Here is a 57,671-nt window from a genome sequence, read left to right on the forward strand (position 1 = left end):
GACTCGAAGAACTTTTACTATGAGGCCTACAGCAGCGTCAGCCAGTCGATCTTCGACGGCGGCAAGCTGCGGAATAATCTCCGGTACTACAGAGCGCAAGACCAGGAATATCTCGACACATATCAGCAGACCATCGCCGGAGCGTTGCGCGATGTCTCGAATGCTTTGATCGCCTACACGAAGACCCGGGAGTATCGGGAAAAGCAGACGGCGCAGGTAGCATCGGCAGCGGAAGCCGTGCGGCTTGCCGACATACTCTACAGAGGCCGCTCGACAAGCTATCTTCAGGTTTTGACCAGCGAAGCCACCCTCTACAGTGCGCAACTTTCCTTAGCTACAGCTCAGCAACAAGAAGCACTCTCGTTGGTGACGCTTTACAACGTCCTCGGGGGAGGATGGTGATGAGTTTACGTTTACCAGCAAGTCAGAGGATGTCGACGAAGTGGTGCTTATGTCGAGAAGACTGACGTTCTTTGAGTCTGTCGGCGACATGAGCGTATTTGGCGTCAGGGCTTTGGCTCGCGCCTTTATCCCTCCGTTCGAATTCGCAATTCTGCTTCAAGAAGTGGAAGAGATTGGCGCACGCTCTTTACCCCTTATCGGGGCTGCGGGTGTTGCGCTCGGCATTGTCCTGACGCTACACACAAGAAGTGCGCTGGTCAGCTTTGGAGCCGAGGCGTGGGGGCCAACCCTGCAGGCTGTGTCTTTCTTCAACGAACTGGGACCGCTGGTGGCCGCCCTCCTGGTCTCTGGCCGAGTTGGCGCGGGTATAGGGGCCGAGTTGGCCAACATGCGAGCCAATGAACAGATTGACGCAATCGAGGTATTGTCCATCGATTCCTCGAAGATGCTGGTCTCAACACGGATTGTGGCCTGCATTATCAGCTTGCCTCTCTTGACGATCTTTATGGATTTTGCAAGTCTCCTCGGCGGCTTCATCTCCGAATACTTCGCGTCCCGTATCTCGTTGCAGCTTTACGTCAACCGCGCGTTTGTGAACCTGAGTTGGGCCAGCTTTATCGCTCCAACGCTCAAGACATGCGTCTTCGGCTTCATCATCGGCACAGTCTCCTGCTACTTCGGATTCACGATCGACGAGGGATCGGCAGGCGTTCGTCGCGCGGCGACCAATAGCGTAGTGCTGTCGTCCCTGCTGGTAATCCTGTCGGACGTTTGCCTGGTCAAGATCATTTACTTTTTCTTCCCCGGGAGCGCTCTATGAGTCCCGATCAGGCGGCTGTCGAGTTCAAGCAAGTCTCCAAGAGCTTTGGAAGCAGCCACGTACTCAGCGATGTGTCCTTCCAGGTGCTTCAGGGTGAGACGCTCTGCATCCTTGGCCGCAGCGGAACGGGCAAGAGTGTCACTCTCAAGTTGATGATTGGGCTACTAAAGCCCGATGAAGGCACCGTCCTCATCGGGTCAGAGGACATTTGTGGCATGGATGAAAAAGAACTGTCGCGCATTCGCCGGGAGATCGGCTTTCTCTTTCAGGGCGCAGCTCTCTTCGATTCATTCACGGTCGGCGACAATTTAGCGCTTCCTGAACAGCGCTTCAATCCTCAGAAATCCGCAGGAGAAGTCAAGACGGATGTGGAAGAGATGCTCCGGCAGGTAGGTTTGGAACATGACATAGGAAAGCTTCCCGGCGAGCTTTCGGGGGGCATGAAAAAGCGGGCGGGCCTGGCCAGGGCGCTGGTCATGAATCCCAAGCTGCTCCTGATTGACGAGCCGAGCAGCGGGTTGGACCGCATCACGGCGTCCGAGATCGACGACTTGCTTCTGAAGATTAAGACGGAACGGCACACCACGATGGTCATCGTCACCCACGACATACACGGTGCCAGAAAATTGGCGGATAAGGTCGCGGTACTTGACCAGGGAGCTCTGGTTGGATTCGGAACGTTCGATGAACTGAAATCGAGTCAGAACGAAGTGGTTCGGGCACTCACGACGGAGTACTGATATGAAGAAACACTTGACCATCGTAGGAGTCTTTATCGTCTCCGGACTATTGCTGTTCACTGTCGGCATATTCCTCATAGGCGACAGGCACGAGGCATTTAGCCGCCACGAAGAGCTGTACATTGACATGGCCGGCGTAAACGGCCTTACGCCCGGAACCAAGGTTCGTGTTGAAGGCTTCGATGCGGGACAGGTGAAGAGCATTCGCCTGCCTGACCATCCTTCCGGGACGTTCAGGCTGAAACTGGAGATTGCCAACAAGCTACACTCGCTCATTCGAGAGGATTCCGTGGCGACCGTGGAGACGGATGGTTTGGTCGGCGATAAGTATCTGTTGATCCGCAATGGATCGGACAACTCTCCTGAGGCAAAAAATGGATCGACCATACCGAGCAAGGAGCCTGTTGAACTTTCGGCGGTCATCGCTAAAGTATCCGGTGTAGTGGACCAGGCGAATACGACGATAAGCGATGTGCGTGTCCGACTCGACGGTGTGCTGGATGACTTCAAGACCACAGTCAATGACACAAATGGCTTAATCACTGATGCGCGCTCAGGCAAGGGCACGGTCGCTACCCTGCTGAACGACCCAAGTACCGCTGCACATATAAAGCAGGTGGCCACCAACGCCGATCAAGCCAGCGTAAGCCTTGAGCAGGCATCGGAACAAGCACGGCAGTTGGTCAGCGACTTCCAATCGAGAGATCTGCCCGCAAAGGTCGATGACAGCGTGACCAACGTCCGCCACGCCTCCGAGCAGATCGATCAGGCCTCTCAAAAGGTAAACTCCACACTGACCGAGGCATTGGCGCCTGACAGATCCGGCACAAGTGCGGCCCAGAATTTGCGCGAGACTTTATCCAACGTAAATCTTGCGACTGCGAACCTCGCTGACGATACAGAGGCAATCAAGCATGAGTTCTTCTTCCGCGGGTTCTTCAAGAAGAGGGGCTTTTACAGCCTGAGCGAACTAACTCCTGGTGAATATAGAAACAACAGCTTTTTCCAGAATTCGCGCAATGAACGCTTTTGGCTTGGGACGGAATCCTTCACCAAGGATGCTGATGGGACGGACATCTTATCGGTCGAGGGTCAGGCAGAGATCGATCAGATCGCCGGCCAAGCTGGAGACGGGATCATGGAACTTACGATCATGATCGAGGGCTACTCCACGGACCCATTGCCCTACCAGCAAATCGTTCTTTCGAACGCACATTCTCTCACCGTCGCACACTACCTGGAGAAGCGCTTCAAATTGCATTCCGCGAATCTCGGCACGATCTCTCTCGACACGAAGCCTCCACAATGGTCGGGAAAGGATTCTTGGAATGGTGCATGCATCGTGTTTCTCAGTAAACCGAAATAGCCCCCCAACATCGAAGTCCAAGAGCATCGACAGCTGTACCTCGCCTGCCAAACTGGGGCCTTTTGCGCCCACTCTCTGCCGTCGAACTCTTCGTTCAAAAAGCCCTCAAGGGAGATTCCATTATCCAGTCAACGTGACTTGAGAATTTAAACCCGGCCTTCGGAGCACAAACACCTTGCGTACGAAATGAGTAGTCTATGAATGGCGTGGCGCAACTGACGTACCTGGCTCTCGGGTTGGCGGTCTTCGGCCAACAGCTATGCCTTCCGTTCCCATCGATGCTCCTCTTGATGACAGCCGGCGCAGTGGCCGTTCGCGGCGAAGGACATCTCACAATTCCACTCGTTCTGTTGACGAGCGTCGTCGCATGCGTTGCGGCGGATAGCGATCGGGATATTCGTGGTTCCCGTCTGGAACTTGTTGACGAGGTCGGCAGTCGAGGGAACGAAGTGGCCGATGGCAACGTCGATCACCATTGCGAAGAAGATCCAAGGGGTCAGAAAACGATCAAGGAACTAGAGCTCTTTGCGAGCAGCAGGAGCACAGATCTGGCCTTGCGTGAAGGGAGACATTAACAGGCCTCGCAGGACGTTTCTTGAATCGTTGTCGGAATGGGTGCGCCGTCGAGCGACGCATACTTAGATGGAGAGCAACAGGCCTTCGACAAACGCGCTCGATCAGCCTGCATCGCCTTGTCTTCCTTAAGCCAGCCGAGTGTTTGCTTCAGGATTTGTGCCGCACCAATATGTGGTGGCATCACGATCCGATAGTGCATCCACTTTCCCTCGCGCCGCGCCGCGACAATGCCCGCGCTGCGAAGGTACGCAAGGTGTCTGGACACCTTCGGCTGGGGTCCGCCGAGAATCTCGACAAAATAGCAGACGCAGATCTCCTGATCTCCCATCAGGTTCAGGAGGCGGAGCCGCGTGTTGTCGCCGAGAGCCTGGAAGAACCGCTCAACATTGAATGTCTGTTTCGCCATGGCTTATGTATACGCCTTGACGAATGCGATGGCAAGACATATATTCACCTAAGCAGATGTGAGGAGGCAGTATGTCAGAGCAGCTTTTGGAATCGGTGAAGTCGAAATACGGGGCAGTCGCAGAAAGTTCCTTGTCGAACGATTACGCAGGAGTGCAGGCTGTGGCAGAGGCCTTCGGCTATACCGCTGAGGAACTGACGTCCATTCCTGCCGAGGCAAACATGGGCCTTTCGTGCGGCAATCCGACTGCTACGGCGCATCTCCGGCCTGGGGAAGTGGTCGTCGATCTTGGTTCAGGCGGAGGGCTTGATGTGTTCCTGGCATCCAAGCTGGTCGGGCCGACCGGCCGCGCTATCGGCATCGACATGACCACGGCCATGATCGAGCGCGCACGCGCAAATGCGAAGGTCGGCGGCTACACCAATGTTGAGTTCTACCAGTCCACCATCGAACAGATTCCACTCCCCAACGCATCGGTCGATTGTGTGATCTCGAACTGCGTCCTGAACCTTACTCCTGATAAGCCCGCTGTCTTCCGCGAGATTGCTCGCGTACTGAAGCCAGGAGGCCGGGTCGCTATCAGCGACATCGCCCTCAAGCATGACCTCCCCGAAGCGGTAGCGCAGAGCATGGCCGCTTATGTTGGTTGCATCGCCGGAGCCATCAAAATAGAAGACTACAAGAACGGGCTACTCGCAGCAGGTTTCGAACACGTCGAGATCGTCGACAGCGGAGCGGACCTCAATGCTTACGCGAAGGTGGAGAACCAAGCGGGATGCTGCTCCCCTGCAATGGACACCTCAAATCCGTTCCAGCTCGTTGAGACTGCTTGCTGTACCCCGGCACCGACTGAGCCTTCGCTGCACGACGATCTCACGGCGTTGCTCTCGCAGTATGACGTGAACGCGGCAGCGGCCAGTGTAAAGGTATATGCGATCAAGCCGCAGCCGGCTGACTACTAAAAACTGCTGCGGCCCGGACTGCTGCGCGTAGCAGGCTGCCCATAGGAGAAAGTAAGACCAAGGAGCATCCATATCGGTAACCAGTAATCCGGAAGGTAATGGTGCAAAAGATCATCTTCGCTTGTGTTCACAATGCTGGTCGGTCGCAGATGGCCGCAGCTTTCTTCAATCAACTTGCCGATCACAGCAAGGCTGAAGCGGTCTCGGCTGGCACAGAGCCGGGACTTCGCGTACACCCCGAAGTTCTATCCGCGATGCAGGAAGTTGGGATTGACCTGAGTGACGCCAAACCTCAGAAGCTTACTCAAGAACTAGCCGAGGGCGCTTCGCTACTCATCACCATGGGTTGCGGAGACAAGTGCCCTTATGTTCCGAGTTTGCGACGGGACGATTGGCCTCTCCGTGACCCAAAGGGCCTCTCACAAGCAGAGGTCAGGTCGATTCGCGACGAGATAAAAGCTAGGGTTCAAAATCTCTTAGAAGCGGAGAGCGTAGGACACTGAGGGATGTTCGCCCGGCCGATGGCACCTCTGGATTTTCCATCTCGCGTATGAATTCTGCCAGATCCAACGACGAGCGTTTCTCTGGTATAGACCTTTGGCGCTCCATCTGTCGCATGGCTCCCTAGATAACAGGATCAGGATGGCATTGCCTTCCAGAGCGGCGCTACTGAACGGATACAGGGTTGCCGTGCAAAGCAAAAATGGTTCATCTTTGCGTACTTAGGCAATTACGCCGCCTGCATCTGCAGGCGGCGTAAGTCGCTTTCGGATTAGTGGCTATCTCCGTCGTGATCGACGTCGCCGCCAGTGGCCTTGTGTACTGCAGAGCTTAATGACACAGTATAAGCCGGGTGCGTCGTGTTTGATACTGGTGACACTGGAGCTTTGATAACGGATGGTTGCGACTCTGCCTGGATACTGGGGGCAGAACCGATCGGTGCAATGCTCATAGGATTACCTCCGTTTCCTCTATCGGCTTGATCTTACAGAGTTACATCAAATGTGAGATGAACTTTTAGTCATGATCACAGTCGTGGCGAGGTAGCGGCGAAAGTGACAGTCATGCTCGCCATTTCAATTCGAGCATGACAATAAGTTCATCTGCAAGGAGCGTTTAGGTTGTGCTTCTAGTCGTATCCTTGCAGTAACCCATGAGTGATACCAAGGAACATGAGCTTGAAGCGGATATCTGGTCTGAGTGGCTTCTCAACGGCAGACATGGACGCGATCCCGACTACAAGCCCATTATGCGCGCTGCCGTTGCGCAGATTCGGGACCGGGTGCTCGACGGAGCCAGATTGACTTCCGGCATGAGGCTTCTCGATGTAGGTGCCGGTGATGGTCTGATTTCATTCGAAGCTCTCCGACGGGTGAAGCCCCCCTTTTCGGTTGTTCTATCAGATATCTCTACTCCCTTGTTGAAACATGCCGAAAGCGTTGCAGCGGCCCTCGGGTTTCACGGGCAATGTTCCTTCGTACAGACTCCGGCACAAACGCTTGCGGGCATCGCCAACGAATCCGTCGATGTCATCACATCGCGCGCCGTGCTCGCCTACGTTGACGACAAACCTTCGGCTTTACGCAGCTTTTCTCGTGTTCTCAAGCCGGGCGGACGCGTGTCCCTCGCTGATCCCATCGGTCAAGACGCGGCCGTTCACTTGGCCGCACTGACAAAGGTTTTGAGATCGGAGCCTGTAAATTCCAGCACTCCTTTCGTTAGCCTCCTGCAACGTTGGCGGGCCTTGCAAACGCCTTCGACTCTCGACGAGATTCGCTCTAACCCTTTGACCAACTTTTCCGAACGAGATCTCGTTCAGCTCTTCCGCGATGCTGACTTCGTCAACATCCACATGGAACTTCACATCGATGTCAAGACCGCTCCTCCAATCCCCTGGAGCACTTTTATCGAGATTCCTCCGCGGCCCGGAGCTCTCTGTCTCCGCGAGATCTTCGAGCAACACTTCACCGCGGTAGAGATCAGCGTTTTCGAGAGAGTCATGCGAGAAGACGTGGAGAAAGGCAAATTGACCAGTCAAAATCTCAACGTCTATTTGACAGCCGAGAAGCGGGCTTGAGAGTGCCAAAAAAATGATCTGCCCTTGAATTTATCTTGAGCACCCCCTCGATGACGGTTCTACAGAGCGTCTCCCGGTACGTAAGCTGTATACGCAGCGGGATTCTGGTGGTTGCCGTTGTGCGCAGGATCGCATTCTTTACGAGGAACATCGCATAGGGCATACGAGCGCATTTGTGAGATAGGGTGGAGATGGGAACCTGCTCAATGATGCGCCCAGAAACTAAATAAACTTTATGTTATCCGAACGATTCCAGACGCGAGATTCGCGGATTGCGCCATCTCAAGCTGGTATCTCCATGTATCAGCGCAAAGGTGGTTTCATGAAGTCAACGACTATGATTTGTGAGCTGTGTTCGTTTTTCCGGATGGCCTCTCCCTTTCCTCGGCAGCTTTCTTTGATCTTAGCTTTTTGGTGTGTGGCCGCTGCGGCAAGAGCGCAGACCATTCCGGAGGGCCAGATTAGCGGATCGCGTGAGATGTCGAGCAGTGCCGCCCCGATGGCACTACCTGATTCCCCGACTCCTGTTTCACTTATGGGTTTGAGCGATACGCCCGCTTCGAGCACAGCGCAGAACGTGGGGAGCGGTCTTCAATATCCGCCCCGTACCGTCCGTACCAGTCATTTGGACAATCTGATCGACCCGCAAGAGGTGGCTCCCAAGCCCAGCGCGAGCGATAAAGTTGGAATGGGGCTCAAAGCATCTGTGTCCCCGTTTGCAGCAATTGGATGGATAGGGTCGGCGACATACTCTGAGACCTTCAATCGGAGCCCCAACTACGGACAGTCAGCGAAGAACTACGGGCAGCGTCTTGGAGCCGCGGCCGCCCGCGCGAGTTCCGAAGGCATCTTCTCTACATCAGTTATTGCTCCCATCCTGCACGAAGACCCGCGTTACTTTGTGGAAGGGCCGGGGCATTCCGGCCTTCGCAGAACTGGGTACGCCCTCTCCCGAGTGCTGTTCACGAAGACAGACGACGGCCGCAGCACGATCAACTATGCACTTCTGAGCGGCAACGCCATCGGTGCCGGACTGACACAGACCTACTACCCGGCGGGGAACCGCAACTTTCACGGGACGGTGACTACCTTCGGCATTTCTCTGGCTGGCTCGGGCGTCAAATATCTGTTCGAGGAGTTTTTCTATAAGCAGGCGTCTATTGCCCAGTTGAAGAGCAGATTCTAAGGATGTGTTCTGCCATAAGAACCGCAGCCTTTGAACGAGGCCCAAACACTTCTGCTACCCGCCGCCGAGTTTGCCAAGCCCGATCCCGATCACATACGTAACGACACCTTCTAACGCGCCAATCCAAGTCATCTCGAAGCCGCTCGCCCACCAGGAACGGATGGTGATGAGCGACTTCGCTGCCCCAACAGCGAAGTGTGCAAAGAGAGAAACGATGGCCGCAACGATAACCGCCGGAATGCCGTTCAAGAAGAAAAAGGGGATGATCGGGATAAAAGCGCCGACCGCCGTGGATAGGGCTCCGGAGACCGCTGAGACCATGGGTTTGCTCAGCCCCTCTTCGGTGGTGCTAAGACGTTCCCTCGCAAGCGCCTTGATGAGCTGGTTCTTGTCCCTCGCGATATGTTCCACAAACCGTTTCGCATCTTCCTCAGGAAAGCCACGAATCTGATAGCTGAGAGATAGTATCTCTTGCGCCTCGGCCTCATTATCCTCGACGGCTTCCTTCTCTCGTGCAAATTCTGCTTCGTAGATCTCCCGCTCGCTCTTGGCCGCGAGATACGCGCCAGAACCCATCGACAATGCGCTCGCAACCATGCCCGCAAGACCTGCGATGAGAACGAAATGGCTGTTGCCGAGGGTCGCCCCAGATACTCCGGACACGATGCCGAAGATTGACCCCAGTCCATCATTGATCCCGTAGATCGCGTCGCCCACCCAGCCTGCTGCTGGGGAGTGGCCCTTATCGCGCGCGGCCACCAAATCATCGAGCGCCGCCTGAGCCTGTTCGGGTGGCAGCGAAGGCAGAGCACCTCGGGAGCGGATAAGATTGCCGAGAGTCGCATAGTGCTCACGTTCGTCGGCGATTACCTCCTCAAGAATTGCGATGCTGGGTTCATCTCCAAGTGCCTTGAGTTGCTGGCCATACTTTGCAATATCTCTGCCTTCATCGATCTCAAGTCGTCGAAGCGCGAGATCAGGACCGCCGACACGATTTGCAAGCGAGTCGGCCTGCCCCGATGGATCTCCTTTGTATGTCGGCTCTATTCCGCCGATTGCTTTGATCCGCGCTGCCCATAGCGCCGCATGGTGCTTCTCTGCCATCGCCAGCCCACGGAGCGCATTGCGGCGATGTGGGTCCGGCTCACTCTTGGATAGAGCTGTATAGGTGTGGAAACCTTCCATCTCCGCTTGCCAGTTCGCCTCCAATGCGGAAAGAAGTCTCTTGTTGTCTGAAGCTGCCACGTTCTTCTCCATTCTTGGGGCCTTGGCTCTTCGAGAGCGGAACGGTCAGGTGCATCAGTTCCATCGGAGGACTTCTGAATGAGTCCATCTCTTGAGAACAAGCGTCATCGGTCTATAGGCCGTCGCCCATCAGGGCCGCCAAGGGTGCACATTTAGGTCCCGGGACAACATCAGCTTGAGAGTCCATTTGTCGGACGCTGCGGTCAACCCGTATCCAACACCGGTCTCGACGTTCAGACCAAGGAACTTGTTGCCGTTGTAATTCGTCGTGGCCCAGACCTCGTGGAATTGCTTGGAGAGTGGCAGGAAGGCGTGCAGCGGGCCAAACCCGTCATACTCTTCCCCGGCGAGAGCCCATCGTTCATTGAAGTTGTACGCCACTCTTCCCGAGGGATTGTACTGAAGATTGCCCAGCCCTCCCGTGTAGTCGGTATCGACAATCGGATTGTAGATAATATCCCATGGCTTCAAATGTAGGCCGATGATTGGCCGGATCTCTGACGTGACCGTTCGGGACTCCCAATAGTGACGGTTGAAGCTCAACTCAAAGTTGGCTGCGTAGAAGAACTTGTGATCGTGAGCGTTCGGTCGCGCGAACAGTTCGCGAATCTTGAAGCCGTTAAGGGTCGATCCGTAGTTCTCCGAATAGGGCGAGCTTACCGGGAGATAGAGTCCCTGCTCAAGCCACGGAGTCACGCCGTAGGCGAACTCAGCAGTCACCTGATACGAATGATTGGCGACGATTGCCCCAGCATAGTCAGGAGTGGTGCGTCCCTTGGGAGTGAAATTGTTGTGAATCATCAGATTGAAGATTCCTGGAGGCGCGATCTCCCCGTTATAGACTTGAATTTCGTCGGTCTGCGCCAACATCGCTGCCGGCATCGATATGAGAGCAAGAAGGGACAGTAGCGTCGCACGCATCTTCATCTTTTGTGGAATCTCCCGGTTGATTCAATCTTCTCAAAGGTACAATCCGCACGGGAAGGCCTGCGACGCACCATGTGCGTGCGAGCAAAATAGCCGCTGTCAGTTCGAAACCTGGCCCACTAAATTGAGGTCGATTGCGACGTCATTCTCGGCCTTCCAGAACAGAAAACTCGGGTTCTTGAGACCCCACTGCACGTAGGGAATAACGAAGTGTGCCTTCGCAGTCGCCATCGACCGCTCCATGTGAATCTGCAATGGAATCGTTAGATCATGCGGGGTGCCGAGCAGCGTAAAGACGCCGCTCACCTGGATTGTCGAATCACCCGATGGGGCGATCGTCCCCGAATACGTCTTTGGAGCAAATGAAACCGTGGTGTACTGATCGACCTTCAAAATGTCGTTATTCATCTTCCTATCCCGGCTGCCGTTTCCCGTCTTACCACTGCTAGCTAGGACGATCACCACCCCCGATATCTTGGAAGCAGCACGGTCGAAGTCGACCGATCCGGAATGTACGTGGAAGGTGCCGTTCACGATCTCGTGCGTCGTGTTGAGCTTGATCTTGACCTCGCTCGCATCGGGATTTACAGCGAAGGTTTGATGCTGGCCGAGCGCGGCCGGAGCAAGGAAGACAGCAAGAGTTATCACAGCGAAGACTTTCATTGCATCTCTCCTGGGCACATTGGCTACTGATGTAATTGCGGTATCAGCCAGCGACTGTCTGTGCTGCAATGGCGGCAGGCTGAGTGACCCGTGTGAGTTTCGCTGTTACGCGCATCGCGCCGGGCCAGATCCTCAAACAGAACGGCAATACAGCGCGCGCAAATGAGTTGGTTAGGCCATCAGCCGCGATCTCGGCAAGCCGCATCTGCGGGAGCATGGCAGAGCGCAGTTTTGACTGGAAAGCCGGGGCCGATTCTCCGGCAAGATAGGAAGCTGCGCCCCGACGCGCAGTATGCAGGGCGATGGAGATGCCATCGCCCGTGAACGAAGGGATGACAGCTGCCTGGTCGCCGATACAGTAGAGCCCATCTTCTGTTTCCCGTCGCAGGTAGCCGTATGGGATATGAGTGACGGTGATAGGTTTTTCGAGCTGCGGCTCTGCACCATCAAGCCGCATCGCGAGGTGGGGACAGTCCTCTTGCATCTTCGCGAGCAGGCCCTCCCATCGAAGACCCGCACGCGCAAAGTATCGCCGTTGCACCACGCAGCAGAAGTTCACAACGCCGTCTTCCACGGGTTGGACGCCTCCGTACCCACCGGCATAGAGCGTCAACTCCGAGGCATCTGCCAGATCCGCAGTCTGCGCGGCAGACAGCCGGTAGTACATCTTGAAGGCGACCCATTGATGAGGATCTTTTGGACGGCCATGGCCGCGCAGGTCATGCTTCCCGGTGGCGAGAAACGCGGTTGGAGCTTGGAAGGTGCTTCCGTCGACGAGCGTGGCCTGCCAGAGATCGTTGGTTGTGCGACCGAACAACTGAACACTGCGCCCTCGCTCGACTCGGACACCCGCGGCGATGGCTTCGGCGATGAGTGCCGTATCAAGCGCCTTGCGCGTGAGCGAAGCGGCCGGAAAGGGTAGAGGAGCCTCCGCAGCTCGCCTTGCCGCAGCAAGGCGAACGTGATTCAGGGGCACGGCACCAAGGGAGGCTACGTTGATCCCAAGCGCGTGCAGATCTTCAAGGGCCTCACCACTTAGGAACTCTCCGCAGACCTTATGTTGCGGCGTCGGCTCGCGTTCGATCAGCGTGACGCTCCGTCCCCTCCGGGCGAGTGCGATAGAAGCTGCACATCCCGCCACTCCACCACCAACGATCAATACTTCGTCTTGCAAAGGTTTCTCTCCTAGTATCTGTATCTACACTCAGTCTGAAACGGACTCCACCCCTAGTAGACGTCGAGAAGGCTGCTCGGTGCATCATTCTGTACAAATCGTCATTTAGAGGTCTGCAGGCCGCAGGTCTCACAGTGCGTCTAAGGTGATAGAACGAGGTATTGATGAGGCGAAATGATCTCCTGCTGCTGGCTTTGCTGGCAATCGCGTTGGATCCCGCAGCACCGGCTAAACCGATTCCAGTAAGGCACGTCCAACGGCCAATGCATCGTTTTATGGTGGCTCGCTCCGAGGCCGGCAAAACCATCGCAAATGGTGAGTTTTCTCAGTCCGTGCAGGGCGACGAAGTGACGATGCGTATGACCTATAAGTTTGTGGATGGCTCCATTGATGATGAGACCACGACCTACCGGCAGCAGGGTACATTTCGATTAGTACGCAATCATCACATACAGAAGGGGCCGTTCTTCACAAAGCCCATCGATTTTTCAGTAGAAGCCGCTACCGGCATAGCGACCAGCCGCACAGCCGACAGCAAGGGCAACCTACACGTCGAGAGCAAGCACATGGACCTACCGGCCGATCTGGCAAATGGCTTCGTCGGGACATTGCTGTTGAACGTACCTCACAACACGTCGCCGTTTCGGGCGGCGATGCTGGCGCCAGTTGGCGGGGGACGGTTGGTTCAACTTCTGATCTCACCGGATAGCGAGCAGGCGGTTAACTTGGAAGGACAAACCGTAAAGGCTACAGTGTTTCGAATTCATCCGGAGTTGGGTGGTGTCGTGAGGTTGATCGCGCGGCTGCTTGGCCTTGAGCCGAAAGATGTGATGGTGTGGGTACTGGAGGGTGATGAGCCTGCGGTGGCGGTAATTGTCGGACAGCTTGGAGGGTACGGACCCGTCGTCAGCTCGGACCTCGTCGGGACCAGATTCGAGAAATAGGGAGTTTCGGCATCTTCACTGGAAGACCGTCAGTCACGACGTGTGGTGAGCTCGTGCCAGTTGAGGCCGAGATCGACGATCAGCAGCGAAGCAAGCGTGAAGGCAATCACGCCCACCGCGGACAAGACATCGCCTAAATGGCTCCAATAACGCGGCCACAGGTTGAGCACGCGGCTGGAGACGAAGGTAAAGGTCACCGCATAGGAGCGCGCCATCCATTGGCGATGCTGGATGATCTGGCGATTGCGCGCAGTGATGAGGGCGGCAGTAGTGCAGACCATCCAGGCGGCAGCCTGCATGGAGGTTCCCGGGAGCCCTGGACGTCCGGCTGCCAGAGCGATTCCCGTGAACGAACCAACAAACACAGAGATTACGTAGACGCGGCCAAGCACTCGATGCAGTTGCAGATAACGCTGCCGAATCCGCGAAGAGAAGTTGAGCGGCCCAATCAAAAGAGCAAACGTTCCAGCGAGCGTATGCGGGATCAGCAGATGACGGTCAGCAATGACCTGCAGGCGATACGTATGGTACATCGGATAATCGGTGACGAGCAGCAGCTCTGAAGTTATAAAGACGAAGAGAACGATGAGACCAAGCGAAACCCACAGAGTCGTCTTGAATCTCGAAGCAGCTGTAGTGGGCGCTATCAGAGTGGAAATCGGCATCATTTCCCTCTCAGAGAAGCAGATAGTACGAGGTATGCCACGAAGACGACAGGAACAATAGACCTTCTTCGTCGAACGAGATTCTTCAACAGACCCGGCCTCACTTCCATCGCCCCACGCATAACCGTCCCGGTCGCCACTTCTCCACTGTCACTGCCTCTTGCGGAACTTCCGCCGCAGCCAGAAGGCGTACCCAATCTTCTTTACGGAAGGCGCGTCGGAACGACACCGGCCCATCATGCCGCACCAGCCAGTGCCACCGCACCCACCCAAACATGCGGCTGCTTCTCTTCGACCGCTCCAGATCGTTGACGAACCAACCCACCTGCACGGTCGCTTCCATCCACCGCAGCAGCGAGACGATCTCCTCGTCCTCCAGATGATGTGCCATCAGCGAACTAACGACGATGTCCACCGGCTTCTCCGGCCGATACAGCATCGCATCGCCGGTTACCCACGTAATTCCCAGCTCTTTCGGCGTGGACTCGACTGCCGCTCGCGCGGCATAGGGATTCAAGTCGATTCCGGTCAACCGCACCGCAATTCCCTTTCGTTCCGCCCATCTCGCAATCTGCCGCAACATATCTCCACCGCCGCAGCCCACATCGACAATGTGTACTGGATCACTTGATGTGGGGACCACCTGATCCAGCCAGGTCAGCGTTGGTCGATAACCTAGTAACCACCGGTTGACTGTCTCCAGACTTCTCATGCAGGCACGGAAGTCCTCGTAACTCACGTCTCCATCCATCAGCTCCGGCAGATCGCTCGGAGAGACTCGCTGGCTGAAGTCGATCTCTCTACTAGACCACATGGAATCGCATCGTCTCCGCTGTCAGGCCCGGCCCAAACGACATCGCACACCCATGCTGCCCCGGACGTGCATCCTGCATGATTCGCTGCAACACAAACATCACCGTCGCCGACGACATATTACCGAAGCGCGACAGCACCTCTCGCGATGCCGCCAGTGCATCGGCTCGCAGCCCCAACGCCGTCTCTACCGCGTCCAGCACCGACCTTCCACCGGGATGCACTGCCCATAGGTCAATGTCATCACGCTCCGCCATCAGCTCGCCTCCATGTAACGCTCGACCCAACTCCGCCGGCACCTTGCCGGACAGCAGCATGTCGAAGCCCAGTCCGCCGATCTTCCAGGTAATCAGCCCACGCGTCTCCGGCACCATTACCGCCTTGAAGCTGTCCAAAGCGAAGCCCTGCTTGCGCGCTGAAACCAGGCTCGCCGCGGCCCCATCGGCAAAGACGAGGAAGGAAAGCACCTGTTCCAGCTCCTGCGTCTCCTGGAAGTGCAGCGTACACAACTCAAGGTTCAACATCAGCACAGTCGCCTCCGGCTCCGAGCGCATAATGTGCCGCGCCAGCTTCAGTGCATTGATCGCAGCATAGCACCCCATGAATCCAATCATCGTGCGTTCCACGGTTGAGGACAAGCCAAGGTGCTCAACGATCTCAAAGTCCAGCCCCGGCGCATAGAGCCCTGTGCAGCAGGTCACCAGGACGTGCGTCACACTAGCTCGCTCCTCTTCACTCAGTGCAAGCCGGTCTACTGCCTTCCGCATCAGCACCGGAGCGCTCTGTTCAAAGAGCTTCATACGTCGCGAAGTGTCGGGAAAATTGCCGAGTTGATAGAACTCATTCGCATCATTCGGAGTGCCTTTTTGCGGGTCGAGAAAGGAATAGCGATGCGCGATCTCGGCGCGGCTCGACATTCGGCGAAAGACCGTGCGCAGCCGTGGGTCAGTCAGCATCTTCTCTGCGAAGAAGACGAACGCGTCATGCACATTGTGCTCAGGTACGGCAGTAGCGATGCGGTTCAAATAAGCCGTAGTCAAGCGGTAGTGGCCCTCAGCCCTGAGTATAGGACTCTCGTCGTTGGATGGTGGTCCTTGGGAAAGCTGGACAATGAAGAGACGGCAATTCAGTGGAAGGCGACGACTTGAGAGCGAGCTCCGAATTCTAGATACAAGAGCTACTCATTGAGACGAGACCCATCCTCTTTTGATAGCACTTCGCCATGGACGAACGGGATGACGATTTGTTCATAGATGGCGTAATAGCTGAAGACGTTCGTAGATTCCATGGGCTGCCGTGCTACGTTACAGATCAGTAAGTTCAATGTGCGATGTAAAGAACGGACGAACTCACGTTCCTACGCTCAGTCTGAGGTCTATATATCGCCTAAAATCGACAGCCAAAATGATATCTGCGACCAACCTCAAAGCCATACGTCTCACCCATCACTACCTTGGGGTGTTCTTCGCGCCGACGATCCTCTTCTTTGCGGTCACGGGAGGCCTTCAGATGTTCGGCCTGCACGAGGCGAGCCGAGGCAGATCCTACCTGCCGCCCGCTATCCTCGTTCATCTATCCCAGCTTCACAAAAACGGGACGCTCTACCTTCCGCCTAGGAGAGAGGCTCCATCCGCGCCCTCGAAAGCGGAAGGTTCGATGCCTGACGCTCTAGAACCAAGTGCTCCAAAGCCTCCGGCGACACCCTCAACTCCTACCGCGCCGAATGCGCTTCCTATGAAGATATTCTTCGCTGCGACCGCCCTCGCCCTCGTCGTGTCGACTTGCACAGGATAGTTTATGGGTTGGAAATATGCGCGACGCAAAGCCGTAATCGGCGGCGTGTTCCTAGCGGGAATTGCATGTCCGCTCCTCTTGCTGCTTGTATAACTACACCCCGTAAAAGCCAAAACTGAGGACATGCCCACGGCCGCGACCTCCGCGCGTTTGGAGATTCATCAAGCCCAGCGCATCGCGCCCGGGCGAATATTCGACGGCTTCAAGATGACAGAAACGTCATTCAGGAGCTTCCGACGAAATCACAAGCCGAGCAATAGTATGGAGGTATGCGCCTGCTGCTGGTCGAAGACGAAAAGGAAATTCGGAGCTTCGTCGAACAATCCCTGATAGAAGCCGGTTACGAGGTCGATACTGCCGAGGACGCGGGGACGGCGTCTGAATTAGCAGGCAAACACGCCTACCACGGACTCATAGTGGATCTCGGTCTTCCGGATCAGGATGGCATCGACCTTATTCTGCAATTGAGACGCTCCGGGGTGAGCAGCCCTGTTCTGATTCTGTCGGCACGGCGTTCGGTCGACGACCGGGTAAAGGGACTCGAACTCGGCGGAGATGATTACCTCACCAAGCCGTTCGCCGTCGCGGAGCTGCTTGCAAGGATGCGCAATCTTCTGCGCCGCAATTTGACGCAGGCCGAAGACGCCACGCGCCTCCGGATCTGCGACCTGGAACTGGACATGCTCAAACGCAGGGCTACGAGGGCCGGCGAGGTTCTAAACCTCAGCCCACAGGAGTTCGTCCTTCTTGAGTACCTCTGCCGCCATGCTGGCAGAGTGGTGACACGCTCGATGCTCCTGGCCGAAGTCTGGGGTATTAGAATCCAGCCTGATACGAACGTCGTCGATGTTCACATCTACCGTCTTCGCGGCAAGATCGACACGGAGGGGCGCGAGCCATTGATCAAGACCTTGCGAGGTATCGGATATGTTCTCAAAGCCAGCTAGCCCGATTCTACGAAGCGCCGCATGGCGAATCTCGCTTTGGGCAACCCTCGCCTTCGCCATCGGCACCATGCTCGTCTTTGCCATGTTGCACCGTTTCGTTGCCGACGACATCCAGCGACGTAGTGACGCGTGGTTGTCAGGGGAAGTCGGGGTTCTGGGCGATGTCGCCGAACGAACACCAAAGGACAGGCTCTACGGTCGCGTCGTCGGAGAGATTGCTGAGCTTGCCAGCCGGGAAGTCCCAAACAGGCGACGGGGGACCGGCGATGGAAATGAGAATGACTCTGTCTTCTTCCTCCAGGCCTCCGACAAAGGCAAAATCCCGCTCTGGGTGGGTTCAGGAGACGGAGCGGCCACACTGTCTGCCATTCTCTCGTCCAAGACTCGGCGAGATGTTCCTTTCGATGTGAGGGTAAAAGGCTTCGGCATTCCGTTCCGCGTCGCGTCAGTTCGCATACCTGACGGAAGTAATATCTATCTGGGACTGTCAGAACGCGATGAACTGCACGTCTTGCGGAACCTGCGTATACGATTCCTTACTCTCTGGCTTGCCATTGTCCTCCTTGGTTTCCTTATCGTGTTTTACGCGACGCGCAGGATGCTCGGCCACGTCCGGGAGATCACCGAGGCGGCTTCACTAATCGGCCAATCAGACCTCAGCAGTCGAGTCCCAAATGCCAACAGCAAGGATGAGATTGGGCACCTCGCACGCACTCTGAATCACATGCTGGACCGGATCGAGAATTCCGTCCAGCAGTTGCATACAATTACAGACTCGCTCGCGCACGATCTCAGAAGTCCTCTGACCGCAATTCGTGGAAAGCTTGAGACCGCTCTATCCAACGATGTGCGAATTGATCAAGCCGAACCGATCGTTTCAGCGATCGACGAACTGGACCGCCTTACGGAGTTCCTGAACACTTCTCTTGACGTGGCAGAAGCGAAGGCCGATGCGCTCCGTCTTGTTCGCACCGAAATAGACTTGGACGAATTGGTGCGAAGCATGATGAATCTATACGAGCCCTGCATGAGCGAAAGGGGCTTGAGTGTTCAGATTCGCAGTGCCGGTGCAGTCAACGTTCTGGCTGACGCGGCACTTCTCCATCGCGTGATTGCGAACCTACTCGATAACGAGCTCAAACATTTGCCCGCAGGTTCTAACGTCTGGCTATCGCTTCAGTCAACAAGCGATATGGGCATACTTACGGTGGAGGACAATGGGCCTGGCTTCGATGAGGAAGTTGGACATCATCTCTTCGAGGGAAGAGTGAAAGGGCGGGCATCGCGAGGACACGGACTTGGACTTGCCTTCGTTGACGCGGTTGTCCGGGTTCACGGGGGAACTGTGACTGCTACAAATCGTGCTGAAGGCGGCGCGAAACTTGCTGTCAAGCTCCCTCGGTCTGAGGTCCATAATCAAGAGGAGCGTCATGCTCTTGCCGGTGAATGGGTAACCCCGTGATGCTTTGGTCTTAGGGCGGTGCGGGAGTAATTTGTTGAAAATTTTGAAGTTTATACAGCATTCATCGTCATGCAACTGCACCGTAAACCTGGTCTCCTAGCCTCGGGCACAGCCGTCAGCCGAAGGATCGCTCGCTCGGTTTGACATGTGCTGTCGACTAAGGAGATGTAAATGGCTCTGTCAAGCTTTACGGGAAACAGGAATCGCGCACTTGCAATTGCAGCAGTGCTGACGTCGGGTGTCACAGCTAGCGGCATCCAGGCCTTCGCTCAGGAACTCTATCCGAACAATCTGGTTGTAAGCCGCAGCGTGTACGACAACCGCGCCAGCAATGTGAAGGTGGGTACAATCCTGCCCCCGAACTGCGCCGAGACGCTGGGCGGTTGCTCCGCGGTCACTGGTGCGACGAACGACGGGACCTACCCGTATGTCTTCAACAACGATCTTTACGATGGCAGCTTTGGGATTACCTCAAGGATCTATCTCGACCAGATCTCGATCTTCGGCAGAGAGATTAACTCGATTGAAGTTCCAAACAGCGACGAGAAGCACCTGGGCTCGCCATCTCATATGGTCACCAGCTTCAGTTCGAAGTCTGAGCTTGCACTGAACCTTTCAACTGACGGTAAAAAGCTGACCTTCATGGGCTACGTCGCACCGGTAAATGCACTTGACGTCTCGAACTCGAATACACCGCTGGCGATCGATCCGACGAACCCGGATGGACAGACTACCTACTATCGCGCAGTCGCGGAGATCGGTGAAGAAGGCCGATTCAAGTTCACCGAGACGAATGCCTATAGCGGCAACAATGGCCGCGCGGCAATCCTGAACAACTCGAACGGCGCCAGTTTTTTCTATACGGCGGGGAACGCGGGCAACGGCGCGAATCCGCAACCAGCTGGAGTGGTCGAGGGAGCAGGCGCGCAGTTGATCGTGCCAACACGTCAGGATGAAGAGGCGCAGGACCCTGCACTCCCAACGCCTGTCGGAAGCTTCAATGTTACGGAGCTGAAAGACAAGGCTGACAAGATCGGTAAGGACGATAACTTCCGGGGCATGACGATCTTCAACAATGTTCTCTACTACACGAAGGGCAGTGGCGGAAACGGCGTCAACACGGTCTACTTCGTCGACACGACGGGAACGGCATGCCCCACTGGAGTTGGTCTGCCGGTAGCTGGAGCGAAGCTCCCCACGAAGTCGATCAGCTACGATCCCATGACCATCTCGACGACCGGATTGACCAGCAATATGTGCATCCTTGCCGGATTCCCGACGGCTCTGGCGAAGACGGCAAACCCTGTGGCCTATCCGTTCGGGATCTGGTTCGCGGATCCCAAGACGTTGTATGTGGCGGATGAAGGCGACGGATACACGGGCGGCACGGACCTCTACACGCATGCCGCGGCTCAGACCACGGCCGGGCTGCAGAAGTGGGTCTTCAATTCGACGACCAAGACCTGGAGCCTGGCGTATGTGTTGAGCAACGAGCTACGGATTGGAACGCCTTACACGGTTGCGGGATATCCGACGGGAACAAACGCAGCGACCGGGCTTCCATGGGCTCCGGCTACGGACGGCCTGCGCAACATCACCGGTCTGGTCGGGCCTGATGGGCTTGTCGCCATCTGGGGCATCACATCGACGGTGAGTGGCGGCGGCGATACGGGCGCTGATCCCAACCGCCTCGTAGTTGTGGTCGACGAGATCGCAAACACCAATCCTGCCTTCGCAGCCAAGACTCCGTTCATCGACGTGAAGGACGCACACTTCGCAGAGGTGCTGCGCGGCGTTTCGTTCACCCCGGGTACGAACCTTGAAAAGCTGAAGGACCTATTCTCACGGCGGTAGCTCATCGTGAGTAAGGACGAACCTAGAACAGCCCCGGTCGGAGTGATCCGACCGGGCCTGCTTCCTGCACCGACACGCCTCTCGGCCCGAGATGAATGCACCTCTGAAGGCTGTCCAATCGCCGTCGTCTCCGGCCGATCGCTCATGCGCAGTCGATGGCGCTCCAGGTTGCGGCCCGCAGTCGAACACCTCATATCTCGATTGATTCAGGTACAACTACGCGCTGCCTGCTTGCACTTTAATCGTGCCCCGGACAACCTTTGCATCACACCAATTTTTTCTCTGATTCGTAATGCTGTTTCGTGTCTTCGGGGTCCACACTTCTCTCCCGGAGGTCTTATGAATAAAACTTTTTTCTCTTCGCGCACGACGACACCAACGTCGTCCTGCTCGTCTCGCACCCTGACCTCAAAGCCGAGACCCTCTCCATTCCGACTGCGACGGCGCAGGTCGCTCCTACCATCCTCGAAGTGCTCGGCCTGTCGCCCAGCAAACTCGATACCGTCAAGCTTGAGGGAACCACGGAACTACCTCACTTGAACCTGCAGTAAACTCTGCGTAACTAGGAGCGGAGCTATCACGCGTAGCTCCGTTCTTTTGTTTAGGCAGCATCTCATCGCGAATTCGTAGATTCCCAAACGACCCATCTCTTCGCCTATGGCTTGCCAAGAGCCGCTTGCACCGCTGTCTGGAACTCGACCCAGTTGCAGGGAGCACCCGCCTCCGGCAAGCTACATCCCGGAACGAAGATGTCTGCGCTCGCAGGCGGGGCGGCGAGAGATAAAGGCATCGCTCGTCGCATCTGGTCTGGTGTTTGCACCCAGTAGGAGAGCTTCACGGCGTCGGGCTTTCCTGATCGACGCCAGAGTGTGAAGACCAAGGCACCGCCGGGCGCAGCATCATCGCGCTGGTATCCATCGATGAGCCAGTGGGCATCGAGCAATGCGGCAACGTTAGAGACGTTCGTGTCGTGTCCCACGAGGAAGACAGCACGTTCGCCGAGAGATCCGATCGCACCGTCTACACTCTTGCCGGCTTCAGCCTGCTGTATCGTGCGAACAATCGCATCGAGCAGATGTGCCGCTTGCATGCGCGCAATGGCCGGCGTCCGCTGCACGAGGTCCGAGACTGCAGCATGCAACGCCATGAGCGATTGCACCTGTGCGCCGTTCGCTCTGCCCCAGCCCACTTCGGCATCGGGCATACCCTCAAGATATTCCAGTTGGAGATTCTCGGCGAAGGTTGCCGCAGTCGTCAGTGGTCCCTTCAACTCAGCCAAATGATCGCCCGAGCCTGGAGCGACGGACGCCTGCGCCGCAAGCAGGCTCTTCTTCAAGGGCACACTGCAACTGCCTCCTTTGCAGTCAAAAAGAACCCGCTGCATCTCGTCGAGTGGCTCCTGGTAAGCGTCAGCAAGCGCGTCCGGATGATTGCCGATGCGTCCCGCTAGAGCGGCGAACGCCTTCTGCGACTGCGCTGCGCCCGGTTTACGAGTCGCGTGGAAGAGCTCGTCCTGAGTGTCGCCCTCGAGCGCATGAACCTCAGCGTGACATCCGGGCATCATGCCGTCCGCTAGACCGGCTCCCGTCTCTCTCGTGCGTTCGTCTGTATCAGCCCAGATGAAGACGCGCGCTGCATCCGCGCAGCCCGAAGCAGAGAGCAGCTTCTGCTCCGCAAACCATGACCGGTAGTAGCCTCCAAAGAAGGTCATGAGCTGCCTACCGTGAGGCGTCAAGATTCCCGGAGCAACGGGCCACTGCGGCCATGGCTGTTTTGAATATTCATCGAGCCGCTGATTCGCCCAGGTCGGCGAGCGCACACCATGTCTGGTCAAGACCAGCGCAAACCGCAATTCGTCTGCTGAGCTTTGGACAGAGGGCGACGTCTGAGCTGTCATAGACGACGCATGAACCAGCGTCAACGCGAACATCGCAACGCCCGAAAACGTCTTTATTACCTTGTTCAAGCTCAAACCTCTCCAGTCAGCTATTGAGTCTCGTAGACGCGAACAACGGCGGCACCGTCGATGCCAGGAACGCCAACATACAAGGCATGGCCAGCCTCATCAAGCAATCCCGTCTTTGCGCCGGCGGCTGTGTGCGTGACCGAGAGTGGTGTGAGTTCTCCTTGTGCCGAGAGAGAGTACGCATCGACCGCGCCTGAGCCCGCGATCAGGTACGCCCGTCGTTCTGTCGCGTCGAAGAAGAGATCATCTGCGCCAGCATCGGAGCTCGCCTTCGCAATGACCCTGCCATCTTTGCCGTCAAGTACGACTATCTGGGCTGGCGTCCGACACCCTACCAACAACAGATCCTGCATCGCATCGTAAGCCAATGGTGTGTTGCCCTTGCTCGTACCAAGTGACCAGATTGCTGTGATCGAGTGGCTTTTTCCGTCGATGACTGCAATCTGTCCCGAATCCGCGACGTTTATCAGGATGCGATCGTGCTTTCGATCGAACTCCAACGCTTCCGGATGACTGGCAACGGAAAGTTCCGCGACGAGCTTCAGAGTCTCCGCGTCGACCACCGCAACGCGCGCGGGATTCGCGGCATCGGTGCCGCCGTGACCGACATAAAGTAGATGGCTCTGATCGTCATAGACCATATCATCGGCGTCTTCAGAGAGTGCGATCGCCGCTATGCGCTTCAGGGGGGAACCCTCGAAGACGTCCAGCTCGCCCTTGGCTCCGTCAGCGACGAAGAGTCGGCGCTTCGACGCAATCCACGCCAGCCCGTGAGGCTTTCCGATCCCGGGCAAGCTCTCGATGATCTTCCCGCTGGCGAGGTCCGTGATCTCGATCGCGTGAGCTCCGCCGGCGCTTGCGAACAGCCGGTTACCGTCGAGATCCATCGCAAAGTGGTCGAATTTTCCGGTCACAGCCGGGAGGTCGATGGTGCGTTTCAGCGTCAGTCCGTGGGGCTCCTGCCCATGCAGGATGCCGCTAAGACCTAGAAGTACAAGAGAAGAAGCCAACTGCTTCATTGGAAATATGCCTCGTCGTCAGTCGGGTAGAAGGGCACGCGGGTCAGCGTTATGCGGCTCGGCGAAAAAAGGTGCCGAACCGCAACTTCACTAGCGGTCCTGGTGGAAGTTCCACTTCAATCCGAAGGAGTAAGTCGGCTTGTAGTACTCGCGCTGAGTAAGATATTGCGGGCTGCCGTTGTAGAACCCAAAAACTTCATTGTTCATGTTTTCGCCCGATGCAATCACAGTGAAGCCTTTCAACAAGTGATAGCTGACCTGCGCGTCGATCTGGGTGTGACTGTAGAAGTAGTTGTCGCCGCACGGACTGCTGGGCGTGTTGTAAGCGAGGCTTCCGCTCGTGATGTTGGAGACGCAGGTGGGCGGGTTCTGCGCGAGTGCGTCGCCGGAGTTCACGAACTGATAGGCATAGATATTCGCGCTGTTGTGGCTGATACCGACCGACGCGAGAAACCGCCGAGTGGCGTAGGACGGTCCGATGTTCCAGGAGTACGGAGCCTGACCCACTAGCTGCGGAGTGTCGTTCCGGCCAGCCAGGTTGTAGTTCTTCGAGTTGGTGTAGGTGAAGTTGGCATTCAGACGCGCGTTACCAAGATATCCGGGAAGGAACTTCAGATGCTGCTGGTACGCGATCTCCAATCCCTGAACATAAGCGTGGTCCCCGTTGACCTCCTGCTGCGCGAGCGCGCCAACATAGTTCGAATTCGAAGAGAGCGGTGAATTGGTGGCCGGCACGAGATACTGCTGAAGGTAGATCGGCTTCGTGATCTGCTTGTAGAAATAGCCGCCCTGAAGCATGCCGACATTGGGAAGGTACTTCTCATAGAGCAGGTCATAGTCGTTCGCATGTTCGGCGACGAGCGCTGGGTTTCCAAGTTGGACCTCATTGTTGCCAGCGGGCGCGCCGTTAACCGTATAGACAAGGTAAGGGACAAGCTGGTAGGGGTCAGGGCGGGAGATGCCTCGTCCATAGACTGCCCGGAGATCCGAGCTGCTGTCGATGGTGTAACGAAGCTGCACGCTCGGCAGCGGATTGATATAGGACTCGCTTCCATTCTGTGGCGTGGTACCGCCCCATGTGCCGTCTGAGTTCGTCGTAACGATGTAGCCGGTGTTCGAAGTAGATGTGGCTTCGATACGCAGGCCGGTCTGCAGATGGACCTTCGATCCAAGCTGAAGCGTATTCATGATGTAGCCAGCCGTCACCCTCTCCTGCAGGTTGTAGTTGGCCGGGTCCGACTGTTCATGCGATGCATTTGGGTCGAGTGCAAAGTTCTGCGGGTTATTCGCCAGATCGCCCGTGATGGCGTCGAAGCTCGTCACCTGAGCCATGGGATAACTACCGCCGTAGAAGTGCGGATTGGAGAAGCTGCCGAGATACGCACTGGCGAGCGTATTGAGGTTTGAGTCGTACTCGGGCGAATAGGCGTCCTGCCCTTTGTGTTCGTTGCGGACCTGCGCTCCCAACTCGAAGGTGGATGCGTGTGATCCGAGGTGGTAGTTGCGGCCGTAGGAACCGTTCGCCTGCAGATTCAGTTGCGTCGCTTGGCCAGAGGTAAGGTCGATCGTATCGAGCTTATAGTTAGAGAGCGTGACTGCCGGGTCGCCAAGCACCGAGCATGAGAACTGAGGACGGAACTCCGTTCCCGGGGTCGCCGGGTTATAGGCGCAGTCATCGGTTGCGGAGGTTCCTTTGAAAGCTGCTCCGGGGTTACCGGCTGCACCGCCAAATCGAGAATGCGCTGCGGCGACCTGATACTTGAGGAAAGAGTTCCCGAACACGTGGCTTCCGCCGAGCGCAAGATCAGCAACCTGCAGGTTAGGACGACGGATGCTGGTGTGATATTTGGCTTTGGATCCGTTCTGAAGTTCGTACGCGTATTTCTGGCCGTAGTCGCGGAAGTTCGAGAACAGCCCGTGCGCGTAAAGATTCGCGCCGGCCGATGGCTGATAGTCCAACGCGCCGGCGAATCCGTACCGGGTGCGGTCGTAGAGGTACTGCTGCAGATTCATCGAGTCGAAGGTCTTGTTCCCGTTTTGATCGATGTCGGGCGAGGGCTCTACGTCGTCGATGCCGCGCTGATTGTCGTCATAGCTATAGCCAAGTTCCAGCCCGAACTTCTTGCTGCCGCCATTCAACCTGGGGCCAAACCGTATCCCCGATGAAGAGTTCATGCTGAAGACGTTGCGCGTATTCGCGATCGGTGTAAAGCCGCCCATGCCCTCGATAGAAATCGTCGGCCGGTCTGCCGTCGCCTGCTTGATGCGGAGGTCGACTGAACCACCAATCGCATCGCCATCCTGGTTCGCGCTGAGCGTCTTGTTGATCGCTACACTACCCACCAGCCCCGCCGGAATCGTATCCAGGTCGACCTGCCGGACTTCAGGATCAGGGCCGGGCACAATTACGCCGTCAATGGTCGTGTTGCTAAGGCGAGGTTCAGTCCCGCGAATCTGAACATACTGTCCTTCACCCTCATTGCGCTGCAGCGTTACTCCTGGCAAGCGGCCAAGCGCATCGGCAACGTTTGCATTCGGAAGGCTCTGAATCTCAACATCCGTTTCGACATTGAGAATGTTCTCGCTGGTGCGGGTCTCGTTGATAGCCGCAGCGTCTCCGATAAGGTTCGCATTGACTTCGACATGCTGTGCATTTGCACCGACGCTCAACGTTGCGTTAAGGACAGCTGGCGCCCCGGCTTCTACGACGATGGTCGATGTAAACGAGGCGAATCCGACATAGGAGATGGTGACCGTATACGTTCCCGGCTTCAGGTCGCGGATCGTGAAGCTGCCCTGTGCGTCCGACGCTGCGGTTGCGTCCGTCGGCCGGAGCACGATCTTTGCTCCCGGAAGAACGGCGCCACTAGGATCCTTGACCGTCCCATTCATCGCGCTGTTCGCGCTCGAGATTGTCTGCGCCATAGTCTGCCTGGGCGACGTTACGGCTGGGCTGAGCAGAAGCAGGGCAAGGAAGAGGAAATTGGGTTTCGTGATCATGGGCCTCCAAAGACGCAACAGTATTCAGAGCGCTTGCGCTCCGATCGTTTGGGATAGCGGGACTTCTTCAGACTGCGCCGCCGCTGTAAACCTCTGTTCACGAAGTGGTGAATAAATCCTAAGGAAGCCGCAGCCCGCGCTCATCGATGCCGGAGCGGTGTAGAAAAGAGGGAGCACTCACTTTCCACGGAGACTCTTATGTCTTTTCCCCCAAAGCAGCGCGTGTTAGTTGTAGAAGACGATCCTCGCATGCTTGCCCTGGTATGCCAGGGCCTGCGGGAGGTTGGACATACGCCCATGCCCGCCTCGGACGGTGATACTGGCCTCGATCTTGCAATGAAGTTGACCTTCGACTCGATCATTCTGGACATAGGCCTTCCCGTTCAGGACGGCTACTCCGTGGCCCTGGCGATACGATCGCAACGCAGCGTCCCCATCCTCATGCTCACCGCGCGCGATAGTGAGGAGGAGATCCTGCGCGGCTTCGATCACGGTGCCGACGATTACCTCACCAAGCCATTCTCATTCCGGGAGCTTCTGGCCCGGCTCGAGGTACTTGGCCGCGCCGCGACTCGGCAGGCGACGAACGAACTGCACCTGGATCCCGCGCGACTGCTCGTCTATCGGAATGAAAGACCGATTCAACTCACACGCAATGAGTACCTTCTGCTCGTCGAACTCCATCGAAGATCGGGCTCAACCGCCGACCGCCAGAGCCTTATGGAAGCCGTCTGGGAGCAACCCCAGATGATCTCTGCCAACGCCCTCGAAGTCCTTGTGAACGGACTCCGTGCGAAGCTTGACGGAGACTTCCCCAACAAATTGCTGCTCACTGTGCGCGGTGTAGGCTACCGCTTGCAATCCTTCGTCAACGCGTCAGTCGAGACAGATCCGAGGCAAGCCCCATGAAGCCGCTGCCGATTCGCGTCCGACTGACTGTCTGGTACTCGGTGATGTTCGCCACGGCTGCACTGCTGCTTTCGCTCACTAGCTGGTGGATGCTCCGCCGCACCATCCATGCCACCATCCAGCAGGATTTTAGGGAGCGCGTCGACGACGTTAGCATGCAACTCCACCAGTTTGCGATTCAACCATCGGATCAGCCGATGCAAGCTCGATTCGACGCGATCTATCACTTCCGGGACGATGGCAAATGGCTCCAAATCATGGACTCTAACGGTGCCTGGATCTACCGGTCTTCGAGAATGATCGCTGCTCATGAAGGTCTTGCTCTTCCGGGTTCCATCACGTCCATTGGAATCGCGTCTGAGTTTCGCCAGGGTACACGCCATGTACACACGTTCTCGTCCGCCGTTTCGGTGGATGGGCAAATGTACGCTGTAGAACTCGGAGCTTCGACCAACAAACAGGAGGCGCTGCTGCTTCAATTCGGCCTGGAACTTTTCTTCCTCACGCCACTTGTGCTCGTGGCCGCCATCGTCGCGGGACATCACATGAGCCGGAAGGCGCTCGACCCGGTTACGCAGATTGCCGTCGAAGCACGTCGAATCAGTGATCGCAACCTCGACCTGCGCCTTCCCGTGTCTTCGACAGACGATGAGATCTCGCACCTATCGAAGACTCTCAACAATATGCTTTCGCGGATCGATGCCGGATACCGAAGCGTGCGCGACTTTACCGCCAACGCTTCGCACGAACTTCGCACTCCTCTTGCCCGCCTTCGTACCGAGGTTGAGATCGCCCTGCTCCGGCCACGGTCACGCGAAGAGTACACCGAGACTTTGCTGAGTGTGCAAGATAGCGCAGAGGAGATGACACGGCTCACCGAAAATCTACTCATGTTAGCCCGAGCGGATGCTGATTCAGCTGCGCTCGCGCTCGAACCTGTAGACCTCTGGTCGCTTGTTCTGGCAGCTCAAACAGAGTGGTCCTCAATCGCTGAAAAACTAAACCTATCGCTTGAGGTGGAGCGGATTGGAGTAGACGCCCTCCCCACGGGAAGACCCGTATTTATCCTTGGCGACTCTTCTTCCTTGCGTCGACTTCTCCGCATTCTGCTCGACAATGCGTGTAAGTGCACGCCTGCGGGGGGCTCCATCGCAATTGGAGTCGAAGTGACCGAAGAGCTAGCCACCCTTTCGGTCAAGGACTCCGGCATCGGAATCCCTGAAGACGAGCATCATCGTGTCTTTGAGCGCTTCTATCGCGTTAACGCAGACAAGAGTGGCGCTAAATCGGGATCAGGACTTGGACTGAGTCTTGCCGCCTGGATTGCAGAGCAGCATCAATCCGCAATCGACCTCAAGAGCGCTCTTGGTTCGGGATCATGTTTCCTGCTTCCCCTTCGAAGGATCGACGATGGGTTCTGGTGCAAATCGGAGCGTGCCGTCGGGTACAGTGGTGTTTCGGAGACTTGAGGAGCGGCGGTGAGCAAGCTGAGCAGCATGAAGAGTTGTTTGCAAGGCGACACTTTGACCGCGAAGTGATGCTCCTGTGCGTTCGCTGGTACCTGTGACACAAGCTCAGTTTCCGTCACCTAGTCGAAATGATGGCAGAGCGCGGCCTGCACCTTGCACATACAACGATCCTGCGCTGGGTTCAGCGGTATACCCCGGAGTTCGTCAAACGCTGGGACCGTTTTGGTCGGATGGTTGGCCGCTCGTGGCGCGTCGATGAGACCTAAATCAAGGTGCGTGGCCACTGGGTGTACCTCTACCGAGCAGTGGACAAGGCCGGTCAAACAGTTGACTTCTGGAAAGGGTTTCCACCCGAACCGGGGTAGTAGCAGATCGTTGGTGGACCGATGCCCTCATTCATGTCTTTTTCAAGCCAGTAGGGAGTACCGAGTATGTCTTTGAAATGAAGAACAACTCGTGCCCTCATGAACGCTTCGGTATCTGCGTTCGGGAGCATAAACCGAATCCAACCAGCAGTCATCGAACCTGCCTTAATCGGAGTCATCGTTCGCTCTTCGAGTCGATTACTGGCCGTGAACGTTGCTGTTTCAGAACCAATTTCTAATTTGAAACCATCTTCGATGAAGGTCGCATTGGTTTCAATTGTGTTTAGCTCCGATGAGATGACACTTAGCTTCCAATCTCTAGCAATGCTGTCCGCACCTAGGTTTTTCAGTGCTACATTCGCCATAAAGTGAACTCCGATCTCACCACTCTGCAACGAATAGCGACCGGTCACTATTTGCCAAAACTCGGCTGACAGCTTGGGTTTATTGCGGTCGATAGCAAGATCCAACTCAATTGTCTTAGTGCGAAGAGCCCTAGACACCTCGCGAAGTTCGTTGTCCTTTTGGGTCGTGCGTCTTCTGGCCCACTTCGTCTCGGAGATGAAGATGATTGCGCCCGAGGTCGGCAAGCGAAAGAACATATCCAACGAGGAGGCCCGCCGCGTCCTCGGCTGGACGCCTCGTTCCAACGAGGAGTCTATCGTCGCCACAGCCGAAAGCCTTCAGCGTCTCGGACTGCTCAAGCCATGAAGCTCGCTCGGGATCGACCCTTTGTCGGTACTGGTCGGATCTCGATGAGTGCCTTGGCGATTGTGCACTCACCGAGATCCGCTGATATCAGATGGCCGTCATACCGCCATCGACACTCAACTCCACCCCATTCACGAAGCTCGAATCGTCTGAAGCAAGAAGCAGCGCGACCGTTGCGATCTCCCCAGTTTGCCCCATCGTTCCCCGCGGGATCAGCGACTCGAACATCTCCTTCGCCTCCTTGGTGAGAACTTCTTCCTGCATCGGTGTAGCAATCGGCCCCGGGCTCAGCACGTTCACCCGGATCTTCCTGCCCTTCAGTTCGTTGAGCCACGTGCGTGCGAAGGAACGCAAGGCTGCCTTGCTCGCCGCATACACGCCGAAACCGGGAAACCCCTTCACCGAAGCAACCGATCCGGTCATGATGATCGATCCGCCATCGTTGAACAGCGGCAACGCCTTCTGCACAGTAAACAGAGTTCCACGCGTATTCAGGTCGAAGGCCGCATCGAAGTGCTGTTCGGTAATCTCGCCCAGCGATAAGGCCTCGCCCCGGCCAGCGCTCGCGAACAAGACGTCGATCCTGCCCTTTTCTCGCTTGACCGTATCGAACAGACGGTCGAGGTCCTCGAGATTGGCCGCGTCACCGCGCACGCCGGTGACGTTCCGGCCAATCAGCTTCACGGCCTCATCGAGCTGCTCCTGCCTCCTGCCCGTGATGAAGACGTAGGCACCCTCTTCAACGAACCGCTTGGCGCTCGCCAGTGCCAGGCCGCTCGATCCTCCCGTGATGACTGCAACCTTACCTTCAAGCTTTCCCATATTGACTCCTTGGGTAGATCTGTAGAATTCAGTCCTGAAGAGTAGAGTTCTTTGGTGGTGGACGAGAACTGCCCGAGAATCCTAATATTTTGTCTATTCGTCCAAAACATAGAGGCTTTCCTGGATCCGATAACCGACATCTTTAAAACGATGCACGTCACTGCCTTCGGTCTGCACAGGCTCGAAGCCACAGCCCCTTGGGGCGTGAAACAGGAAAATGAGGCCGAAGAAGATGTCACGTCTTCGGGCAGAAAGACACTCCCCACAGATCTGGCGCACTTCGCTATGCTTTCGCGCGGCAACTGCTGGCTGAGTGTGAAAGGGGTTCCCGAGCCGATCCCCCTCACCGGTGGAGATTGCTTCTTGCTGGCCCGGGGGACTTCGATTGTCCTGCGTGACAGCCCGCAAACACGTCCGAGATGGAGTTTCCGCGAGATCGGCGCCAGTGCCAACGGCAATGTCGCTCTTTGTGGAGGTGGCGGCGCGCCGACGACCATCGTCTGTGGCTCCCTGAGCTTCGACCGCGCCGGTCTGAAGCCAATCACTCAACTCTTGCCGAGCTTCATTCTGATTAAGGCCGATCAGGCCCGCACGCTTGCTCTTCACACCACGATGCTGGCGCTGGCATCAGAGATGGCGGAGCAGGCACCGGGATCGGAAGTCGTCGCGACACGGCTGGCCGAGGTTTTGTTCATTCAGGCACTCAGGGCGCATATCGCGTCGGAGGTGGAGTGGCACAATCAAGGCTGGCTTCGTGCCATCTTCGATCCTCAAGTTGGCGCTGCCTTGAGTGCCGTTCACGACAGTGTGAGTACACCCTGGACGGTCGAATCCCTGGCTGCCGCAGCGGGCATGTCCCGCTCCGCGTTCGCAATCCGTTTCAAGGAGCTGCTCGGACAAACACCGCTGGAATATGTAACCGAGTGGCGGATGCAGAAGGCGATGCAGCTACTCCAGCAGCGTGACAAGAAGCTCATAGACGTCGCCCGGTTGGTCGGTTACGACTCCGACGCTGCGTTCAGTAAGGCGTTCAAGCGAGTTGTCGGATCCAACCCTGGGGAATATCTCAAACGTGGCTATCCAAAGCCGAGGCGCGAACCAGCCGATTGATCGGCGGGTCCGCGAGAATGCCTGGTGAAGCCGGACCGACTCCTTTGCCAGACCGTCAAGTCCGCGTTCGCCTCATTGACTCCTGAAATTGACTTCTGAATTCGCGACATGCTTCCATTGTTTCGCTTCTTCGCCAGGATCATGATCCCATTGAACAGACGAGAGTTTCTCTACAAGATCGGCTCGACTGCTTTCCTGCCGTCCCTGGCGCCGCTCGCGACCGGGCGCGCGTTCTCCGCGGCTCTTCCCGCTTCGACCGCAAAGGCTGACCATACCCTCCGGATCGAGCCGACTACGCTCGACATCGGGCCCGGCGTCTCTATCCGTACCGTCACCTATAACGGCCAGGTTCCAGGGCCTCTCCTTCGCATGAAGGAAGGTAGCCCCGTCGTGATCGACGTGACCAACGCCACATCCACGGACGACATCGTTCACTGGCACGGTCTAGCCATTGGCACCGTCCCCGATGGCGCAGTGGAAGAAGGCTCCCCGCTGATCGCCGCGGGCAAGACTCTCCGCTATAGCTTCACGCCGAAGCCAGCAGGCACCCGCTGGTATCACACCCATGCCATGGCGATGGGCGATCTGAAGCTGGCTGCCTACACCGGCCAGTTCGGCTTCCTGCTGGTCGAAGGCCGAGAGCCAAGCCCGCACTATGACCGGGAAGTTAACCTCGCCGTCCATCACTGGGAGCCGTCCTTCGTCCCCATGGTTGAGACCATGCGCGCCGAGTCTTCCAACATGCCGCAGACGACTGGCTCGGACGTCGGCTACAAGTACGCTACGTTCAATGGCCACATGCTCGGCGCGGGCGAACCCATTCGAGTGCGAAAGGGCGAACGGGTGATGATGCGTCTGCTGAACGCCAGCGCGACTGAAAACGTCGTGCTCGCGTTGCCTGCCCACACCTTTCGCGTCATCGCGATGGACGGCAACCCGGTTCCCAGGCCGCGCTCGGTGGAGGTTCTCTCGCTCGCCGTCGCGGAGCGGGTAGACGTTATCGTCGAGATGAACTCGCCCGGCGTCTGGGTTCTCGGGTCAACCCTCGAAGCGGAACGTACCAAAGGTCTCGGCATCGTCATCGAGTACGCTGGCAGCACCGGCCAGCCGGTCTGGCGTGATCCCGCACCCGCCGAGTGGGACTACTCCCTCTTTGCAGCAAACAAACCTGCACCCGAGCCGGCGGAGACCTTCGTCCTCACGTTCCGCGACGCCGGATCACTGGATGGCTCGAAGTTCGACACGTGGACCATCAATGGAGACGCGTGGCCAAAGGTCCAGCCCATCATGGTGGACCAGGGCGAGCGCTATCGCATGCTCTTCCGCAACGCCAGCGGCGATCAGCATCCCATGCACCTTCACCGGCACAGCTTTGAAGTCACGAAGATCGGCGACAAACCTATGAGCGGCCTGATGAAGGACGTCATCAACGTGATGCCGCTTCAGACTATCGCCGTCGACTTTATCGCCGACAATCCCGGCGATGCCCTGCTGCACTGCCACCAGCAACTCCACATGGACTACGGCTTCATGCAGATCGTGAAGTACCGCGGGTGACGCGCACGGGCAACGCACTTCCGCCATCCCTCCGCCTCGCCCTGGCGGCCCTTATGACGGCGCTGGGGTTCGGCCTGTGGCTAGGCTATCCGCACATCACGCATGCGGCCTTCGCTGTCGCATCGAATCAACCGACACTCTCGACCGACTGGCCTGCCTACAACGGAGGAGTCAACGGAGATCACTACTCCGAACTCGCCCAGATCAACGTCGGCAACGCTCATCTCCTCAAGCAGGTCTGGCGCACCGACGTCGGCAATGATGGCGGCGTGCAGGTCAACCCGCTCGTCGTTGGGCGCGTCGTCTACGGCTACACGCCTACGCTCCAGGTCATCGCGATGGATGGTGCCACTGGCAGAAAGCTCTGGACCTTCGACTCGAAGATCGAGGGCCGCCAGCCCAGCCGCGGCTTCAGCTACTGGCATTACGGCAAAGAGTCCGTTCTCTTCGCCTACATCATGAACTTTCTCTACGCGCTCGACCCTGCCACTGGCCAGCCAATCAGAAGCTTCGGCGAAGACGGACGACTGGATCTGCGCAAGGACCTGGACTCGGACTACACCCAGAACAACGTCGCCCTGACCACACCAGGGGTGCTCTTCCACGACCTCCTCATCGTTGGCTTCCGCGCTCCGGAGACAAACCCTGCTCCACATGGCGACATTCGCGCCTATAACGTTCGCACCGGAAAACTTACCTGGAGCTTTCACACCATTCCGCATCCCGGCGAAGCGGGCTACGCCACATGGCCCCAAGACGCATGGCAAACCGCGGGAGCCGCCAATAATTGGGCCGGGATGACCGTCGATATCCAGCGCGGCATCGTCTTCGCACCCACCGGTTCGGCAGTCTCTGACTTCTACGGTGCCGACCGCGTAGGCAACGACCTCTTCGCCAACACGCTCCTCGCGCTGGACGCGAACACCGGCAAGCAGCTCTGGCACTTTCAAGGCGTGCATCACGACATATGGGATCGCGACTTCCCTGCTTCACCTGCCCTCGTCACTGTCCAACACGATGGCAAGACAATCGACGCCGTCGCCCAGACCAGCAAGCACGGCTTCGTCTTCCTCTTCGACCGCGTCACCGGCAGGCCGCTCTTTCCCATCGAGGAGCGTCCGTTCCCTTCCTCCGACGTACCGGGTGAAGTCGCCTCACCGACCCAGCCGATCCCCACGGCGCCCGAGCCGTTCGCCCGCCAGAGGCTCACCTCCGATATGCTGACCGCGCGCACGCCCGAGGCGCATGCGTGGGCCGAAAAAGAGTTCAAGACCTTCCGCAGCGAGGGACAGTTCATCCCTCTATCGGTGGACAAACAGACTGTCGTCTTCCCGGGCTTCGACGGCGGAGCCGAGTGGGGCGGACCAGCCATCGATCCTCGCTCCGGCGTGATCTACGTCAATGCGAACGACCTTGCCTGGACCAGCGGCCTCACCGAAAACAAGCCCGGCACTCCTGGCCAGGTGCTGTACCAGACGCAGTGCGCCATCTGCCACGGCGGCGACCGCAAGGGCAATCCACCTGCTTTTCCCACGCTCGTCGATATCGACAAGCGTCTCACCAAATCTCAGCTTGTCGCGACCATTCACGGCGGCAAAGGCCGCATGCCCGGATTTCCCGCGGTTCAGAACACGCGCCTCGAACAACTTGTCGACTATCTCGATCACCCCACGACCGCCGATCCGGACATGAACATCGCTTTGGCGTTGGGTGGCACGGATGTTCCCGGCGGCAGGCTCTATGCGAAGAACTGCGCCATCTGCCACGGCGAAGATCGGCTCGGGGCGCCTTCGAACTACCCCGGCCTGCTGGGCGTTCGCGCACGCATGTCCGATGCGCAGATCGTCACGATCATCCACCAGGGCAAAGGCCGCATGCCCGCATCTCCGAAGCTCACAGCCGACGACAACGCCGCCATCCTGCGCTATCTCGGGCCGCCGATGGACGCTCCCCCCGCCGCGTCCGAGAAACGCGAGCTCGTCGGCGCGAACTCGTCGACCGTCCCGAGGTACCGCTTCACCGGATATCGCAAGTTTCTCGACCCCGACGGTTATCCGGCCGTCGCTCCGCCCTGGGGCACGCTTAACGCGATCGACCTGAACACCGGCAAATTCATCTGGAAGATTCCACTGGGCTCTTATCCTGAACTCGCAGCAAAGGGCATGGGCGATACCGGCACCGAAAACTATGGTGGCCCCGTCGTCACCGCAGGCGGCGTCCTGTTCATCGGAGCTACGATCTATGACCGCAAGCTCCGCGCCTTTGAGTCCGCGACCGGCAAGCTGCTCTGGGAGGGCGATCTCCCCTTCGCCGGCACCGCCACCCCCAGCACGTACATGATCGATGGCAAACAATACATCGTGATTGCCACCAGCGGCGCCCGCAACCCGAAAGGCCCGCAAGGAGCGGCCTACGTCGCCTTTGCCCTGCCATAGCTCTATGCGTATGGGACGCAAGGGATCTACTTCTCATCACGACACGCTTACAAAGGAGCAATCCATTGAACTTCACACGACGTCACTTCATCGCAACTGCAGCTGCCGCCCTCACCGTCCGCACCGCGCTCTCCGAACCCCTCGGCCTGCCCGCAGGCATCCAGCTCTATGCTGTCCGTGACGAGCTTGCGAAAGACACACCCGGAACCCTGAAAGCGCTCCACGACCTCGGCTTCCGTGAGGTCGAGTCCGCCGGCTTCGGCAAGTACACCGCAGTCGAGTTCGGCAAGCTCATCAGCGACGCGGGGCTGAGCTGCCCCAGCGCCCATCTTCCCTTCACCGGTGCGGCCGACCTGGCCCCCATCTTCGCCGACGCCAATGCGCTTGGCGCTCACTTCGCGGTCAGCTCCGTCTTCGTCAATCTCTTTCCCAATGGACGGCCAAAATCCACGGATCAGGCTGCACCCTCGCCCGCGCTTGGACTGGACGGCTTCAAGAAGATCGCAGCGCACATGAATGATGCAGGCAAGCAAGCCAAAGCCGCCGGTCTGCAGTATGCCTACCACAACCACAACTTCGAATTCGAGAAGATGCCCGACGGCTCATTCGGCTACGACGTCCTGCTCAACGAGACCGACCACGATCTGGTGAAGTTCGAGATCGATTGCGGCTGGATGACGGTCGCAGGCGCCAGCGCTCCGGCTTACTTCAAGCGTCACCCCGGCCGCTTCCGCATGCTTCACGTCAAAGACTTCCGTCCCATCAAGCCCACGATCGACCTCGTCGGTCCCGGCCGCCCTACCGGCGTGGAACTCGGGCACGGCTTTATCGACTACAAGTCGATCTTTGCCGCCGCGAAGACAGCAGGCATCGTGCATATCTTCGCCGAACAGGAAGCGCCCTACCAACGCGGACAGCTTGAGTCCGCCAAAGTCAGCTACGACTTCCTCCACTCTTTCTCTTAGCTCTGTTCCAGCCCGGAGTTTCGGGCCAGAACGCGCTCCTCATGGGCCCCGATGGCGCGTTCATTACCGGAAGCGACTTTCTGAGGACGGTGGAGTGAAAGCGGCCTATTGGTTAGGAGATCTCGCTCCCAGGTAAGCACGGTCTCGGACCGACTGTGCAATGACTGGGCGTGGGGAAGAATCAAAGAGGCGAGACGGAACAAGGGTTCACAGCAAGGGTTAGACTGCTCCGGCTCAACTCGAAGTCCTTGCACGCCTCGCACCTGTGATTCAGAGTTCGGGGAACTCCTTCGAACGACAGCCATCAGAACTGCCGGGCCATGCTGATCATCCAGATGCAAGCGCAGGAGATGTGCCTATGCCTGAAGATCCATCGACGCCTGTGGCCGTTCAAGAGCTTCCTACCCTTCAGCAGACCCTGGATGCCGCAACCCCGAAGGTGATGGTCACGATCGCGCTGATCGCAATCAATCTGTCCATCTTCGTGGCAATGTTCATCCTCGGTGCCTCGTCTTTCCAACCTGCGCAGATTCTGCCGTGGGGAGCGAACTATGGCCCACTTACCACGCACGGTCAGTGGTGGCGGCTACTGACTGCCTGCTTTATTCATCTCAGCGTCATCCACGTTCTGATGAACATGTACATCCTCTTCCAGGTGGGCATCTTCACCGAAAAGCTCTTTGGCAATCTCCGCTTTCTTGTGCTTTACCTGCTCGCCGGGGTCTTCGGAAACGTAGCGGGTCTTTACCTTCATCCCAATGTTGTCTCGGCGGGAGCTTCAGGGGCCGTCTTCGGCGTCTACGGAGCCTTGCTGGCGTTCCTGCTGAAGGAACCCGACGTGATCCCGAAAGCGAATGCACTCGCGATCGCAAAGTCCGCCGGCGTTTTTCTTCTCTTCAACATCATCTATGGCTTGTCCAAATCAGAAGTTGATATGACCGCACATATCGCTGGATTGGCCGGAGGCTTCGTAGCCGGATGGTTTCTCGCGAGCCCGCTCTTGCCAGCAGCCCAGCACATTCAGCCTCTCCGGGCTCTGACGGTCGCGGCAGGTGGAACCCTCCTCGCAACCGTTTGCCTCATGGCCGCTCCGAAGACCCAAATGAACATAAGTGAGTTGAACCGCCAGGTCATGACCGGGAAGAGCATACCGGTGGGCAACGGCGGCAAGATCATATACAGCGGCGCAGCCACTGTGGAAGACGCCGAAAACCTCGGCAAATTGCTTCGAGAACAATACTTCTTCTCGAACCAGGGCAACGTCATCCTCTTCTCGAAAGACTCTACCGGCCCGTCGATCACCTTCCCACTGAGAAGCCAGCGAGCGAAGGGAGTGTCCACAATCGCAGGGAATGTCCAAGCCCCGGCAAACGCGGTGCCGCTGTGGGACGATCCAAACACGATTCTGAACTTTGAGAGGCTCGGCGTACTAATCGCTCCGTTTGTTGGCGGCCCACCTTTGGAGGTTCGCTTGACCGACGCCAAAGGCGATCTGAAACATGTACTGCATATCGAGTACCGGTCGCGTGCCGTAAGCGCGCATGATCGGGTCTGGTACTCCGGCACCGCAAGCGAAGCAGACGCAAAGGTCCTCGGCAAGACGCTTCAATCCCTCGGATACTTTCATGACACCGGCGGCCTTGTCCTGCTTAAGAAAAATGCCGGAGCGACCGACTTGTCTTTGATCGTGAAGGACGGTGTTTGGAACGATCAGCGCCTTGTCGCAGGCTTTCAGACTCTCGGAGTCAAGATCGCCGACGCAATGGGAAGCCACCCTCTGGCTCTTCATTTACTTGACGGAACCCATCAGGAAAAGAAACTCCTGACAGTCCCTTAGCGCCCCGGGCGAGAGCCCGCTGCTTCCATTGCCGCAAGCGCTGCTCTCTTCTGGACACGCGATACGACATCAGGCATATCTTAGTATCTAGCTGGGTTACGGAGAGACGGTGCATATCCAGCGAGATATCCGGCTTATCACGCTACGTTGCCAACTTCGAGTCGCCCCGAAAAAGGGCAACTACTCCAAAATCGGAATCATCTACCTTTGTGGAAGCCCACTTCCGGAGGCCATTACGAGCATGAAAGTTTACCGTCTTCTTTCCAGGGTTATTCTCTTGGCGGGCATCGCAGCGGCGATGGGCGCGATCGGATGCAAATCGACTCCCCCTGCTACCCCAGCACCTGTAGCCGGACAGAACGCCCCCGCCGGTCCGGTGAACTCCGACGGAACTCCAACCAACGCTGCACCCGCGCCCTCCACTGCGCCGACGGTCGCCGCCACGCCCGCACAGCCTGTGGCAGCTCCCTTGCCACCGCCCCAGCCAGTTGCCTTGGTAGCTCCAAGAGGAACGCGCGTCGTAGTTCGTACCAATGAGACCCTCAGCGCTGGAAAGAATGAAGTCGGCGATGCCTTCTCCGGCGAACTCGAGGAGCCTATCGTCTCGCACGGCGAAACCCTGTTCCGCCGCGGCACACGAGTCTCCGGGACTGTCGTGGCGGCCAAAGGCAGAGGCAGATTCAAGGGCGAAGGAGCCATCGGGATCGAGATCTCATCCATCGGTTCCGTCCATGTTCACACTTCGGAGTACGAGAAAGAGTCCAAAGGCAAAGGCAAGCGTACCGGAGCTCTGATCGGCGGCGGCGCGGGTCTCGGCGCGATCATAGGCGGCCTCGCGGGCGGCGGAAAGGGCGCAGTCATCGGCGGTCTGGCTGGCGCTGGAGCGGGTACTGCAGGCGCAGCATACACCGGGAACAAGGATGTTGTGATTCCATCCGAGTCTGTAGTGACCTTCAGCCTTCTGGATCCCTTGACAGTGCAGCCCTAAAATCTGTCTGAGTTTGTTGTGAGAGAGTGCCCATCCGGATCGCGATAGCATCGCAGCCCGGATGGGCATCTTCATGCAATCAAGAGACTAAGATAGAGCTATGCGCCTCTCGCCGGTCTTTCTGCTCTCTGCCACTGATGTGTCCCACTTCCCCACCAAGGCAAAGACCTTCGATGTGCCGGAAGTCGCGTTTCTCGGCCGCTCGAACGTAGGCAAATCTTCCCTGATCAACTCGCTCATCGGATCGAAGGAAGCGCACGTCTCCTCGACCCCCGGCCGAACCCGCGCGATCAACTTCTTCGCTCTGCACGAGGGCGCAGGCGAAAAAAAGAAGATCCGCCCCACGCTGATCTTTGCCGACCTCCCCGGCTACGGATACGCCAAGATCTCGAAGTCCATCTCCTCCGAGTGGCCTACCTTCATCGAACCTTACCTGGCCAACCGTGAGACGCTGGCACTGTGCATCTGCCTCGTAGACACCAACATCCCACCCCAGGCCAACGACACCCAGCTCATCACCTATCTCAAGCAAAGCCAGCGGCCTTATCTGGTGGTGGGCACCAAGGCCGACCGCATCTCAGGGAACGTCCTGTCAAAGTCCATCGCGGCACTCAAGCGCGAGCACGAGGTCGACGAGATTCTGCCGATCTCCGCCAAAACCGACGCCGGCATCAAGACGCTATGGTCACGCCTGATGGCCGTGTCGGAGGAATAGACACCTGTGCGCCGCCACCTCTCAATCGTTCTTGCACTCATCGCGGTCTTCACCATGCACCTGTCTGCTCAACCGAAGGGCGAGTTCATCTTCCCGCCCGGCAGCACCTTATTTCCATCGAGCCACGCCTCCACCCTCGTCGAACTGAGCGACCACTCGATCCTTTCCGCCTGGTTCGGGGGTACCGCTGAGGGCGCAAACGACGTGGCGATCTGGAGCTCGAGGCAGATCGCCAGAGCATGGTCGAAACCGGTCGAACTGGCACGAGAACCCGGCGTCGCCTGCTGGAATCCAGTCCTCTTCCATGCGCCGAATCCGCCCGCCAAATCTCAGCGCCTGTGGCTCTACTACAAGTTCGGGACCGACCCGCAAAATTGGACCGCCGCCCGCAAGTACAGCGACGACGAAGGGACGACCTGGTCGCCCGCAGAACACCTTCCGGCAGGTTTGATCGGCCCGGTTCGGGCCAAGCCGCTCGTCTTACCCGACGGCACCATCGTCAGCGGAAGCTCCACTGAGTCTTATCACTCCTGGGCCGTATGGATCGAGCGCAGCAAGGACAACGGCAAGTCCTGGGCGAAGATCGGGCCAATTGCCCCGGCCCCTTCAGACCCCGCCTCGAACCAGCGCGAAGGCATCATCCAGCCCTCCGTCGTCTCGCTCAGAGCAAAGCACCTGCGTCTCTATGCACGTTCCACCGAGGTCATCGGACGAGTCGTCGTATCCGACTCCTTCGATAAAGGCATCACATGGACCGAGGCCCGTCCCATCGATGTGCCTAACCCAAACTCTGGCATCGATGCCGTCGCCCTCAAAGACCACCGCGTCGTCCTGATCTACAACAACACAACAAAGGGCCGGTCTCCTCTGAACCTCGCCCTAAGTAACGACGGCGACCACTTCAAAATGTTTCTCACGCTGGAAGACGAACCCGGAGAGTTCTCCTACCCGGCGATCATCGAGGCCAGCAACAATGACCTCTGCATGACCTACACCTGGAACCGCAAGTCGATCCGATTCGTCCGCCTGCGGCAGTCAGAGATCCCAAAGCTCCCATAAACGCAGAGCTTCGTAAGTCAGCCGACCGTATAGAACTGGGCGATGTTGCGGAACTTCGTATAGCGCTTCTCCAGCCGCTCAGCCTCCGGCATCGCCGTCAACTCTGCCAGATGATGCCGCAGCCGATCGTCCACAAACGCCATGGCTGCCGCAGGATCATTCTGCGTGCCGCCCACCGGCTCCGAGAGCACATCATCCACGCAGCCCATCCGCAGCACATCGATCGCCGTGTAACGCAACGCAGCAGCAGCCTGCTGCTTCTTGCTAGCGTCCTTCCACATAATCGAAGCGCAACCCTCAGGCGAGATCACCGAGTAGATCGCGTTCTCGAGCATCAGCACGCGATCGGCAACAGCCAGCGCGAGCGCTCCACCTGAACCACCCTCGCCTGTAATCGTCGCGATCGTAGGGACCTTCAACCGCGACATCTCCAGCAGGTTGCGTGCGATCGCCTCACCCTGCCCACGCTCCTCCGCACCGAGCCCTGGAAACGCTCCAGCAAGGTCAAGAAACGTGAAGATAGGCCGCCCAAATTTTTCCGCAATCTTCATACAGCGAAGCGCCTTACGATAACCCTCGGGCTCCGGACTGCCGAACTTGCGCTCAACACGCTCTTTGAGAGTACGGCCCTTCAGGTTGCCGATCACCATCACCGGTTCGCCATGAAAGAAGGCCATTCCACAGGCCATCGCGTGGTCATCGCCGAAGGCACGGTCGCCGTGAATCTCGCTGAAGTCAGTAAACAGAGCTGAGATAAAGTCCATCGGATAGGGGCGCTTCTCGTGCCGCGCAAGCTCCGTCTTGATCCACGCTTCCGGCACCGCCGGAGGGGACTTCTGTGCGTTTCGTGTCGATTCGATCTCTGCCATAACTTAGCCTGTTCCATCTTACTTGATGGCGTTCTTCCGCGCGCCCAGAATGCGCGGGTGCCCCATCCATCGCGCTCTTGCTTCATGCGATGGGTGGGACGTAGGCGTTCACACCGCCCGTTCTTAGTTGATGACCCTTACTCCACCCCGTCCCACCAACTCTTCAATCCTGTCGATAAAGAGCTTATCCGCAGCGACCATCACATCCTGCGGTTCCAGCACCGCACAGAACGCTCCCGGCTCTTCAAGATCAAGCAGCAGCTTTCCTGTGCCGGGGGCGCTCCGAAAGACCGCCTGCATCTTCACCAGCAGCTCCTTGTCCGGGCTGTGCAGTGGCACCTTGATCCGTAGTGCCTCCGGCAGCTTCAGCTTGATATCCTCAAGCGCCTGTATCTTTGAAACGGCTAGCTTCGGGGCCGAATCCTCTTCCCCGCGCAGCGAACCCGTGATGAGCACCGGCACATCGATCTTCAACTTCTCCGCCAGCTTCTCGTAGCTCTGCGGAAACGCAATCAACTCGATCTTGCCGACAGTATCTTCCAGCGATGCCTGCGCGTAGAACTCGCCCGAACGCTTCGACTTCGCCACCTTCAGGCCGGTGATAACACCCGCAATCGAGATCTCGTTCGTAGGCTCCTCACTGCGCCCGCGCCGGAACACCTGCGGCTCTGGCTTCATCTCGATGGCCTGAGCCGTCGTGACGACCTTCATATTACGTAACTTTTCGCGATACTTATCCATCGGGTGCCCGGAGACAAAGAAGCCCAGAACGTCCTTCTCATTCTGTAGACGCGTATGCTCGTCCCACTCCGCCACGTTCGGGAGGGCATGTTCCGTGCTCGCCCCGCCGACCGGCCCATCGTCGAAGATCCCGAAGAGTCCACTCTGTCCCGCAGCATTGTCGCGCTGCGCCTTCGCTGCGCCTTCCATCGCCTTGTCCAGCGCCGCCATGATCGACGCACGCGCTCCGAACGCATCCATAGCGCCCGCCTTGATCAGCGACTCCAGCACGCGCTTGTTGAGCAGCCGCAGGTCGACCTTCTCGCAGAACTCCCACAAGCTCGCGAAGCCCTTCTTACCCTCGGCCTCAAGTAACGCACGAGCCGCGATGATCGACTCAATTGCGTTGTGGCCGACGTTTTTGATCGCCGCCAGCCCGAACCCGATCGCGCTTCCCTGCTCGGTCTGAATCGGCGTAAAACTTGCAAACGACAACTGCACATCCGGGGGCACGACCGGGATATTCATCTCCTTGCACTCGGAGATGTACTTGACGACATTCTCCGGCTTGGAGGTTTCACTGGTCAGCAGCGCCGCCATGAACTCGACCGGATAGTGAGTCTTCAACCACGCCGTGTGATAAGCCAGCAACGCATACGCAGCCGAGTGCGACTTGTTGAAGCCGTACCCCGCAAACTGCGCCATCAAGTCGAAGATCTTTCCTGCGGTATCCTTCGGGTGCTTGTTCTTCGCCGCGCCGGCCATGAAGCGCTCACGCTGCTTGGCCATCTCCCCCGCATCTTTTTTCCCCATAGCCCGGCGCAGCAGGTCGGCATCGCCCAGCGAGTAACCCGCAAGCGCGTTCGAGATCTGCATGACCTGTTCCTGGTAAACGATGACGCCCAGCGTCTCGCGCAGGATCACTTCCAACTCAGGCAGCTCATAGCTCACCGCCCTGCGTCCCCACTTACGCTCGATGAAGTCGTCGATCATGCCACCCTGGATCGGGCCCGGACGATAGAGCGCGTTCAACGCGGTCAGGTCTTCAATGGAGGTGGGCTTATAACGTCGCAGAACGTCGCGCATCCCGCCCGACTCAAACTGGAAGACGCCTGAGGTCAGCGCGCGATGATAGACCTGCTCATAGGTCCTCTCATCGTCCAGCGGAATCGTGGCCATATCGACCGTCTCACCAGTCGTCCGCTTGATGAGCTTCAGACAGTCATCGATGACCGTCAGCGTCGTCAGGCCAAGGAAGTCCATCTTCAACAAGCCCATCTTCTCGATGGCGCCCATGTCGTACGACGTGACAATGTCTTCGTTCTTCGCTCGCGTCACTGGCACAAGCTCAGTGAGAGGCTTAGGCGCAATTACAACGCCCGCCGCGTGAACACCCGCGCCGCGGATCAGGCCTTCAAGCCTCAGCGCCGCATCGATGATCTCTTTCACCTTGGGGTCGGTCTCATACGCGGTCGTCAGCGGGCCGCCATCCTTCAGCGCCTGATCGATAGTGATGCCGATGGTCGGCGGAATCATCTTCGCAATGCGATCGACTTCGCCATAGGGCATATCGAGAGCGCGTCCAACGTCCTTGATCGCCGCCTTCGCCGCCATCGTGTTGAAGGTGATGATCTGCGCGACCTGATCGCGGCCATACTTCCGCGTGACGTAGTCAATGACTTCGCCACGCCGATTCATACAGAAGTCGATGTCGATATCGGGCATCGAGATACGTTCGGGATTCAGGAAGCGCTCGAAGAGCAGCTCGTTCTGTAGCGGATCGACGTCGGTGATCTCCATGCAGTAAGCGACAAGCGATCCTGCCGCCGATCCACGTCCCGGCCCCACGGGAATGTTCTGCTCACGCGCGTAGCGAATGAAGTCCCACACGATCATGAAGTAGCCGGGGAACTTCATGTCCTTGATGATGCCGATCTCGCGATCGAGCCGAGCGTGATACTCGTCGATCGTCTTCCGCAACAACCCGCGCGAACGCAGATGCGCGACCGATGTATCCAGCCGCTTTTGTAACCCTTCGCGGCACACTCTCTCGAAGTAGCTGAAGAGCGTCTCGCCCTCGGGCACCGGAAACTCCGGGAAGGGATTGTCCACCTTCTGCATCTTCAAATTGCAGCGCTCGATAAACTGCATGGTCCGCGTGCAGACCTCGGGATGCTCCGCAAACGTGCGGTGCATCTCCTCCGCACTCTTGATGTAGAACTCCTGCGTGTCGAACTTGAAACGGTTTGGATCGTTCATCGATCCCGCCGTCTGCACACACAACAAAATCTCGTGCGCCCGCGAGTCATCCGCCGCCACATAGTGCGAATCGTTCGTCGCAATCACCGGAATATCGAGCTCGCGCTCCATCTTGAAGATCGCGTCGCAGACCTCCTTGTCAGGCTTCAGACCGTGGTCCTGCACTTCGAGAAAGAAGTTCCCCTTGCCAAACATGTCCTGAAACATGCCCGCGCTCTTCTTCGCTTCTTCATACTTGCCAGCCATGATGTGCTGATTAACTTCGCCAGCAAGGCATCCCGAAAAACCAATCAAACCCTCAGTATGCTTCGACAGAAAGTCCTTCGAGACACGAGGCTTGCGATAAAACCCATGCAGCGACGCTTCGCTGGTCAACCGAACAAGGTTGCGATAGCCTTCCTGGTTTTCGGCGATCAGCAAAAAGTGGTTGTAGCCATCGGCGAGCGTGCGGTGGTCGTCCGTCTTCGAGAGATACAGCTCGCACCCGAGGATCGGCTTCAGGTTCTTCTTCGCCATAGCGTTGAAGAAGTGCACCGCGCCATAGATGTTGCCGTGGTCGGTCATCGCGGCCGCCGTCTGGCCGATCTTGCTGAGGTGCGATGCGAGCTTGTCTACATCGCATGCGCCGTCGAGAAGGGAGTAGTCCGTATGAAGATGAAGGTGGGTAAACTCTGCTGCCATCCCTCCATTTTAGGCTTCCGCGAGAGCACGCTCCTGCTGAGGAAAACGCGTCCGAAACCTCGAATCCCTGACCATCATCGCTATCGGAATTTTTCGGGAAACCTCAAACGGTCTGCGCGCAGATGTTCCTGTAGGTTGTCCGCCGTACGCTTACCACGAAGCGAGACATAATTTGCTCTCAACCATTCGACGGCCAGCCGAGTGAACTCCAAAAACGGTGGTGGTTGGGGCAACAGCTCGCCATCGGCAATAACTTCTTCGGAGAACCTGATCGAGTACAACAAGCAGACATCGCTTTCCAGGCGGCTCAGATCGAAGACTGCTGAATAGTGCATATGATATGGACTGGACAGCCTTAGAAATGGCGAGCTGTTCTCTGGTCGCTCTTTCGAGGCCGGAACAATATCAGGCACATTCGTAAAGAGAACATCTCGCGTCAATTCAGGATAAAAACATATGTCTCTGAGTTCACGCGGTCTGTAGTCGTAGTCAGTATCAGACGAGAACGCCCGTCCATCCAGTTCCTCCACAAGATACTTGGCGAATCGCTCGGCATCCTGAGGTATCCATAGCGAAGTCAATTCCTGCCTCTTCGGCTGAAACCAGGGTCGTTCAATTGGATCCAGAGGCCTTGCGACGAGGTGGTCCGTTGGGGCGTACTTGGTCTCAAAGAGGGCAGCCGCTTGCGGTCTGGCGCAAGCCGAACAGTCAGCAGTCACTTCAATGCTGCGCACCTCTCCCTCATCTCGGAAATCATAACGTAACTCGACTTTGAAAAGGTTGTTGCCACAGCGACACCGGCTTAGCTTCGGTCGTCCATCTTCCAGGATATCGGCCCAATAGTCACGACTATCGAGCAGCAGCGAATGGTGCCCAAGCATACAAGTCAAGAGCCCGACCTGTTCAGCACGTTTCAGTCTCATCTGAAAACTCTGGGAGCCACATTCGCATTCGCAGATTATGTTCATTAAGGCCACTTGAAATTCGATTCAACTGCTACCTTACAGCTTCCCATCCCAAAGCCGAAACTCCGCCTCCTGCGGCCTCTCCTCAACCTTACTCACAGCATCCAGAATCATCGTAGGACGCGTATCCGCACGATACTTCGGCCACACCGGCAACCCCTGCGCCGAGGGCGTCTCCCCCTTGATAAACGCCACCCAGGCAGCATGAATCTGTTTTCCGAGCGCCGCTTCCTGCGCTCCGTTTGCCGCATCCAGATGGGGATGCTGCCAAATCATGCCCACATCCAGCGAGTGATAGGAGTACCCACCCAACCTTCCGCTCGTCTCGGCAAAAGCAAGCTCGTACACAAAGGCTGTTCCGCCCGCGTTCACATGCGAGTCCGCCAGCCTCAGGCTCGGAACCCAATACTCTTCCGCTGTGAGCGCGCGTATCCGACGCTGCTCGTCCGTCATTTGCGGATAGGCCGACTTGTACCGCTCGTAAGTCTCATGGAAGGAAGATAGCCCCAGATTGCCAACATTCTGCGCCGTTGCGTCGCCAGGATGCGGCCCAACGAATAAGGCGCTCTCATCGCGATTCGTCCCGATCAGCAAGCGCTTCGTTCGCGCACCTCCAGCCCCGACAACCTGCACCGGCAACTTCGCGATCAGCTTCCCGTCGATCTCAGGCCGCAGAGGAAAGTGTTGCGGCCAGCGATCCATAAACTCCTTCTGCACAGGGATCAGCCTTTCGGCAGGAGCCGTCAGCATCGCCGCCGCTGGCTGGCCAGTCGCCTCCGTCCAAGCATCGGCAAAACCCTTACCGATCGGCGTCGCGAGCACTTTCGGCCACACCCGTTCCGCGCCACCGCTTTCGGAAATCACCTGATGAAACAGAGGCTCCGCCGACGGGACACCCAGCAGGATATCCGATAACTTCGCTCCCGCCGACTCGCCGCCAATCGTCACGCGAGCCGGATCGCCGCCGAAGCTCGCGACATTCTGTTGAATCCACTCCAATGCTGCGATCAAGTCGCGTACCGCGTTGTTCGAAGAGCCTGCATATTTAGGGCCAAGCACAGGTTCAAGATCGAGGAAGCCGAAGACGCCAAGTCTGTAACCGACAGAGATACAAATAACGCCTTCGCGAGCAAAACCGGTTCCATCGTAGGTCGCCTCGAACGAATGCCCACCGGTAAATCCGCCACCATGAATCCACACGAAGACCGGAAACGGCCCCTTACCCTCTGGGGCCCAGATATTCAGATACAGGCAGTCCTCGCTATGCTGAGTTCCCACTTCGCCCGGCTGCATCGGCGAAGCGCTGAAGCTCGTAGCATCCCGCTCGCCCTTCCACGGCTTTGGTGGCAAAGGCGGCATAAACCGAAGGGCGCCAACGGGAGGCTCGGCGAACGGAACTCCGCGAAAAGTGCGGACGCCGTCCTGAGTCAGACCCCGAAGAACTCCCAGAGAGGTGCGGACGTTGGTGTTTGCGGCACTTTTCTGCCCAAACATACGACTACCGCCAAACACTGTGGCCGTAGCAAGAGAACGCTCAATAAACTCTCTGCGGTTTAGAATCGCCAAACTCCTTTTGGTGCCTTACTGCCAATTTCACTGCGAGACAAAGCGTACCTGGATAATCTTTACGGGCTTGATTGGCTTGTTCGCAGCGTCCCTTGGAACGCGAGCGATGGCCTCGACCAGCCTGACGGAAGCGTCATCGCATTGCCCAATGATGGTGAAGCCACCATCAAGCCGCCGCATCGGATGTTCCGAGATAAAAATCTCACTGTTGTTCGTGTCAGGTCCATTATTGCCGAACGCCAGTCGCCCCGGGCGGTCGTAGCTTAGCCCCGGAAAGGTCTCGTTCTTGAAGCGGAACCCGATATCGGTTGCCCCGCTGATATCGCCCGTATAGTCGCCCGTCTGAATCACGAAGTCCGGGATGACTCGATCGAACCCCATGCCGTCGTAGAAGCGCGTCCCGTGCTCCACCTTTTTCGTGACGGGATTCGTCCACTCCTTCGTACCATCGGCCAGCCCGATGAAGACACTCGTGGCTACAGGCGACTCTTTCGTAAACAGGCGGCAGGATAACTGCCCCATCGTCGTCTCAATCACCGCCAAAGGCCCTGCCGGTTCAGGCGCGGAGGCAATCGGTGCCCGAGGATTGGCAACGAGCATGGCCGGAGGCAGATCGCGCGCGACCGGCGGCAGAGGCTGGCCCTCGCGAAGGATCGCAATATGATGGATCACGATCAGCCTGTCCGGGTGGTTGTCCGCTACGGCGAGCCGATGCGAGATCTCCGTTACCACCGGCAGCGACGCGTCATCGCATTGGCCAAACACCACCGCGTCGTCGCCATCATCTTCCGAGTTCGCGTGATCGAGGATCATGAACTCGGTCGTTCCGGTCTGTCCCGCCCTCCGCCGCATGCCCATTCGGCCCGGACGGTCATATCGAAGGACAGGTTCGTTCTCCACTGGAAGACTCGCTGCTGGCCAGTCTGACCGGCTCCCTCCGCGAACTCCCGCCGGTATGCCGTAAAGCGGGGTGCCGTCGTAGAAGGGCTTCTCATGAGCCTTCGTGCCCTGGGCCAGGGCGATGAACTGCGCGGTTGTCTTCGGACGCTCAGCCTCGAAGAGCTGACAACGTATGCGGCCCAGGGAGGTGTCGATCACCGCAACCGGTGCTTTGTGCGAACTCTGCGCAGCGATCGCAGATACATCCATCGCCAGCAGCAACACGCAACAGATTCGGTGAAGACGCATGTTGGAGTTGTAACACTTCGCCGCGCCGGAGCGTTATGCAGGTCACCACATCGGCGCAACGTGCCTCTTCAACTCCGCAAGCGGATAGAACGTGCCTCGCCAGACGACCCCTCCCTGCCGCAGTGTCGTCACCATCGACCTCAGCAAGGCGTAGATCAGCAGCAGCGCAGCGATCGGTGCCAGTAACCCATTCCAGGCAGAGATGCCGGAATGCCGTCCCAACCCGATGTACAGCGACACCACGGACACCGCCGTTAGGATCGCCGGCAGCATCAGCCCTGGCGCAATCACCACTACCGGCAGCACGCAAAATGCGAGAAGCCATCCGCATGCAAAGAGCAGCAGGGGAATCCGAAACTGAAAGGCGGAAAATATATTCTTCGTGAGAACCCCGACTACGCCCAGTGCGCCCGGCGCCCAGTGGACGTTCACCAGACCTCTGCCAAAGGCGACTCTCTGCCGCAGTCCCGCCCGCTTGACGCGGCGCGCTATCCCAAGATCTTCGATGATCTCCATGCGCAGCGCCTCGAAGCCGCCCACGCCTTCGTACACATCGCGGCGGATTAGATTGAAGGCACCCACACCTACGGCATCGCGCTTTGCCTTGGGGTCCGCAACCTTCCAGGGACGCGAAGCCCACATGGCGCAGACCTGGAAGAAGCTCAGCAGCGCCGCCTCGTCCCACCGCTTCAAAACCAGCGTCGGCAGCGTCACCAGATGATCCGCCTGGCTCGCAACGGCATACGCCATAGACCGCCGCAGAGCATCCGGGCCAAAGAGAATGTCGGCATCCGTGAACAGCAGATACTCGCTCGTCGACTCGCGGGCCGCGACCGCCATGGCGTGCGTCTTACCCAGCCATCCCACAGGTAGATCGGTGATGTGCAGCACCTTCAGCCGATCCGGATAGCGCGCCGCGAACGAGTCCATGATCGCGCCCGTGCCATCCGTCGAGCGATCATCCACCGCCAGTATTTCTAACGACGTGTACTCCTGCTTCAGCAGCGACTCCAGACATGCCCCGACATTCTCGGCCTCGTTCAGCGCAGGCACGATGACGGTCAGCGCCGGTCCTGATGCCGGCGCTGCGTCCCAGCCAGCATCCAGAAGATCAGGAACCTTTGGCAGACCTAGCGCAGCCTCTATCGCCTTCCACGCCCATAGCAAACCCACCACCCAGGCCTGAACAACCCAAACTCGCAGTACAAGGTTCCAAAGGTGGAGCATCATCCAGCAAGCCCATGCTCGGACGTCGCATCGGCGCTCGTCGACACCGTCCTCGCGCCAAGAAACAGCAACGCCCCAGCCACCACCATGCTGATGAGCGTCACGCCTAAGCCCGTACCCAGCGTGGAGTGATCGCTGACCAATCCAATCAGCCGGGGACTAGGAGCATCGCCCAACGCATGGATCAGGAATAGCTCCATGGCAATGGCCGTCGCGCGAATCGCTCCCGAGACCGAGTTCACGATCGCGGCATTCAACGGGCCATTACCCAGGAAGATAAAGAACAGTGCGGTGGCAAGTCCGGGAACCATCGCCCACTTCGGACCAAAGAAGCACGCGACCGCTGGAGGCACGGTAAGCAGCGCCGACCACGCCGAGATCAAATACAGCGCCCGCTTGTTCTTCTTAAGCCAAATCTGCGCGATCCATCCGCCAACCGCCGTCCCGCCAAGACCGCCAAAGACCGTGACAGCGCCCACAATCAGCCCGGCAGAGCTTGAGGAGTAGCCGCCTGCCCGTTGCAGGAAGCTCGGCACCCACGCCGAGATGCCTCCGAGTGAAAAGACCACCATCGCCATGCCGAAGGTCGCATAGAGATACTGCGGATTCGCGGCGAGCCCAAAGAGCGTCTCGGTGGCTGCCTTTTTCTCGCCGGGCTTGCGCACGTCGGTAGCGCCGCGCTTGGGCTCCTTCATCACGAAGAGAATCAGCAGCGCAATCAGGATTCCCGGCGCGGCCGAGACAGAGAACGGAATACGCCAGCCGTACCGTCCACCCAGCGCTCCACCAAGCGCATAGCCAACCGCCGCTCCCACGGGAATCGCCGTATAAAAGATGGTCAAGATCCGGTTTCTCTGGTCCGGCTCAAAATAATCTGCCAGCATCGCGGGGGCGTACACGCTGAAGCTTGCCTCCGCGATCCCGAGCGCAGCGTGACGCAAATTCAATGCAAGGTACGAGTGCACGGTTGCCGTGAACAGATTCATGCCGCTCATCAGCAGCGCGGAGAGCACGATCAGCGGCTTGCGCGGAAAGCGGTCACCCAGCCAGCCAGTAAGCGGCGCCGCGCACATGTAGGTCACAAAGAACCAGAAGGTCAGCGCTCCAACCCGCTCGTCCGAGAGCGCAAACTCCTTCTTCACCAGCTCCTGCACTCCGGGCAGGATGTAGCGGTCGATGAAGTTGACGAAGTTCATCGCCGTCAACAAGACCAGTGCGGTCGTCGCCCCGGCGACCTGCAAGATGGGCAACTTGTTCTCAGCAGTCTGTGGCATCCTGTGGGGAGCATATCAGGGCCATGATGCCCGGTGCCCGCACCCACGTGCTCGCATCAAGGAGAGGCCATGTCCGCCACTCGCCCACCGCTCCCACCCTTCACCCTTGAAACCGCCACCCAGAAGGTCCGGCTGGCCGAGGACGCATGGAACTCCCGCGACCCGGCGCGCGTCTCTCTCGCCTACACCGAAGATAGCGTCTGGCGAAATCGCTCCGAGTTCCTCACCGGGCGCGAGGCCATCGTCGAATTCCTCACCCGCAAATGGGCGAAGGAGAACGGCTACCGCCTCATCAAGGAGCTATGGGCCTTCACCGGAAACCACATCGCCGTCCGCTTCCAGTACGAGTGGCATGACGAATCAGGACAGTGGTTTCGCGCCTATGGGAATGAGCAGTGGGAGTTCAGCGAAGACGGCCTGATGCGGCGACGCGAAGCATCCATCAACGACGTCGCAATCGCCGAATCAGACCGCAAGTTCCACTGGCCACAAGGAGCGCGCCCCGCCGATCATCCCGGGCTGGGCAATTCCGTCCAGTAGGTCTACTTCTCGTCTGGCCGGGGATATCGTGCCTCGACAATTGTGGAGATCCCGCCGCGCGGCCGAAAGTCGCCCTTGACCACGGCCCAGACAGGGTCGCAAGCCTTCACCACATCGTTCAGCACCTGGTTGACGATGTTCTCCTGAAAGATTCCCAGATTGCGGTAGACAAACAGGTACTCCTTTAGCGACTTCAGCTCAAGGCAGGTCTTTCGGGGAGAGTAACGGATGGTAAGCACGCCGAAGTCGGGCAATCCCGTCTTCGGGCACACGGAGGTAAACTCGGGGTCGTCGACGAGAATCTCATATCCGGCAAACTGGTTCTGCCAGGTCTCAATATCGGGAAACTTCGTGTCGAGACCAGCCTTGGCGTGGTCGTCGGTGTAGCCGGTAGTTCTCTTTTTCTTCTTAGCCATCACTTCAGTTTACCGGATTCAGACGATCAAATCACGGCACGCGGACTAGGTGTGCTTGCCCAGGGTCGGGCGGTCGTCGGTCGAGGAGGATGGGTTGTTCGGATCGTTATTGGTGCCACCAGCGCGACGCAGCGTGGGCTTGTTGCCGCCCTTGCCGTCGTTGACCTTACGCTTGTTCTCAAGCCGCGCCAGGCGAGCCTTTACATCGTCGAACTCCGAAGTCGTCACGATGTAATCGGGTTTGGCCGGCATAATCGTCGCGATCTCATCTTCGGAGCGGTTGATCCGGTCCGGCGTCTGCGGATGGTCGGAGAAGACCTTCGCCAGCGTTCCTGGCTTGTGCTTCTCGAGCGCATCCAGCTTCTCAAAGAACTGGATAAACGCCTGCGGATCGTACCCCGCGCGATACATGTACTGCAGCCCCAGGTAGTCCGCCTCAGACTCAAACTGCCGCGAAAACTGCAGGAAGGTCACCGGAATCGCCAATTGCGACGCCTCATAGATTCCGTATCCTGTCCACGATCCCGAAGTAAGAATGTACAGAGGAATCGAGCCGATCTGCATGTATCCCAGCCGTGTCTGCTCGCGCGCCGCGTGGTGGGCGCACACATGAGCGGTCTCATGCGCCATCACTCCGGCGAGCTCCGCCTCTTCTTCGGCGGCCAGGATCAGCCCGGAGTTGACGTAGAAGAATCCGCCCGGGAGCGCCATGGCGTTGATCTCGTCCGTATCGATGACCTTGATGGTGAACGGCACCTTGCAATCGGAGTTCTTCACGATGTTCTGCCCGATGCGATTCACATATTCATTGATGACGGGGTCATTGACGAGGTGAGCCGACTTCTCGATCTCCATCGAATACTGTTTGCCGTTCGAGATCTCCCAGTTCGTCGAGAACCAGTTCCCTACACCGCGACCGCCGATGTTTCGCGTCCCCACCGCGTTCACGTCATCTTCACTGCCCGCCTTGATATGCGGATCGAGCGCCTCGCCCGGAGACGGCAACGAGTCCGTCTTCGCCGCAGGAGCGGGAAGCGGCTTTGCATCCTTCGCCGCAGGAGCGTCGGAACCCTTATCCGATCCTGTGATAGGCGGCGTGCTCGCCGGCTGAGCGCCGGTATCTGCCGGAGTACTGGTAGACGGCGTTGAGGAGGTAGGCGCAGGACTGGATGCAGGAGCCGGAGTCTGTTGCGAGATAGCCGACACAGGAAGAGCCAGAGCCGCGGCCATTCCGACCTGGAGAACGGGATATTTGATGGAGGCGAAACGCATGGGAGAATCTCCGGTGAGACGGCTGGACTCGCCTGGCGAACCGCGAGATACAGCTCTACACGTCCTTGGACGCTAGTATGCGCCTTTTCGTGAGCAACAGCCAGAGAGGAACCGTCAGAGCAGCTTCTTCCCGCTTTGCTCCATAGAGGAACGACGAGAAGAACCGATTGGATTCAGCCCGCCGTCACCAGGTGGAGTACGACGTCCCCTCGCTCGAGGTCTCCTGCGCCCCGCTGTGTACGTCGGTAATGCCACCCTGCGTCTCATCGACCGAGGTTAAGGTGTCACTCTGGTCGGCGATCCAGGTGTCGGTCCGCGCGGTGATCGGGTCCTTGGGAATCGCCTTCAGATATCCCGACTCCACCAGATCGTTCAGCGACTGCGGCGCCTTCGACTTGTCCACCGTGTAGGAGTCGATCGCCGACCGCATCGTGTGAAGGTCTTCCCGCAGCACCGCTTCCTTGGCCTTGCGGACGGAGGCTAGGTACGACGGGACTGCGATCGCCGCCAGCACGCCGATGATGATCATGACGATCATCAGCTCGAGCAGCGTGAACCCCTGCTCTCCACCCCGTGCCCCGGCGGCTCTTTGGCCCGATACTGTCTTTTGAATCACCATGTGCTGTACTTCGTTCCGTCCAGTGCCGTGCCGTTGCTCTTCGTGTAGACGTCGAAGACGTTCTGTCCGCCGAAGGAGTCCGAATCCGGCTCGTCCTGATTCGACCGTAGTCCCCAGTCCGTATTGCCTGTCATCGGATCGATCGGAATCTTCCTCAGAAACTTGACCTTCTTCGATTGAATATCGACACCATCCACCAGCGTCTGAAGATCGGGCGGATAATTCATGCTGTCCGCCTTGGTCACCATGCCGCCCTTCATTGCCGCATCCTTGTAAGCGTCGATGGCGGCCCGCATCTCCCAGAGGTCCCTGCGCAGCTCCTTCTCCTTTTGGCGCTTCACCTGAAATCTTGCGATCGGCACCGCGGCACCAGCCAGGATCGCAAGGATCGTGACCACGATAATCAGCTCGACGAACGAGAGACCGGACTCCGAGACCCTCTTCCCCACCGGCAGGCCAGGCCGGTCGCCGATGCCGGGGCGGGTAAGGAGCTTCCCCTCCGGGTTCAGCTTCACTTCACATGCACCACGGCCTGCGATCCGGTGGCCGGAATGTTGATGTTCCTGCTGTCGCTTGCGCCAACCTTGACCATCGTGATCGGCGAGTCACCCGGGGCGATCGCCTTGAAGGTCAGGATGCACACCGTACCTTGTCCGCTGACGCCCTTCGTGTTGGGCGGACGCCTTGCAGAGAGCGCTACCAGCCCGTTGCCCTCGTCGCGGTGAGCCAAAGCTACAGCCTGGCCGTCGGAGCCGAGGAACGGTCCTGAATCCACGTTGACCAGCTGCAGCACCGCCGGATTGAACTGCAGCTGCATCGGCACTGCGAATACGTCTTCACCGTTTGCGAGGGTCACGGAGGTCTGGAAGGTGCTGCCCACCGCCTGCGACGCATTTGCGGGCTCGATGCCAAACTGGATCGCGGTTCGTCCCCCCGGTTGAGCGAACGGTGCCGCAGGGGGTGCGGATGTGATCCCGCTGCCGCCAATCGGAGCCGTCGTCTGCGGAAGATCGCTGGGCAGATTCGAATTCAACTTCTGCGGCGTCGGATGCACCATCGCAGCCGCGGCGCTGGCCGCTGTCACGCTTGAGACCGGCTGGATCGCCGAAGGCCCAGCCTCGGCGTCCGCAGGATCGGAGCCAATGGCCGAGCCCCCTTCGCGGTGCAGCTCGATCGACTGGCTGGTTCCGGTATCGATGGCGCGCGTGTTCAAGCGGCTCAGTACCGATTCCCGAACAATATGGGGGATCAGAAGAAAGACGATCTCGTCCTGCTGCTTCTCGTTCTTGCGCGATCCAAAGAAATACTTAAGTAGCGGAAGTTCACCAAGTCCCGGCGTTCCACTCAGCGACAGGCTGTCCTGCTGTGTAAGGATTCCAGCCATCACGCTGGGTTCTCCGTCCAGCAGCTGGATCGTCTGCTCCGCCACACGCTGCGAGATGATCGGCTCCGTGACGCCGCTGATGGTCACGTTGCCGTTCTGCGAAGAAACTTCAACCTTCAGCTTCAGGGTCACCTCGCGGTCAAGGTGGACGGTTGGCGTCATGTCGATGTTCACGCCCACGTCGAGATAGGTGAACTGGGTCTGGACACCAATGCCAGAGGTCAGACCAGTTGCGGCGCCGGCGCTATAGGAGCCGGTCGCTACCGGGATCTTCGATCCGATCTTGAGCGTCGCGCGCTGGCCGTCGGAGGCGCGAATACGCGGATTCTGCAGGATGCGCGTGTCGCTGTCGGTAAGCAGCGCATCGACCTCAGCCGCTCCGATGGTCACAGCGATATTGTTTCCAGTCAGGTGCGCCAACGTATTGAGCGTCGTTCCGCTGGTAGTCGTCGTGGTGGTACTGCTCGAACTCGTGGACGCCGCGGTGCTCTGTACCGAGGCTCCGAAAGACTGCGGCAACTGGATGCCCAGCTGCCGAATCCGGTCGCGATTCACTTCAAGTACCGCCACGTCGACGACGACCTCAGGCTTCGCCCGGTCGAGATCGTTCAACAGCTTCTGGGCCAGCAGAAGCTGGTCCGGGGTTGCGCGCATCACGATCGCGTTCTGTGTCGCCACCAGGAAGATCTTCACGCTCGGATCGAGCAGGTTGCGGATCGCGGTCAGAACTTCGGTCGCGTC

At 58.0% G+C, this 57,671-nt stretch carries 51 protein-coding genes and 1 pseudogene (1 of these 52 running past the window's edge); 26 read left to right on the forward strand and 26 right to left on the reverse strand.

Annotated elements, in window-relative coordinates:
- The 4 genes from OHL18_RS15400 to OHL18_RS15415 form a co-directional block, all read left to right on the forward strand.
- Nucleotides 1–402 (forward strand): TolC family protein (locus tag OHL18_RS15400; RefSeq protein ID WP_263375771.1); only part of this gene is annotated, 402 nt, incomplete at its 5' end.
- Between the two features lie 49 nt (nucleotides 403–451).
- Nucleotides 452–1,222, forward strand: coding sequence for an MlaE family ABC transporter permease (locus OHL18_RS15405; protein ID WP_263375772.1), 771 nt, complete (start codon nucleotides 452–454; stop codon nucleotides 1,220–1,222).
- Complete coding sequence (locus OHL18_RS15410) at nucleotides 1,219–1,962, forward strand: ABC transporter ATP-binding protein (protein ID WP_263375773.1); 744 nt, start codon at nucleotides 1,219–1,221, stop codon at nucleotides 1,960–1,962. The genes OHL18_RS15405 and OHL18_RS15410 overlap by 4 nt, the downstream gene beginning before the upstream one ends.
- 1 nt (nucleotide 1,963) lies before the next feature.
- The gene (locus OHL18_RS15415) at nucleotides 1,964–3,328 is read left to right on the forward strand and encodes an MlaD family protein (protein ID WP_263375774.1); all 1,365 of its coding nucleotides are present in this window, start codon (nucleotides 1,964–1,966) and stop codon (nucleotides 3,326–3,328) included.
- A gap of 257 nt (nucleotides 3,329–3,585) precedes the next feature.
- Here the strand turns inward: OHL18_RS15415 and OHL18_RS15420 are convergent, their stop codons facing one another.
- Both OHL18_RS15420 and OHL18_RS15425 read right to left on the reverse strand, forming a co-directional pair.
- On the reverse strand, nucleotides 3,586–3,804 hold the full coding sequence (locus OHL18_RS15420; RefSeq protein ID WP_263375775.1) for a hypothetical protein: 219 nt from the start codon (nucleotides 3,802–3,804) through the stop codon (nucleotides 3,586–3,588).
- A 95-nt stretch (nucleotides 3,805–3,899) separates the two neighbouring features.
- Complete coding sequence (locus OHL18_RS15425) at nucleotides 3,900–4,310, reverse strand: ArsR/SmtB family transcription factor (RefSeq protein WP_263375776.1); 411 nt, start codon at nucleotides 4,308–4,310, stop codon at nucleotides 3,900–3,902.
- Between the two features lie 71 nt (nucleotides 4,311–4,381).
- Here OHL18_RS15425 and arsM point away from each other — a divergent pair, with 71 nt between their 5' ends.
- The 4 genes from arsM (at nucleotide 4,382) to OHL18_RS15445 (ending at nucleotide 8,535) form a co-directional block, all read left to right on the forward strand.
- Nucleotides 4,382–5,272 carry an arsenite methyltransferase gene (gene arsM / locus OHL18_RS15430; RefSeq protein ID WP_263375777.1) on the forward strand — a complete coding sequence of 297 codons (891 nt, stop codon included), beginning with the start codon at nucleotides 4,382–4,384 and terminating at the stop codon, nucleotides 5,270–5,272.
- 98 nt (nucleotides 5,273–5,370) lie between these two features.
- The gene (locus tag OHL18_RS15435; protein WP_263375778.1) at nucleotides 5,371–5,775 is read left to right on the forward strand and encodes an arsenate reductase ArsC; all 405 of its coding nucleotides are present in this window, start codon (nucleotides 5,371–5,373) and stop codon (nucleotides 5,773–5,775) included.
- Between the two features lie 650 nt (nucleotides 5,776–6,425).
- Nucleotides 6,426–7,349: a class I SAM-dependent methyltransferase gene (locus OHL18_RS15440; RefSeq protein WP_263375779.1), complete on the forward strand. Its 924-nt coding sequence runs from the start codon at nucleotides 6,426–6,428 to the stop codon at nucleotides 7,347–7,349.
- 499 nt (nucleotides 7,350–7,848) lie between these two features.
- Entirely contained in the window at nucleotides 7,849–8,535 is a 687-nt protein-coding gene (locus OHL18_RS15445) for a hypothetical protein (protein ID WP_263375780.1), read from the forward strand.
- Nucleotides 8,536–8,589: 54 nt separating this feature from the next.
- Here the strand turns inward: OHL18_RS15445 and OHL18_RS15450 are convergent, their stop codons facing one another.
- The 4 genes from OHL18_RS15450 to OHL18_RS15465 all read right to left on the reverse strand — a co-directional run bounded on the left by OHL18_RS15450 (nucleotide 8,590) and on the right by OHL18_RS15465 (nucleotide 12,544).
- On the reverse strand, nucleotides 8,590–9,780 hold the full coding sequence (locus OHL18_RS15450) for a VIT1/CCC1 transporter family protein (protein ID WP_263375781.1): 1,191 nt from the start codon (nucleotides 9,778–9,780) through the stop codon (nucleotides 8,590–8,592).
- Between the two features lie 129 nt (nucleotides 9,781–9,909).
- Nucleotides 9,910–10,707, reverse strand: coding sequence for a hypothetical protein (locus tag OHL18_RS15455; protein ID WP_263375782.1), 798 nt, complete (start codon nucleotides 10,705–10,707; stop codon nucleotides 9,910–9,912).
- 99 nt (nucleotides 10,708–10,806) lie between these two features.
- Nucleotides 10,807–11,370 (reverse strand): YceI family protein, encoded by a 564-nt coding sequence (locus OHL18_RS15460; RefSeq protein ID WP_263375783.1) that lies wholly within the window; start codon nucleotides 11,368–11,370, stop codon nucleotides 10,807–10,809.
- 43 nt (nucleotides 11,371–11,413) lie between these two features.
- Nucleotides 11,414–12,544 (reverse strand): NAD(P)/FAD-dependent oxidoreductase, encoded by a 1,131-nt coding sequence (locus tag OHL18_RS15465; protein WP_263375784.1) that lies wholly within the window; start codon nucleotides 12,542–12,544, stop codon nucleotides 11,414–11,416.
- A 164-nt stretch (nucleotides 12,545–12,708) separates the two neighbouring features.
- Between OHL18_RS15465 and OHL18_RS15470 the strand changes: the two genes are divergently transcribed.
- Complete coding sequence (locus OHL18_RS15470) at nucleotides 12,709–13,488, forward strand: hypothetical protein (RefSeq protein WP_263375785.1); 780 nt, start codon at nucleotides 12,709–12,711, stop codon at nucleotides 13,486–13,488.
- Between the two features lie 29 nt (nucleotides 13,489–13,517).
- Here the strand turns inward: OHL18_RS15470 and OHL18_RS15475 are convergent, their stop codons facing one another.
- From OHL18_RS15475 to OHL18_RS15485, 3 genes are all read right to left on the reverse strand, one after another.
- A complete protein-coding gene (locus OHL18_RS15475; protein ID WP_263375786.1) occupies nucleotides 13,518–14,156 on the reverse strand; it encodes a DUF2306 domain-containing protein in 639 nt (212 codons plus the stop codon).
- 97 nt (nucleotides 14,157–14,253) lie between these two features.
- A complete protein-coding gene (locus OHL18_RS15480) occupies nucleotides 14,254–14,967 on the reverse strand; it encodes a methyltransferase domain-containing protein (protein ID WP_263375787.1) in 714 nt (237 codons plus the stop codon).
- Nucleotides 14,957–16,006: a type III polyketide synthase gene (locus tag OHL18_RS15485; RefSeq protein WP_263375788.1), complete on the reverse strand. Its 1,050-nt coding sequence runs from the start codon at nucleotides 16,004–16,006 to the stop codon at nucleotides 14,957–14,959. The genes OHL18_RS15480 and OHL18_RS15485 overlap by 11 nt, the downstream gene beginning before the upstream one ends.
- Nucleotides 16,007–16,370: 364 nt before the next feature.
- Here OHL18_RS15485 and OHL18_RS15490 point away from each other — a divergent pair, with 364 nt between their 5' ends.
- From OHL18_RS15490 to OHL18_RS15505, 4 genes are all read left to right on the forward strand, one after another.
- Nucleotides 16,371–16,760 carry a PepSY domain-containing protein gene (locus OHL18_RS15490; RefSeq protein ID WP_263375789.1) on the forward strand — a complete coding sequence of 130 codons (390 nt, stop codon included), beginning with the start codon at nucleotides 16,371–16,373 and terminating at the stop codon, nucleotides 16,758–16,760.
- 269 nt (nucleotides 16,761–17,029) lie between these two features.
- On the forward strand, nucleotides 17,030–17,707 hold the full coding sequence (locus OHL18_RS15495; RefSeq protein ID WP_263375790.1) for a winged helix-turn-helix domain-containing protein: 678 nt from the start codon (nucleotides 17,030–17,032) through the stop codon (nucleotides 17,705–17,707).
- On the forward strand, nucleotides 17,688–19,169 hold the full coding sequence (locus OHL18_RS15500) for an ATP-binding protein (RefSeq protein WP_263375791.1): 1,482 nt from the start codon (nucleotides 17,688–17,690) through the stop codon (nucleotides 19,167–19,169). The genes OHL18_RS15495 and OHL18_RS15500 overlap by 20 nt, the downstream gene beginning before the upstream one ends.
- A gap of 171 nt (nucleotides 19,170–19,340) precedes the next feature.
- Nucleotides 19,341–21,023, forward strand: a complete 1,683-nt coding sequence (locus OHL18_RS15505; protein ID WP_263375792.1) for a hypothetical protein — start codon at nucleotides 19,341–19,343, stop codon at nucleotides 21,021–21,023.
- 655 nt (nucleotides 21,024–21,678) lie between these two features.
- On the opposite strand, the gene OHL18_RS15510 is transcribed toward OHL18_RS15505, so the two are convergent.
- The 3 genes from OHL18_RS15510 to OHL18_RS15520 all read right to left on the reverse strand — a co-directional run bounded on the left by OHL18_RS15510 (nucleotide 21,679) and on the right by OHL18_RS15520 (nucleotide 27,008).
- Nucleotides 21,679–22,953, reverse strand: a complete 1,275-nt coding sequence (locus tag OHL18_RS15510) for a histidine-type phosphatase (RefSeq protein WP_317890515.1) — start codon at nucleotides 22,951–22,953, stop codon at nucleotides 21,679–21,681.
- Nucleotides 22,954–23,009: 56 nt separating this feature from the next.
- Nucleotides 23,010–24,008 carry a YncE family protein gene (locus OHL18_RS15515; protein ID WP_263375793.1) on the reverse strand — a complete coding sequence of 333 codons (999 nt, stop codon included), beginning with the start codon at nucleotides 24,006–24,008 and terminating at the stop codon, nucleotides 23,010–23,012.
- A gap of 90 nt (nucleotides 24,009–24,098) precedes the next feature.
- Complete coding sequence (locus OHL18_RS15520; protein ID WP_263375794.1) at nucleotides 24,099–27,008, reverse strand: TonB-dependent receptor; 2,910 nt, start codon at nucleotides 27,006–27,008, stop codon at nucleotides 24,099–24,101.
- A 198-nt stretch (nucleotides 27,009–27,206) separates the two neighbouring features.
- Here OHL18_RS15520 and OHL18_RS15525 point away from each other — a divergent pair, with 198 nt between their 5' ends.
- From OHL18_RS15525 to OHL18_RS15535, 3 genes and pseudogenes are all read left to right on the forward strand, one after another.
- A complete protein-coding gene (locus tag OHL18_RS15525) occupies nucleotides 27,207–27,917 on the forward strand; it encodes a response regulator transcription factor (RefSeq protein ID WP_263375795.1) in 711 nt (236 codons plus the stop codon).
- Nucleotides 27,914–29,386: an ATP-binding protein gene (locus tag OHL18_RS15530; RefSeq protein ID WP_263375796.1), complete on the forward strand. Its 1,473-nt coding sequence runs from the start codon at nucleotides 27,914–27,916 to the stop codon at nucleotides 29,384–29,386. Before OHL18_RS15525 ends, OHL18_RS15530 begins: the two co-directional genes overlap by 4 nt.
- A gap of 68 nt (nucleotides 29,387–29,454) precedes the next feature.
- Nucleotides 29,455–29,721: pseudogene (locus OHL18_RS15535) on the forward strand (DDE-type integrase/transposase/recombinase); the annotation flags it as partial.
- On the opposite strand, the gene OHL18_RS15540 reads toward OHL18_RS15535, so the two are convergent.
- Entirely contained in the window at nucleotides 29,706–30,221 is a 516-nt protein-coding gene (locus OHL18_RS15540) for a hypothetical protein (RefSeq protein WP_263375797.1), read from the reverse strand. The pseudogene OHL18_RS15535 and the gene OHL18_RS15540 sit on opposite strands and share 16 nt — an antisense overlap.
- A 97-nt stretch (nucleotides 30,222–30,318) precedes the next feature.
- Between OHL18_RS15540 and OHL18_RS15545 the strand changes: the two genes are divergently transcribed.
- Complete coding sequence (locus OHL18_RS15545; RefSeq protein WP_263375798.1) at nucleotides 30,319–30,462, forward strand: hypothetical protein; 144 nt, start codon at nucleotides 30,319–30,321, stop codon at nucleotides 30,460–30,462.
- Between the two features lie 87 nt (nucleotides 30,463–30,549).
- Here the strand turns inward: OHL18_RS15545 and OHL18_RS15550 are convergent, their stop codons facing one another.
- Nucleotides 30,550–31,284: an SDR family NAD(P)-dependent oxidoreductase gene (locus OHL18_RS15550; RefSeq protein WP_263375799.1), complete on the reverse strand. Its 735-nt coding sequence runs from the start codon at nucleotides 31,282–31,284 to the stop codon at nucleotides 30,550–30,552.
- Nucleotides 31,285–31,404: 120 nt separating this feature from the next.
- On the opposite strand from OHL18_RS15550, the gene OHL18_RS15555 reads away from it, so the two are divergent.
- The 8 genes from OHL18_RS15555 (at nucleotide 31,405) to OHL18_RS15590 (ending at nucleotide 41,950) form a co-directional block, all read left to right on the forward strand.
- Nucleotides 31,405–32,394, forward strand: a complete 990-nt coding sequence (locus OHL18_RS15555) for an AraC family transcriptional regulator (protein ID WP_263376559.1) — start codon at nucleotides 31,405–31,407, stop codon at nucleotides 32,392–32,394.
- 141 nt (nucleotides 32,395–32,535) lie between these two features.
- Nucleotides 32,536–33,951 (forward strand): multicopper oxidase family protein, encoded by a 1,416-nt coding sequence (locus OHL18_RS15560; protein WP_396274888.1) that lies wholly within the window; start codon nucleotides 32,536–32,538, stop codon nucleotides 33,949–33,951.
- Nucleotides 33,948–36,386, forward strand: a complete 2,439-nt coding sequence (locus OHL18_RS15565; protein WP_317890505.1) for a c-type cytochrome — start codon at nucleotides 33,948–33,950, stop codon at nucleotides 36,384–36,386. Before OHL18_RS15560 ends, OHL18_RS15565 begins: the two co-directional genes overlap by 4 nt.
- 65 nt (nucleotides 36,387–36,451) lie before the next feature.
- Nucleotides 36,452–37,351, forward strand: coding sequence for a sugar phosphate isomerase/epimerase family protein (locus OHL18_RS15570; RefSeq protein ID WP_263375801.1), 900 nt, complete (start codon nucleotides 36,452–36,454; stop codon nucleotides 37,349–37,351).
- A gap of 358 nt (nucleotides 37,352–37,709) precedes the next feature.
- Entirely contained in the window at nucleotides 37,710–39,188 is a 1,479-nt protein-coding gene (locus tag OHL18_RS15575; RefSeq protein ID WP_263375802.1) for a rhomboid family intramembrane serine protease, read from the forward strand.
- A gap of 241 nt (nucleotides 39,189–39,429) precedes the next feature.
- Nucleotides 39,430–40,176 (forward strand): hypothetical protein, encoded by a 747-nt coding sequence (locus OHL18_RS15580; RefSeq protein WP_263375803.1) that lies wholly within the window; start codon nucleotides 39,430–39,432, stop codon nucleotides 40,174–40,176.
- A gap of 100 nt (nucleotides 40,177–40,276) precedes the next feature.
- Complete coding sequence (gene yihA, locus OHL18_RS15585) at nucleotides 40,277–40,891, forward strand: ribosome biogenesis GTP-binding protein YihA/YsxC (protein WP_263375804.1); 615 nt, start codon at nucleotides 40,277–40,279, stop codon at nucleotides 40,889–40,891.
- 6 nt (nucleotides 40,892–40,897) lie between these two features.
- Entirely contained in the window at nucleotides 40,898–41,950 is a 1,053-nt protein-coding gene (locus OHL18_RS15590; RefSeq protein WP_263375805.1) for a sialidase family protein, read from the forward strand.
- Between the two features lie 17 nt (nucleotides 41,951–41,967).
- Here the strand turns inward: OHL18_RS15590 and OHL18_RS15595 are convergent, their stop codons facing one another.
- The 7 genes from OHL18_RS15595 to OHL18_RS15625 form a co-directional block, all read right to left on the reverse strand.
- The gene (locus OHL18_RS15595) at nucleotides 41,968–42,819 is read right to left on the reverse strand and encodes an acetyl-CoA carboxylase carboxyltransferase subunit alpha (protein ID WP_263375806.1); all 852 of its coding nucleotides are present in this window, start codon (nucleotides 42,817–42,819) and stop codon (nucleotides 41,968–41,970) included.
- A 123-nt stretch (nucleotides 42,820–42,942) separates the two neighbouring features.
- Nucleotides 42,943–46,479, reverse strand: coding sequence for a DNA polymerase III subunit alpha (dnaE, locus tag OHL18_RS15600; protein ID WP_263375807.1), 3,537 nt, complete (start codon nucleotides 46,477–46,479; stop codon nucleotides 42,943–42,945).
- 80 nt (nucleotides 46,480–46,559) lie between these two features.
- Nucleotides 46,560–47,402 (reverse strand): hypothetical protein, encoded by an 843-nt coding sequence (locus tag OHL18_RS15605; protein WP_263375808.1) that lies wholly within the window; start codon nucleotides 47,400–47,402, stop codon nucleotides 46,560–46,562.
- 78 nt (nucleotides 47,403–47,480) lie between these two features.
- Nucleotides 47,481–48,938: a carboxylesterase/lipase family protein gene (locus OHL18_RS15610; RefSeq protein WP_263375809.1), complete on the reverse strand. Its 1,458-nt coding sequence runs from the start codon at nucleotides 48,936–48,938 to the stop codon at nucleotides 47,481–47,483.
- A gap of 99 nt (nucleotides 48,939–49,037) precedes the next feature.
- Nucleotides 49,038–50,198 carry a peptidylprolyl isomerase gene (locus OHL18_RS15615; RefSeq protein ID WP_263375810.1) on the reverse strand — a complete coding sequence of 387 codons (1,161 nt, stop codon included), beginning with the start codon at nucleotides 50,196–50,198 and terminating at the stop codon, nucleotides 49,038–49,040.
- Between the two features lie 42 nt (nucleotides 50,199–50,240).
- On the reverse strand, nucleotides 50,241–51,428 hold the full coding sequence (locus tag OHL18_RS15620; protein ID WP_263375811.1) for a glycosyltransferase: 1,188 nt from the start codon (nucleotides 51,426–51,428) through the stop codon (nucleotides 50,241–50,243).
- Complete coding sequence (locus tag OHL18_RS15625; RefSeq protein WP_317890506.1) at nucleotides 51,425–52,675, reverse strand: spinster family MFS transporter; 1,251 nt, start codon at nucleotides 52,673–52,675, stop codon at nucleotides 51,425–51,427. The genes OHL18_RS15620 and OHL18_RS15625 overlap by 4 nt, the downstream gene beginning before the upstream one ends.
- 93 nt (nucleotides 52,676–52,768) lie before the next feature.
- Here OHL18_RS15625 and OHL18_RS15630 point away from each other — a divergent pair, with 93 nt between their 5' ends.
- The gene (locus OHL18_RS15630; protein WP_263375813.1) at nucleotides 52,769–53,239 is read left to right on the forward strand and encodes a nuclear transport factor 2 family protein; all 471 of its coding nucleotides are present in this window, start codon (nucleotides 52,769–52,771) and stop codon (nucleotides 53,237–53,239) included.
- Between the two features lie 2 nt (nucleotides 53,240–53,241).
- On the opposite strand, the gene queF is transcribed toward OHL18_RS15630, so the two are convergent.
- The 5 genes from queF to OHL18_RS15655 all read right to left on the reverse strand — a co-directional run.
- On the reverse strand, nucleotides 53,242–53,655 hold the full coding sequence (gene queF / locus OHL18_RS15635) for a preQ(1) synthase (RefSeq protein WP_263375814.1): 414 nt from the start codon (nucleotides 53,653–53,655) through the stop codon (nucleotides 53,242–53,244).
- A 45-nt stretch (nucleotides 53,656–53,700) separates the two neighbouring features.
- Nucleotides 53,701–54,927, reverse strand: a complete 1,227-nt coding sequence (locus tag OHL18_RS15640) for a M48 family metallopeptidase (protein ID WP_263375815.1) — start codon at nucleotides 54,925–54,927, stop codon at nucleotides 53,701–53,703.
- 184 nt (nucleotides 54,928–55,111) lie between these two features.
- Nucleotides 55,112–55,546 carry a type II secretion system protein gene (locus OHL18_RS15645; RefSeq protein ID WP_263375816.1) on the reverse strand — a complete coding sequence of 145 codons (435 nt, stop codon included), beginning with the start codon at nucleotides 55,544–55,546 and terminating at the stop codon, nucleotides 55,112–55,114.
- Complete coding sequence (locus tag OHL18_RS15650; protein WP_263376561.1) at nucleotides 55,540–56,019, reverse strand: type II secretion system protein; 480 nt, start codon at nucleotides 56,017–56,019, stop codon at nucleotides 55,540–55,542. The genes OHL18_RS15645 and OHL18_RS15650 overlap by 7 nt, the downstream gene beginning before the upstream one ends.
- Before the next feature lie 38 nt (nucleotides 56,020–56,057).
- Nucleotides 56,058–57,671: the 3' portion of a cohesin domain-containing protein gene (locus tag OHL18_RS15655; protein ID WP_263375817.1), read on the reverse strand. The gene runs 825 nt beyond the window's last position; the window shows 1,614 of its 2,439 coding nt (coding positions 826–2,439); the start codon falls outside the window, past its right edge — the gene reads right to left on this strand; the stop codon is at nucleotides 56,058–56,060.

It is taken from the genome of Granulicella aggregans (assembly GCF_025685565.1).
Classification (GTDB): domain Bacteria; phylum Acidobacteriota; class Terriglobia; order Terriglobales; family Acidobacteriaceae; genus Edaphobacter; species Edaphobacter aggregans_B.

Coding starts and splice junctions, on each gene's coding strand:
- OHL18_RS15405 (WP_263375772.1), top strand. CDS start 452: ATGTCGAGAAGACTGACGTTCTTTGAGTCTGTCGGCGACATGAGCGTA.
- OHL18_RS15410 (WP_263375773.1), top strand. CDS start 1,219: ATGAGTCCCGATCAGGCGGCTGTCGAGTTCAAGCAAGTCTCCAAGAGC.
- OHL18_RS15415 (WP_263375774.1), top strand. CDS start 1,964: ATGAAGAAACACTTGACCATCGTAGGAGTCTTTATCGTCTCCGGACTA.
- OHL18_RS15420 (WP_263375775.1), bottom strand. CDS start 3,804: ATGGTGATCGACGTTGCCATCGGCCACTTCGTTCCCTCGACTGCCGAC.
- OHL18_RS15425 (WP_263375776.1), bottom strand. CDS start 4,310: ATGGCGAAACAGACATTCAATGTTGAGCGGTTCTTCCAGGCTCTCGGC.
- arsM (WP_263375777.1), top strand. CDS start 4,382: ATGTCAGAGCAGCTTTTGGAATCGGTGAAGTCGAAATACGGGGCAGTC.
- OHL18_RS15435 (WP_263375778.1), top strand. CDS start 5,371: ATGGTGCAAAAGATCATCTTCGCTTGTGTTCACAATGCTGGTCGGTCG.
- OHL18_RS15440 (WP_263375779.1), top strand. CDS start 6,426: ATGAGTGATACCAAGGAACATGAGCTTGAAGCGGATATCTGGTCTGAG.
- OHL18_RS15445 (WP_263375780.1), top strand. CDS start 7,849: ATGGCACTACCTGATTCCCCGACTCCTGTTTCACTTATGGGTTTGAGC.
- OHL18_RS15455 (WP_263375782.1), bottom strand. CDS start 10,707: ATGAAGATGCGTGCGACGCTACTGTCCCTTCTTGCTCTCATATCGATG.
- OHL18_RS15460 (WP_263375783.1), bottom strand. CDS start 11,370: ATGAAAGTCTTCGCTGTGATAACTCTTGCTGTCTTCCTTGCTCCGGCC.
- OHL18_RS15470 (WP_263375785.1), top strand. CDS start 12,709: ATGAGGCGAAATGATCTCCTGCTGCTGGCTTTGCTGGCAATCGCGTTG.
- OHL18_RS15475 (WP_263375786.1), bottom strand. CDS start 14,156: ATGATGCCGATTTCCACTCTGATAGCGCCCACTACAGCTGCTTCGAGA.
- OHL18_RS15480 (WP_263375787.1), bottom strand. CDS start 14,967: ATGTGGTCTAGTAGAGAGATCGACTTCAGCCAGCGAGTCTCTCCGAGC.
- OHL18_RS15490 (WP_263375789.1), top strand. CDS start 16,371: ATGATATCTGCGACCAACCTCAAAGCCATACGTCTCACCCATCACTAC.
- OHL18_RS15495 (WP_263375790.1), top strand. CDS start 17,030: ATGCGCCTGCTGCTGGTCGAAGACGAAAAGGAAATTCGGAGCTTCGTC.
- OHL18_RS15500 (WP_263375791.1), top strand. CDS start 17,688: ATGTTCTCAAAGCCAGCTAGCCCGATTCTACGAAGCGCCGCATGGCGA.
- OHL18_RS15505 (WP_263375792.1), top strand. CDS start 19,341: ATGGCTCTGTCAAGCTTTACGGGAAACAGGAATCGCGCACTTGCAATT.
- OHL18_RS15510 (WP_317890515.1), bottom strand. CDS start 22,953: ATGTTCGCGTTGACGCTGGTTCATGCGTCGTCTATGACAGCTCAGACG.
- OHL18_RS15515 (WP_263375793.1), bottom strand. CDS start 24,008: ATGAAGCAGTTGGCTTCTTCTCTTGTACTTCTAGGTCTTAGCGGCATC.
- OHL18_RS15520 (WP_263375794.1), bottom strand. CDS start 27,008: ATGATCACGAAACCCAATTTCCTCTTCCTTGCCCTGCTTCTGCTCAGC.
- OHL18_RS15525 (WP_263375795.1), top strand. CDS start 27,207: ATGTCTTTTCCCCCAAAGCAGCGCGTGTTAGTTGTAGAAGACGATCCT.
- OHL18_RS15530 (WP_263375796.1), top strand. CDS start 27,914: ATGAAGCCGCTGCCGATTCGCGTCCGACTGACTGTCTGGTACTCGGTG.
- OHL18_RS15545 (WP_263375798.1), top strand. CDS start 30,319: ATGATTGCGCCCGAGGTCGGCAAGCGAAAGAACATATCCAACGAGGAG.
- OHL18_RS15550 (WP_263375799.1), bottom strand. CDS start 31,284: ATGGGAAAGCTTGAAGGTAAGGTTGCAGTCATCACGGGAGGATCGAGC.
- OHL18_RS15560 (WP_396274888.1), top strand. CDS start 32,536: ATGATCCCATTGAACAGACGAGAGTTTCTCTACAAGATCGGCTCGACT.
- OHL18_RS15575 (WP_263375802.1), top strand. CDS start 37,710: ATGCCTGAAGATCCATCGACGCCTGTGGCCGTTCAAGAGCTTCCTACC.
- OHL18_RS15580 (WP_263375803.1), top strand. CDS start 39,430: ATGAAAGTTTACCGTCTTCTTTCCAGGGTTATTCTCTTGGCGGGCATC.
- yihA (WP_263375804.1), top strand. CDS start 40,277: ATGCGCCTCTCGCCGGTCTTTCTGCTCTCTGCCACTGATGTGTCCCAC.
- OHL18_RS15595 (WP_263375806.1), bottom strand. CDS start 42,819: ATGGCAGAGATCGAATCGACACGAAACGCACAGAAGTCCCCTCCGGCG.
- dnaE (WP_263375807.1), bottom strand. CDS start 46,479: ATGGCAGCAGAGTTTACCCACCTTCATCTTCATACGGACTACTCCCTT.
- OHL18_RS15605 (WP_263375808.1), bottom strand. CDS start 47,402: ATGAGACTGAAACGTGCTGAACAGGTCGGGCTCTTGACTTGTATGCTT.
- OHL18_RS15610 (WP_263375809.1), bottom strand. CDS start 48,938: ATGTTTGGGCAGAAAAGTGCCGCAAACACCAACGTCCGCACCTCTCTG.
- OHL18_RS15615 (WP_263375810.1), bottom strand. CDS start 50,198: ATGCGTCTTCACCGAATCTGTTGCGTGTTGCTGCTGGCGATGGATGTA.
- OHL18_RS15620 (WP_263375811.1), bottom strand. CDS start 51,428: ATGATGCTCCACCTTTGGAACCTTGTACTGCGAGTTTGGGTTGTTCAG.
- OHL18_RS15630 (WP_263375813.1), top strand. CDS start 52,769: ATGTCCGCCACTCGCCCACCGCTCCCACCCTTCACCCTTGAAACCGCC.
- queF (WP_263375814.1), bottom strand. CDS start 53,655: ATGGCTAAGAAGAAAAAGAGAACTACCGGCTACACCGACGACCACGCC.
- OHL18_RS15640 (WP_263375815.1), bottom strand. CDS start 54,927: ATGCGTTTCGCCTCCATCAAATATCCCGTTCTCCAGGTCGGAATGGCC.
- OHL18_RS15645 (WP_263375816.1), bottom strand. CDS start 55,546: ATGGTGATTCAAAAGACAGTATCGGGCCAAAGAGCCGCCGGGGCACGG.